The sequence below is a fragment of the Jeotgalicoccus psychrophilus DSM 19085 genome (assembly GCF_000425845.1).
In the GTDB taxonomy this organism is placed as follows: domain Bacteria; phylum Bacillota; class Bacilli; order Staphylococcales; family Salinicoccaceae; genus Jeotgalicoccus; species Jeotgalicoccus psychrophilus.
On record NZ_AUEF01000009.1, the window covers coordinates 57672 to 110273 of the forward strand.

The 52602-nt window shown below is 40.9% G+C and carries 57 protein-coding genes, 1 tRNA gene and 1 pseudogene (1 of these 59 cut by a window edge); 14 read left to right on the forward strand and 45 right to left on the reverse strand.

Going from position 1 to position 52602, the window contains the following annotated elements; all coding sequences use genetic code 11:
• The 6 genes from H625_RS0104720 to H625_RS0104745 all read right to left on the reverse strand — a co-directional run.
• Positions 1 to 887: the 5' portion of a helix-turn-helix domain-containing protein gene (locus tag H625_RS0104720; RefSeq protein WP_026858891.1), read on the reverse strand. It extends 670 nt beyond the left edge of the window; 887 of the gene's 1557 nt are visible here — the first part of the coding sequence; the start codon lies at positions 885 to 887; the stop codon falls past the left edge of the window.
• Positions 888 to 1025: 138 nt separating this feature from the next.
• The gene (locus H625_RS0104725) at positions 1026 to 1484 is read right to left on the reverse strand and encodes a GNAT family N-acetyltransferase (protein WP_026858892.1); all 459 of its coding nucleotides are present in this window, start codon (positions 1482 to 1484) and stop codon (positions 1026 to 1028) included.
• 12 nt (positions 1485 to 1496) lie between these two features.
• Complete coding sequence (locus H625_RS0104730; protein ID WP_026858893.1) at positions 1497 to 1880, reverse strand: VOC family protein; 384 nt, start codon at positions 1878 to 1880, stop codon at positions 1497 to 1499.
• A gap of 24 nt (positions 1881 to 1904) precedes the next feature.
• Positions 1905 to 2981 (reverse strand): ABC transporter permease, encoded by a 1077-nt coding sequence (locus H625_RS0104735; protein WP_051238974.1) that lies wholly within the window; start codon positions 2979 to 2981, stop codon positions 1905 to 1907.
• Entirely contained in the window at positions 2978 to 3700 is a 723-nt protein-coding gene (locus tag H625_RS0104740; RefSeq protein ID WP_026858895.1) for an ABC transporter ATP-binding protein, read from the reverse strand. Before H625_RS0104740 ends, H625_RS0104735 begins: the two co-directional genes overlap by 4 nt.
• Positions 3701 to 3842: 142 nt before the next feature.
• A tRNA-Val gene (locus H625_RS0104745) sits at positions 3843 to 3914 on the reverse strand.
• A gap of 147 nt (positions 3915 to 4061) precedes the next feature.
• On the opposite strand from H625_RS0104745, the gene H625_RS12575 reads away from it, so the two are divergent.
• Entirely contained in the window at positions 4062 to 5372 is a 1311-nt protein-coding gene (locus tag H625_RS12575; RefSeq protein ID WP_035785184.1) for an MFS transporter, read from the forward strand.
• Positions 5373 to 5392: 20 nt separating this feature from the next.
• On the forward strand, positions 5393 to 6334 hold the full coding sequence (locus tag H625_RS0104755; RefSeq protein WP_026858896.1) for an ornithine cyclodeaminase family protein: 942 nt from the start codon (positions 5393 to 5395) through the stop codon (positions 6332 to 6334).
• Between the two features lie 96 nt (positions 6335 to 6430).
• Here H625_RS0104755 and H625_RS0104760 read toward each other — a convergent pair whose 3' ends face one another.
• Positions 6431 to 7102: a response regulator transcription factor gene (locus tag H625_RS0104760; protein ID WP_026858897.1), complete on the reverse strand. Its 672-nt coding sequence runs from the start codon at positions 7100 to 7102 to the stop codon at positions 6431 to 6433.
• Positions 7080 to 8483, reverse strand: a complete 1404-nt coding sequence (locus H625_RS0104765) for a HAMP domain-containing sensor histidine kinase (protein ID WP_026858898.1) — start codon at positions 8481 to 8483, stop codon at positions 7080 to 7082. The genes H625_RS0104760 and H625_RS0104765 overlap by 23 nt, the downstream gene beginning before the upstream one ends.
• 280 nt (positions 8484 to 8763) lie before the next feature.
• Here H625_RS0104765 and H625_RS0104770 point away from each other — a divergent pair, with 280 nt between their 5' ends.
• A complete protein-coding gene (locus H625_RS0104770; RefSeq protein WP_026858899.1) occupies positions 8764 to 9348 on the forward strand; it encodes a YdhK family protein in 585 nt (194 codons plus the stop codon).
• 138 nt (positions 9349 to 9486) lie between these two features.
• On the opposite strand, the gene H625_RS0104775 is transcribed toward H625_RS0104770, so the two are convergent.
• The 5 genes from H625_RS0104775 to resA form a co-directional block, all read right to left on the reverse strand.
• A complete protein-coding gene (locus H625_RS0104775) occupies positions 9487 to 9918 on the reverse strand; it encodes a CopY/TcrY family copper transport repressor (RefSeq protein ID WP_026858900.1) in 432 nt (143 codons plus the stop codon).
• A 64-nt stretch (positions 9919 to 9982) separates the two neighbouring features.
• Positions 9983 to 12034: a copper-translocating P-type ATPase gene (locus tag H625_RS0104780; protein WP_026858901.1), complete on the reverse strand. Its 2052-nt coding sequence runs from the start codon at positions 12032 to 12034 to the stop codon at positions 9983 to 9985.
• Between the two features lie 194 nt (positions 12035 to 12228).
• Positions 12229 to 12735: a CueP family metal-binding protein gene (locus tag H625_RS0104785; protein ID WP_026858902.1), complete on the reverse strand. Its 507-nt coding sequence runs from the start codon at positions 12733 to 12735 to the stop codon at positions 12229 to 12231.
• Positions 12736 to 12786: 51 nt separating this feature from the next.
• Positions 12787 to 13491, reverse strand: a complete 705-nt coding sequence (locus tag H625_RS0104790) for a cytochrome c biogenesis protein CcdA (RefSeq protein WP_026858903.1) — start codon at positions 13489 to 13491, stop codon at positions 12787 to 12789.
• A 63-nt stretch (positions 13492 to 13554) separates the two neighbouring features.
• Entirely contained in the window at positions 13555 to 14088 is a 534-nt protein-coding gene (gene resA, locus H625_RS0104795; protein WP_026858904.1) for a thiol-disulfide oxidoreductase ResA, read from the reverse strand.
• A gap of 309 nt (positions 14089 to 14397) precedes the next feature.
• Between resA and H625_RS0104800 the strand changes: the two genes are divergently transcribed.
• The 4 genes from H625_RS0104800 to H625_RS0104815 all read left to right on the forward strand — a co-directional run bounded on the left by H625_RS0104800 (position 14398) and on the right by H625_RS0104815 (position 17557).
• Positions 14398 to 15291, forward strand: coding sequence for a hypothetical protein (locus tag H625_RS0104800; protein WP_026858905.1), 894 nt, complete (start codon positions 14398 to 14400; stop codon positions 15289 to 15291).
• 20 nt (positions 15292 to 15311) lie between these two features.
• Positions 15312 to 15590 carry a hypothetical protein gene (locus H625_RS0104805; RefSeq protein ID WP_026858906.1) on the forward strand — a complete coding sequence of 93 codons (279 nt, stop codon included), beginning with the start codon at positions 15312 to 15314 and terminating at the stop codon, positions 15588 to 15590.
• A 46-nt stretch (positions 15591 to 15636) separates the two neighbouring features.
• Positions 15637 to 16659, forward strand: coding sequence for a tellurite resistance/C4-dicarboxylate transporter family protein (locus H625_RS0104810; protein WP_026858907.1), 1023 nt, complete (start codon positions 15637 to 15639; stop codon positions 16657 to 16659).
• 61 nt (positions 16660 to 16720) lie between these two features.
• The gene (locus H625_RS0104815) at positions 16721 to 17557 is read left to right on the forward strand and encodes a PPK2 family polyphosphate kinase (protein ID WP_026858908.1); all 837 of its coding nucleotides are present in this window, start codon (positions 16721 to 16723) and stop codon (positions 17555 to 17557) included.
• A gap of 98 nt (positions 17558 to 17655) precedes the next feature.
• Here the strand turns inward: H625_RS0104815 and H625_RS12580 are convergent, their stop codons facing one another.
• The 4 genes from H625_RS12580 to H625_RS0104835 are packed head-to-tail and all read right to left on the reverse strand — an operon-like array spanning position 17656 to position 21574.
• The gene (locus H625_RS12580) at positions 17656 to 18171 is read right to left on the reverse strand and encodes an MDR/zinc-dependent alcohol dehydrogenase-like family protein (protein WP_281170641.1); all 516 of its coding nucleotides are present in this window, start codon (positions 18169 to 18171) and stop codon (positions 17656 to 17658) included.
• 47 nt (positions 18172 to 18218) lie between these two features.
• Positions 18219 to 19409, reverse strand: coding sequence for an amidohydrolase (locus H625_RS0104825; protein WP_026858909.1), 1191 nt, complete (start codon positions 19407 to 19409; stop codon positions 18219 to 18221).
• Between the two features lie 21 nt (positions 19410 to 19430).
• Positions 19431 to 20213, reverse strand: a complete 783-nt coding sequence (locus tag H625_RS0104830; protein ID WP_026858910.1) for a hypothetical protein — start codon at positions 20211 to 20213, stop codon at positions 19431 to 19433.
• An 11-nt stretch (positions 20214 to 20224) separates the two neighbouring features.
• The gene (locus H625_RS0104835; RefSeq protein WP_026858911.1) at positions 20225 to 21574 is read right to left on the reverse strand and encodes an IS1096 element passenger TnpR family protein; all 1350 of its coding nucleotides are present in this window, start codon (positions 21572 to 21574) and stop codon (positions 20225 to 20227) included.
• Between the two features lie 469 nt (positions 21575 to 22043).
• Between H625_RS0104835 and H625_RS0104840 the strand changes: the two genes are divergently transcribed.
• Positions 22044 to 22499, forward strand: coding sequence for a hypothetical protein (locus H625_RS0104840; RefSeq protein ID WP_026858912.1), 456 nt, complete (start codon positions 22044 to 22046; stop codon positions 22497 to 22499).
• A 120-nt stretch (positions 22500 to 22619) separates the two neighbouring features.
• Here the strand turns inward: H625_RS0104840 and aspA are convergent, their stop codons facing one another.
• The 13 genes from aspA to pta all read right to left on the reverse strand — a co-directional run bounded on the left by aspA (position 22620) and on the right by pta (position 37533).
• Positions 22620 to 24029, reverse strand: coding sequence for an aspartate ammonia-lyase (gene aspA, locus H625_RS0104845; RefSeq protein ID WP_035785186.1), 1410 nt, complete (start codon positions 24027 to 24029; stop codon positions 22620 to 22622).
• Between the two features lie 25 nt (positions 24030 to 24054).
• Positions 24055 to 25143, reverse strand: coding sequence for an aminopeptidase P family protein (locus H625_RS0104850; protein ID WP_026858914.1), 1089 nt, complete (start codon positions 25141 to 25143; stop codon positions 24055 to 24057).
• 16 nt (positions 25144 to 25159) lie between these two features.
• Positions 25160 to 27121 (reverse strand): S9 family peptidase, encoded by a 1962-nt coding sequence (locus H625_RS0104855; RefSeq protein ID WP_026858915.1) that lies wholly within the window; start codon positions 27119 to 27121, stop codon positions 25160 to 25162.
• Between the two features lie 95 nt (positions 27122 to 27216).
• A complete protein-coding gene (locus tag H625_RS0104860; RefSeq protein WP_026858916.1) occupies positions 27217 to 28170 on the reverse strand; it encodes a FecCD family ABC transporter permease in 954 nt (317 codons plus the stop codon).
• Positions 28163 to 29041 carry a helical backbone metal receptor gene (locus H625_RS0104865; RefSeq protein WP_051238976.1) on the reverse strand — a complete coding sequence of 293 codons (879 nt, stop codon included), beginning with the start codon at positions 29039 to 29041 and terminating at the stop codon, positions 28163 to 28165. Before H625_RS0104865 ends, H625_RS0104860 begins: the two co-directional genes overlap by 8 nt.
• 170 nt (positions 29042 to 29211) lie before the next feature.
• Positions 29212 to 30858, reverse strand: a complete 1647-nt coding sequence (argS, locus tag H625_RS0104870; protein WP_035785188.1) for an arginine--tRNA ligase — start codon at positions 30856 to 30858, stop codon at positions 29212 to 29214.
• A 2-nt stretch (positions 30859 to 30860) separates the two neighbouring features.
• Positions 30861 to 31259 carry a YwiB family protein gene (locus H625_RS0104875; protein ID WP_026858919.1) on the reverse strand — a complete coding sequence of 133 codons (399 nt, stop codon included), beginning with the start codon at positions 31257 to 31259 and terminating at the stop codon, positions 30861 to 30863.
• A gap of 199 nt (positions 31260 to 31458) precedes the next feature.
• On the reverse strand, positions 31459 to 32544 hold the full coding sequence (locus H625_RS0104880) for a glycerol dehydrogenase (RefSeq protein WP_026858920.1): 1086 nt from the start codon (positions 32542 to 32544) through the stop codon (positions 31459 to 31461).
• 61 nt (positions 32545 to 32605) lie between these two features.
• Positions 32606 to 33127: a YwhD family protein gene (locus H625_RS0104885; RefSeq protein ID WP_026858921.1), complete on the reverse strand. Its 522-nt coding sequence runs from the start codon at positions 33125 to 33127 to the stop codon at positions 32606 to 32608.
• An 11-nt stretch (positions 33128 to 33138) separates the two neighbouring features.
• A complete protein-coding gene (locus H625_RS0104890) occupies positions 33139 to 34437 on the reverse strand; it encodes an HD domain-containing protein (RefSeq protein ID WP_425402152.1) in 1299 nt (432 codons plus the stop codon).
• A gap of 73 nt (positions 34438 to 34510) precedes the next feature.
• Positions 34511 to 35689, reverse strand: coding sequence for an MFS transporter (locus H625_RS0104895; RefSeq protein WP_026858923.1), 1179 nt, complete (start codon positions 35687 to 35689; stop codon positions 34511 to 34513).
• 49 nt (positions 35690 to 35738) lie between these two features.
• Complete coding sequence (locus tag H625_RS0104900) at positions 35739 to 36554, reverse strand: lipoate--protein ligase family protein (RefSeq protein ID WP_245573101.1); 816 nt, start codon at positions 36552 to 36554, stop codon at positions 35739 to 35741.
• Positions 36544 to 37533, reverse strand: coding sequence for a phosphate acetyltransferase (pta, locus tag H625_RS0104905; RefSeq protein ID WP_026858925.1), 990 nt, complete (start codon positions 37531 to 37533; stop codon positions 36544 to 36546). The genes H625_RS0104900 and pta overlap by 11 nt, the downstream gene beginning before the upstream one ends.
• A gap of 131 nt (positions 37534 to 37664) precedes the next feature.
• Here pta and hemQ point away from each other — a divergent pair, with 131 nt between their 5' ends.
• Positions 37665 to 38414: a hydrogen peroxide-dependent heme synthase gene (gene hemQ / locus H625_RS0104910; protein ID WP_026858926.1), complete on the forward strand. Its 750-nt coding sequence runs from the start codon at positions 37665 to 37667 to the stop codon at positions 38412 to 38414.
• 340 nt (positions 38415 to 38754) lie between these two features.
• The gene (locus H625_RS0104920) at positions 38755 to 39477 is read left to right on the forward strand and encodes an MBL fold metallo-hydrolase (RefSeq protein ID WP_051238977.1); all 723 of its coding nucleotides are present in this window, start codon (positions 38755 to 38757) and stop codon (positions 39475 to 39477) included.
• Between the two features lie 5 nt (positions 39478 to 39482).
• On the opposite strand, the pseudogene H625_RS12585 reads toward H625_RS0104920, so the two are convergent.
• The 15 genes and pseudogenes from H625_RS12585 to H625_RS0104995 form a co-directional block, all read right to left on the reverse strand.
• Positions 39483 to 39827, reverse strand: a pseudogene (locus tag H625_RS12585) (NADPH-dependent FMN reductase); the annotation flags it as partial.
• 148 nt (positions 39828 to 39975) lie between these two features.
• The gene (locus H625_RS0104930) at positions 39976 to 40743 is read right to left on the reverse strand and encodes an ABC transporter permease (protein WP_026858928.1); all 768 of its coding nucleotides are present in this window, start codon (positions 40741 to 40743) and stop codon (positions 39976 to 39978) included.
• Complete coding sequence (locus tag H625_RS0104935) at positions 40740 to 41615, reverse strand: ABC transporter ATP-binding protein (protein ID WP_026858929.1); 876 nt, start codon at positions 41613 to 41615, stop codon at positions 40740 to 40742. Before H625_RS0104935 ends, H625_RS0104930 begins: the two co-directional genes overlap by 4 nt.
• Before the next feature lies 1 nt (position 41616).
• Entirely contained in the window at positions 41617 to 41814 is a 198-nt protein-coding gene (locus tag H625_RS0104940) for a PLDc N-terminal domain-containing protein (protein ID WP_026858930.1), read from the reverse strand.
• A 1-nt stretch (position 41815) separates the two neighbouring features.
• Positions 41816 to 42910 (reverse strand): helix-turn-helix domain-containing protein, encoded by a 1095-nt coding sequence (locus H625_RS0104945; RefSeq protein WP_026858931.1) that lies wholly within the window; start codon positions 42908 to 42910, stop codon positions 41816 to 41818.
• Between the two features lie 151 nt (positions 42911 to 43061).
• A complete protein-coding gene (locus H625_RS0104950) occupies positions 43062 to 43259 on the reverse strand; it encodes a PLDc N-terminal domain-containing protein (protein ID WP_035785192.1) in 198 nt (65 codons plus the stop codon).
• A 129-nt stretch (positions 43260 to 43388) separates the two neighbouring features.
• The gene (locus H625_RS0104955; RefSeq protein WP_245573102.1) at positions 43389 to 44360 is read right to left on the reverse strand and encodes an acyltransferase family protein; all 972 of its coding nucleotides are present in this window, start codon (positions 44358 to 44360) and stop codon (positions 43389 to 43391) included.
• A gap of 150 nt (positions 44361 to 44510) precedes the next feature.
• Entirely contained in the window at positions 44511 to 45263 is a 753-nt protein-coding gene (locus tag H625_RS12590) for a YczE/YyaS/YitT family protein (protein ID WP_245573103.1), read from the reverse strand.
• 123 nt (positions 45264 to 45386) lie between these two features.
• Entirely contained in the window at positions 45387 to 46055 is a 669-nt protein-coding gene (locus H625_RS0104965) for a Sec62 family protein translocation protein (protein ID WP_026858934.1), read from the reverse strand.
• 4 nt (positions 46056 to 46059) lie between these two features.
• Complete coding sequence (locus tag H625_RS0104970; RefSeq protein ID WP_026858935.1) at positions 46060 to 46938, reverse strand: ATP-binding cassette domain-containing protein; 879 nt, start codon at positions 46936 to 46938, stop codon at positions 46060 to 46062.
• Positions 46935 to 47309: a GntR family transcriptional regulator gene (locus tag H625_RS0104975; protein WP_026858936.1), complete on the reverse strand. Its 375-nt coding sequence runs from the start codon at positions 47307 to 47309 to the stop codon at positions 46935 to 46937. The genes H625_RS0104970 and H625_RS0104975 overlap by 4 nt, the downstream gene beginning before the upstream one ends.
• A gap of 623 nt (positions 47310 to 47932) precedes the next feature.
• On the reverse strand, positions 47933 to 48298 hold the full coding sequence (locus tag H625_RS0104980; protein ID WP_026858937.1) for a DUF423 domain-containing protein: 366 nt from the start codon (positions 48296 to 48298) through the stop codon (positions 47933 to 47935).
• 19 nt (positions 48299 to 48317) lie between these two features.
• Positions 48318 to 48584 (reverse strand): DUF423 domain-containing protein, encoded by a 267-nt coding sequence (locus H625_RS0104985; RefSeq protein ID WP_026858938.1) that lies wholly within the window; start codon positions 48582 to 48584, stop codon positions 48318 to 48320.
• An 18-nt stretch (positions 48585 to 48602) separates the two neighbouring features.
• Positions 48603 to 48848 carry a hypothetical protein gene (locus H625_RS0104990; RefSeq protein ID WP_026858939.1) on the reverse strand — a complete coding sequence of 82 codons (246 nt, stop codon included), beginning with the start codon at positions 48846 to 48848 and terminating at the stop codon, positions 48603 to 48605.
• Positions 48841 to 49524: a uracil-DNA glycosylase gene (locus H625_RS0104995; protein WP_026858940.1), complete on the reverse strand. Its 684-nt coding sequence runs from the start codon at positions 49522 to 49524 to the stop codon at positions 48841 to 48843. Before H625_RS0104995 ends, H625_RS0104990 begins: the two co-directional genes overlap by 8 nt.
• 102 nt (positions 49525 to 49626) lie before the next feature.
• Between H625_RS0104995 and thiD the strand changes: the two genes are divergently transcribed.
• The 4 genes from thiD (at position 49627) to folE2 (ending at position 52468) form a co-directional block, all read left to right on the forward strand.
• Positions 49627 to 50460 (forward strand): bifunctional hydroxymethylpyrimidine kinase/phosphomethylpyrimidine kinase, encoded by an 834-nt coding sequence (gene thiD, locus H625_RS0105000; RefSeq protein WP_026858941.1) that lies wholly within the window; start codon positions 49627 to 49629, stop codon positions 50458 to 50460.
• 68 nt (positions 50461 to 50528) lie between these two features.
• On the forward strand, positions 50529 to 50891 hold the full coding sequence (locus H625_RS0105005; RefSeq protein ID WP_026858942.1) for a DUF1806 family protein: 363 nt from the start codon (positions 50529 to 50531) through the stop codon (positions 50889 to 50891).
• An 11-nt stretch (positions 50892 to 50902) separates the two neighbouring features.
• Positions 50903 to 51577, forward strand: a complete 675-nt coding sequence (gene bshB2, locus H625_RS0105010; RefSeq protein WP_026858943.1) for a bacillithiol biosynthesis deacetylase BshB2 — start codon at positions 50903 to 50905, stop codon at positions 51575 to 51577.
• 12 nt (positions 51578 to 51589) lie between these two features.
• Positions 51590 to 52468, forward strand: a complete 879-nt coding sequence (gene folE2 / locus H625_RS0105015) for a GTP cyclohydrolase FolE2 (protein ID WP_026858944.1) — start codon at positions 51590 to 51592, stop codon at positions 52466 to 52468.
• The last annotated feature ends 134 nt before the right edge of the window (positions 52469 to 52602 follow it).

Consider the following 52602-nt stretch of genomic DNA (forward strand, 5'->3'; position numbering starts at 1 on the left):
CTTTCATTGTTAATAAGTATTTCGAACTTTTTTATATCTCTAAGTCTCAAGTGATTATTTCCAGAGGATTGTTTATACGAGGACATACTTATAGCTCTAATACCCATGCGAATTACTTCATCACTATAAAAATTTTCCGTCGCTGTTTTATTTATAATAAGATATCCTAGAAAACTTTTCTTCGAAACTACTGGGATAATATTAATCACTAGTTCTTTATTACTTTCACTATTTACAGTTAGCTGCGTTTCTCTTTTAAAAAAACGAGTTTTTAATAACTCCTCTTTATGTATAGAAGTAATTTCACTTGTCAGTCTGTCCATATAGGACTGGCTGTAAACAGGTTCTTTCCAAATAGATTTAACTTTCATATGTGAGTCTAGTAAGATAATATTTTCTTTAATATAATTTCCAATCAAATTTATAATGTATCCAGGATCTTTTTCTAAAAAGACAGATTCTAATATTTTTTCATTCATTTTGTATATTTCATAACTTTTTAGATTCAACTGTTCATTCTCTAGTTGGTTAAATATATCCAATATTTTATGATATGGTACATTTATAGGAATACTAAAAAGTGGCATACTTAACTTCTTACAATGTTGAATAACTTCTTTTGGCACTTCTTTATAATGTGCTTTATGGAAACCTATCCCTAAAATCCCTAGCGTTTTAAGCCATGTAATTTGCTCATTAATACTATCGATATTCTTAAATGCTTGAAAAGTACTCAATACCAATCCATTTTTTTTAAAGTTATAATTTTTCTCTGGTAATTCTAAAATTGTTATATAATCTATCCTCACATCGGCTTCAGCTATGTCTTCAATAAGTTTTATCTCAATTTTCTTAAACTCTTTACACAATCTACTTAATGTCACCATAGTTGTATCCCCTTTAAGTTTAAATAAAGAAATCAAAAAATTAATTAAAACTAATAGAAAATTGATAATTAAGCACTCAAAAAAAGAGAAAATAGAACTAAATTCATCCCAAAATATTGTTTTCTCTTACAGTACTCATTAATTTTTCTTCTCCATCTTCATCACATACTCATTATTCTCTTCATCAAACTCTCCATATTCAAAACCAAGCGACTCCAGTAGCCTGCCCATCACGTCATTGCCTTTAACATAATCCGCAATGAGCACATCAAACCTGCTGTCCGCTTCAAATTGCTCTATCACTTTCTCCACAATCGCTTTGCCGTATCCTTTACCCTGATAGTCCTTATCCACCATCATCCGCCAAATCATTAATTCTTTTTCTTCCTCGTCTTCATCCAGCAGTATAAATCCAACTACCTTATCCCCGTCCTGCACCGCATACGGAAACACGTCTCCTGCTTTTCTATAAAGATACGCATCCGCAATCGATCTCACATTCGGTGCTATAAATTTCGCTTGGTTCTGCTCGTCTGTCACTTTCAGCTTCAACACCGCTTCATAGTTCTCTTCATTTATCTCAACAAATTCAACCATCTCATCAGTCCCCTATTCCACCGCTTCACTCACCGCAAAGTAGTTTTCCTGTCCATCGTTAAAGTTAAATGTCTTCATCCCCGGTATCTCCACCAGTTCACCGACATCCACGCCTTTTTCTTTCAGCTCTTTATACACCGCTTCAACATTCTCCACTTCGAACATCAGCGACGGCGTTTCCCTGCTCACTTCCGGACTGTATTTCTCGATAAACTCAAGCGGAAACATGACTATCGTCGTTTCCGATTCAGCGTCCGGCGCCACTTCATATCCTTTATAGTTCTCCATCAGATCCAATTCTTCTTTCACCGTAAAGCCTAATTTAGTCGTCCAGAAGTCCACCGCCATATCGATATCTTTCACATACAGCATAACGTTCGCCAGTTTTTTAATCATTTATATCAGTCCTTCTTAAAAAGATTACACTCTCCGGTGTTTCTTCAGCCCTAAAATACTCAGCACCGTAAAGCCAATAATGAACAGTGCTAAAGCCAGCAGTTCATTCCAAATATACGACCAGCTGTTTCCTTTAATCATCACTTCCGTCAGCGCGTCTCCCGCATATCTCAGCGGAAATCCATAGCCGATGTTATTAAACCAGTCTCCTATATAATCAAAGGGAATTAATCCCGATAAAAATATCTGCGGCACAGTGACCAGCAGAATCAAGAGCATCAGCCGCCCTTCGCTTTTCGACAGCAGCGCGATCATCATACCCGCCGCAGCACCGCTGAACGCGAGCAGTATATAAATGACAAACACCCATATCATACTCCCGGCAATCGTTACATCCAGCAGGTAAATCGAATACAGCACCAGCAGGACTGTTTCCAGCAGGATAAACAGACCGAGTCCCGTTAAATAACCGAGAATCACCTCACTCCGTCTGATTGATGTAGCCAGCATCCGTTCCAGCGTGCCTGACCAGCGTTCCCGGAACAGTGTAAGGCAGGTAAATACCGTCACAAAGAAAAACAGCACCAGGCCTGTCAATATCGGGAACATTTTTTCAAAAAACGTACTTGCTGAATCACCGTATAGAAAAGATGTTTCAATTTCAATCTTCGGAATCTCGGCCTCTTCCGGCAGAGCTGCCATAATTCCCTTCAGTCTTTCATCCTCCACAGCACGGACACCTGTCTCAACCGCCTGTTCTGCAGCAGCTGTTTTCGGCGGGTCTTCATTTTTATAAGTGACATTAAGTCCCTTGTCTTCCATACTGACAAACGCGTCCAGTTCATGGGTATCAAGCAGTGTGTCAAGCACCGGTGTCAGTTCATAGGTCAGAACTTCCACATCATCCGGCAGTCCTTCTGTAAAGGTCGGGTCCATCGTATCCGGTACGCCTATACGTATATCCGTTTCATTTTTGACATCAAAAACCAGATACATCAGCGTAATGACAACGAGCGGCGCCAACAGAACCCACAGCAGCATTTTTACATTACGGAGCATACTCCTGAATGTCTGCACAGCAATGGTACCCATCCCCATCATGTAACCGCCTCCATTTTTATGAACACTTCTTCGATTGAAACTGCCTTATATTCATTCATCAATGCTTCCGGCGGTCCTTCTGCCACTATTCTGCCTTTATTAAGCAGTACTACTCTATCGTATTTTTCGACGCCGCTCATGCCCTGTGCTGCTGCGATAATGCCCGCACCTTCATCTGCAAGCGTCCTCAGATGATTCCAAACCGACAATCGCAGCTCTGGATTAATCCCTGCCCCGGGCTCATCCAGCACAATCAATTTAGGACTGCCAAGCAAAGCAATAGCCAGTGACAGTCTCCGCTTCATGTCCCCTGAAAACTTCGATACCTTGTTACTCCCAGTTTCATGCAGTCCAACCAGCTTGAGGTTTTTATCGATTTCGCTTTTAAGTTCTTGTCCTTTAAGGTTTTTCAGTTTGCCGAAAAACACCATATTCTCATGCGCTGTCATCGTTCCGTAAATTGCTGCTTCCTGGCCCATATAGCCAATCTTACTCAGCATTTTCCGCTTCGGCATCTGTTCATCCAGCACATGTGCTTTTCCGTCTGTTAAATCTTCCATACCAATCAGGCAGCGGATACACGTTGTCTTGCCGGATTCCTCCGGGCCGATCAGTCCAACTATTTCTCCGGCTTTAACAGTTAAATTAATATCAGTCAGCACCTGATTAAAGAAAAATTTTTTATCAGCATCCTGCAGTGAAGCAATTATTTTAGTCACAGTTATCACGACCTTTATGTATACAATTATACTGACAAATACCCTCTCTTACATTCACTTAAGCATATAACAAATATTGTAAATCTGACAAATAAAAAAAGCTGCACGATGTAAAAACATCGTACAGCTTTTATACAGTTAATGATTCCGAGTGGGATCGAACCACCGACCTCTTCGATGTCAACGAAGCGCTCTCCCGCTGAGCTACGGAATCGTATTATTGACTACTTATATACTTTAAGCCAGTTCTGAAAATAAATCAACTTATACTAAGCATTTTATATTGCCTGAATATTTTAATTTTTATATCAATGAATTTTAATATGTGCTAATCTATAACCAGACTTAAGGGAGGTTTACTATGGATAAAAAACTAAGAAGAAAAGTATTATCAGCAAGTTTGATTGGTTCATCAATAGAATGGTTCGACTTTTTCCTGTACGCTGCAGTCGCAAGTATTATTTTTAATACGCAGTTCTTCGTGACCGACGATGCATTCCTGTCGAATATTCTGGCCTATTTCGGGCTGGCACTGTCATTCTTTATACGTCCTTTAGGGGGAGTCATCTTTGCACATATTGGTGACAGAGTCGGACGTAAGAAAACATTAATTATTACATTAAGCTTAATGGGCTTCGCAACCGCAGGTATCGGTTTACTGCCTACATATGCACAAATTGGTGTTGCTGCACCGCTGCTGTTACTCTTATTCAGACTAATACAGGGTCTCGGCATCGGCGGAGAATGGGGCGGCGCCCTGCTCCTTGCTACTGAATATGCACCGAAGAAACAGCGCGGGCTGTTCGGAAGTTTCCCGCAGATGGGGATTCCTATCGGTCTCGTTCTTGCTTACGGTTCATTCTTCCTGCTCACATGGGCAATGCCTGAGGAGATGTTCCTCGCATGGGGCTGGAGAATTCCATTTATCTTCAGTCTGCTGCTCGTTATTATCGGGCTGTTAATTCGTAAAGGTCTCGATGAAACGCCGGCCTTCGTTCAGATGCAGAAAGAAGCAGCTGAGAAAAACGAAGTCAGACGCCTGCCGATTGTTGAGATTTTTAAGAAGCACCCGAAAGAAGTGCTCATTACGACAGGTGCTAAATTTGTTGAAACCGGGCCGTTCTATATCTTCACGACGTTCATCGTCGGTTACGGTGTATCGAGTCTCGACGTATCATTCGAATTTATGATGCTGTCGATTATGGCGGTATCTGTGCTCACGACGATTATGATTCCGGTTATGGGCAGTCTGTCCGACAGAGTCGGACGGAGAAAGATGTTCCTGATTGGGGCAACGGCGATGCTGATTTACGCCTTCCCGTATTTCTTTATCGTGAATACACATGAACCGATGCTCGTTATTTTAGCAACATTCATCGGACTGGTTGTAATCTGGCCGCCGATTACGGCAATACTCGGCACGATGTTCTCCGAATCATTCAGTAAAGAAGTACGTTATACTGGAGTTACGCTCGGCTATCAGATCGGTGCTGCAGTTGCCGGTGGTTCTGCACCGCTTATCGCTGAATTCCTGATGAACCAGTTTGACGGTTCAAGTATTCCGGTATCGCTGTACATTGTAATGACAGCAATTGTGTCATTGATTGCAGTATTCGCAATGCGCGGAGAATCCGCTCAGGATAAAGAAGACAGATTAATGAACGCCGAATAATACTAGATGGAGTGAATACATTGATTACATTGACAGATAAAGAAATAGAAGAAAAATATAAGATCAGTCATGCAATTAAAGATGTTAACGCAATTTTAAAAGATTACAATGAAGATAAGATCGTAGAATCAATCCGCACAGTGCTGCCTGCAGGGGAAGACAGCTCAATGCTGTACATGCCGTGCATCAGCTTAACGCAGCAGGTATCGATTATTAAAACGGTGTCGATTTTCCCGACGAATAAAAATCTGCCGACAACGCAGGGTAATATTTTAGTAACGGACCTGACCGACGGCGCCCATAAGGCGACGATGGATGCATCGTATTTAACTAGACTCCGTACAGGTGCGATGACTGCGATTGCGACCGATAAACTGGCACGTGACGATGCGAAATCACTCGGCGTTATCGGGACGGGCAATATGGCATTCGAGCAGGTTCTCGGTGTCGTTGAAGTCCGGGATATCCAGAGAATTTATCTGTATAACCGCACTGCGGAAAAAGCGGAAGCGTTTAAAAAACGTTTAGAAGACTTTGGAATCTGGGCAGACATCGAAGTGATTGCTGATGTCGATGAACTCGTTAAACAGAGTGATATTATTAACTGTGCAACGCAGAGCAAAACACCGGTTTATAACGGTGAACTGCTGAAACCGGGAACTCACGTTAACGGTGTCGGTTCATTTACACACGAAATGAAAGAAATGGACCGTACGGCGATTGAGCGTGCAGACCATATTTATGTCGATGACATGGACGGAGTAAAAGATGAGGCTGGTGAACTCATCGATGCAGTTGAAGCAGGAATTATCAGCTGGGATGATATCAGAGGCACACTCGCTGATATATACGATAAAGGATATTTACGTGAAAATAACACAGACATCACGATTTACAAATGCGTCGGCGCAGGCTACTTTGACTTAGCCGTCGCAGGCGGCGTAATGAAGATGTTTGCTTAATATTGAGTGAAGTGAAGAACAGGTGAATCCAAAAGGATTCACCTGTTCTTTGGTTTTTTCAGTCTGTTTGATACGAATTCCCGCATGGCATTTCTTCTATTTTTTGTTCCATTTGTATCCCACTCCCCATACTGTATGAAAGTATTCGTCTATCGGAAATCCCAATTCCCGTATTTTTTCACGCATATTCCTCACATGGGAGTCCACCGTACGTCCTTCAGTCTCAGAATGAAAACCCCAGACCATCTCAATTAAATGCTCTCTCGAAAATACTCTTCCTGGATTTTTCATCAGTAATCCGATAATCGAAAATTCTTTTGGGGTCAATTTTACGTATTGATGCCTATACGATAATTCAAATTGGTCTTCGTCCCATAACAACCCATCCAGTTCAATCTGGTTAACAGGTTTTGTTCTTCGCAGTAATGCATCTATTCTTGCAACTAACTCTTCTTCATCAAAAGGTTTCGTTATATAGTCATCTGCACCCAGTTTGAGTCCTTTCACTATATCTTCTTTTTGTTCCCGTGCGGTTACCATAATGATGGGGATATCTGAGTATTCACGAATTTTTTTACATACTTCCCAGCCATTCATTTCAGGCATCATAACATCCAGAAGTATAATATCGAACTTTTCTTCTTTGATATATTCGAGACCTTCATTCGCACCTAAAGCCTTACGGCAAATATAACTATATGGTTTCAAATATAGTTCGAGGAGTTCCAGCATTCTCTCTTCATCATCAATCAGCAATACTTTTTTCATCTAAACCCTCCGTCGTCAAAGATATGATAAAAGCAGTTCCTTTGCCCGGTGTGCTTTCCACCCAAATAGCTCCATCATGCAATTCCACAATTTCTTTAGCGATGGCCAGACCAAGTCCAGATCCCCCGCTTGCCCTGGATCTTGATTTTTCAGCACGATACAGGCGTTCGAATATAAACGGTATATCTTTTTCAGAAATACCCTCTCCTGTATCTGAAATAGCCGTAAAAATTTTGTTTTTGTTTTGGCTCACTTCTATTGTGATTTGTTTGCCTTCAGGCGTATATTTTATTGCATTATCCAGAATATTCAATAGAACCTGCTGCATTCTCTCTGAATCTGCCATAAGAATGAAATTATCCGGACAGTTAAAAATAAGTTCTATATTTTTTTCTTCAAGTGCCGGACGAATGCGCGCTATAACAATTTTTATTAAATCAGCATACTTTATTCTCTCTTTTTTGATGTCAAATTCATTATGATCTATTCGTGCTAACTCAAACAGGTTTTTAATTAAATATGTTAAATACTCTGTTTCTTCCTGGATAATTTTAATGTATTTATCTCTATCCGTCGCTGATATGTTGGTTCTGCTGATGATATCCGTATATCCTTTCATATAGGTTAAAGGCGTCCGCAGTTCATGAGATATACTCCCTAAAAATTCATTTCTCTCAATTTTTAAGCGTTCCAGGTCTTCTGATAACCTATTAATTGAAGTCGCCAAATCTCCGAGTTCATCTTTTCGCTGTGCAGATAATTCCACATGATGATTTCCATTACTTAATTGCTCGGCCGCTTTTTTCATCTGTAATATCGGCCGGGTAATAACTCTGGAAAGAATAAATACTGTGATCACAGTCAGAAACAAACTCAACAAACCGACTAATAAAAACTTATGGCTGAGATGGTCAATAATTCGCTCGATGCTGTCACTTCCGGCAAACATGAAGACATGTCCGCTATGCGTTTCATTAAAGGTAATCGGACTATCTGTGGATACATATTTTTCTTCTGACCAATTAGATTTCAGGATAGCCCCTGCCCGGGGTATTTCACCATAATCTGTATGTTCGATGACTGAAACCATTTCGGGTGCAACCGGATCAGAACTCGTGATGACCTCTCCATTTTCATCTGTTATCACTACAATAAAATCTGATTCTGACTCCATAATAGAAACATGATTCATTGTCGATTCTGTAAAATTTTCTTCCAATACATCTCTATGAGTATTTCCCCGTGCCAGCAAATCTCCCATTACTTCTTCCACGCGATCAGTGACCAAGTTTGTATACAGTATGTAAAATAATATTATTTCAACAGTAAGAATCACCAGAAAAAACAATAACCCTATTTTCAAAGCTAATTTATTGAACATAAGAACCTCCCCGCACTCTGACATATTTTTATATCACATAAACTATTATAAATGATTCGTTGTTTAGATTATTATTGGTATATTCAGTAACCTACCTCATAGTGAATAATACGCTATTCTATATATTTTATGATTAAAATATCGATTTTTGATGCAGATTTCTTGAAGATATAATTTCATATATTTAGTTAAATACATTCTTTTCCCTTGAATCTGCATATAAAATGCAAATATTATGGGTAAGTTTTTGAATAGAATTAATCAAATGGAGGTTATATTTATGTTGAAAAACAAAATGTTATTGGCGTTCCTTTCCGTATTCGCCGTATTTTTACTGACTGCATGCGGTAATAGTGAAAATGAAGAGGGGCACGAAGACGAGATGGAGATGGAATCCGATTCCGGAGGCCACATGGAGCATTCTGCTGAAGAGATGTCCAGCTCTGGTGAAGTACCTGAAGATTTGGAAGAAGCAGATAATCCAACTTATGAAGTTGGGAGCCAGGCAATGATTGAAGCTGAACACATGCCAGGAATGGACGGTGCTGAAGCAACAATTTCAGGTGCTTTTGATACAACTATCTATACTGTCTCGTACACACCGGCAAATGGTGGAGATCCAGTAGAAGATCATAAATGGGTCGTCCATGAAGAATTTGAAAACCCTGGAGAGACGCCAATGGAACCAGGTGATGAATCAACAATGAACGCATCACATATGGAGGGAATGGAAGGTGCAACGGCTACGATTGATTCCGCCGAAGAAACGACTGTCTATATGGTGGATTTCGTTACAACTGATACTGAAGAAGAAGTTCAGAATCATAAATGGGTCACGGAAAGTGAATTGGCACCTGCAGAATAAAATTTCGAACTGATTGTCCATTGAGAAAAAATATAAATGCCGGCAAAAATTCAATTAGAATCTGCCGGCATTTATTCTATATTTTCCGAATTAAACTATTGTCTATTTTTAAAATTCATTAATTTTGTTTAATGCTGATTAACAATTACATTGACCTGGAACACAATTACACGTCACTTCGTCAACTGCATCCTCTTTTTTCATTTCTAATACTTTCTCCAATTCTTCTATATCTTTAAAGCTTAATGTTGATTTTGAAATTAAATCTGCAATAATTTTTCCAACATCCTTATTACATATATTATCGAAAGTTTGATCAAGTGTACTTTTGAGAAAATCACTTTCCTTTAAATTAGTTGAATAAATATATTTGTTGCCGTCCTTTTCTGTGTTTAATACACCTTTATCAACAAGTCTTCCAATAAGTGTTTTGGTCGTGGCCGGTTTCCAATTCTTTTTATTTTCTATAATATCTCTAATATCTTTACTCGTCGTTTTGTTTTGTGCCCAAACGACCCGCATTACTTCCCATTCAGAATCTGTGATATTTGAATCCATTGTTTTGGTCATACTCTCACCTCTGGTTTATTTCTCTTTTTACATCTGTGATCTATTTACTTCAAATCTTTTTATGTTATTCTACTTCAAATCTGTGAAGCAGCTGTGCATTGATTGCCACAATAATTGTACTGAGACTCATCAGGATTGCTCCTACAGCCGGACTGAGTATTATACCCCAGGGCGCAAGCACTCCTGCCGCCAGCGGGAGAACAATCACGTTATATCCGGTTGCCCAGATCAGATTCTGTACCAGTTTATTATACGTTCTTTTAGACAAGCTGAATATTGCAAGAATGTCTTTCGGATTACTGTCTACGAGAACGATGTCTGCACTATCCATAGCAATATCCGTACCTGCCCCAACAGCAATACCAACATCCGCTTTAGTTAATGCAGGCGCGTCATTGATGCCGTCACCCGTCATTGCAACAATTAACCCGCGTTCCTGAATTTCTGTCACTTTTTCCGCTTTCTCATTGGGCATTACTTCAGCATAAACTTCATCAATCCCAATTTGTTCTGCGACGTAATTTGCCACTTTCTGATTGTCTCCGGTTAACATTATAGCTTTAATATTTCTCTTATGCAGCTGGTCAATTGTTTCCTTGGAACTTTCCTTAATTTTATCTGCGAGTGCAACAGCACCTGCCAGTTCTTCATCTACCAGAAGAAAAACGACTGTTTTACCTTGTTGTGACCATTTTTCGAAATTCTTATCATCAAAATCGATATTTTGTTTACGTACATATCCCGGACTTACTACTTTGACTTGTTTATCATCAATTGTACCTTCAATTCCAACACCAGTAATTGAATTGAAATTTGTCATTTCAAGTAATTCAAGATCTTTTGCTTTAGCTTCATTGAGTATACCTGTCGCAATAGGATGTTCAGAGTCATTTTCCACAGTTGCTGCATAACTTAAAAGCGTATTTTCATTCATATTATTGAAAGTCTGTATATCTGTAACGCCAAATTTCCCTTCAGTCAACGTACCGGTTTTATCGAATATCACAGCATTAATTTTCCGCGCATTTTCAAACTGTGGACGTTTGCGGATTAACAATCCGTGCTTTGCAGCAAGTGATGTAGACACTGAGATTACCAGCGGTGCCGCCAGACCTAAAGCATGAGGACAAGCGATAACTAAAACAGTGACCAATCTCATGATTGCAGTATCTACAGTAGCTCCAATAACTATCCATACGATGAATGTGATAATCCCGGCAGCTAAAGCGATATAGAATAACCATTTGGCTGCTTTGTTAGTTACATCCTGTGTTTTAGATTTAGTACGTTGAGATTCTCTGACCATGTCTATAACTTGTGTCAGGTAAGATTCGTTCATAAGCTTCTCTACTTCAATAGTGAGCGAACCCTCTCTGTTAATTGAACCGCCAATGACCTCGTCATCAATGGACTTTTCGACAGGGACGGACTCACCTGTCAGCATAGATTCATCAACTTGAGATTTCCCTTTCACAATTTTTCCATCCAGCGGCATCTTTTCTCCGGGTTTGACCAGCAGTAAATCTCCTGCTTCAATATCATCAATCTGCACTTCTTCTGTTTCACCATTTTCAGTGAGACGATTTGCCGTATCCGGCATTAATGATGCGAGAGATTCCAGAGCCTTGGAAGCATTGTTAATAGAGCGCATTTCAATCCAGTGCCCAAGAAGCATGATTAGTACAAGAGTTGCCAGCTCCCAGAAGATTTCTTCCCCATTGAATCCAAAAACAACCGCCATGCTATAAAAATAAGCAACGGAAATCGCCATTCCTATTAATGTCATCATACCCGGCTCTTTGTTTTTCAGTTCATCGTAAGCACCTTTGATGAAAGGCCATCCTCCATAGAAGTAAACGAATGTAGCCAATGCTGCCACAATATAAATATCTCCGCTAAATTGCCAATCCACACCTAAGAAGTTTTGAATCATTGGAGATAGCAGTACTATTGGAATTGTGAATATCATAATGATAAAAAACTTATTCCGAAACTCTGTTACCATGTGTCCGTGGTGGTCGTGTCCGCCATGCTCATGATTACTATAATCATGAGACTCGTTACTTTCTCCATGATTATGATGATTGTGTTGAGAATGTTCATTTGGTTGTTTCATGCTATTCCTCCTAAATTATTAAATTTGACCGTTTACAACTGTAGTCGTTTAATCAGTTTAAGTTTACATCCGTAATCGTTCATTGTCAAGTATCTATATAAATTATTATAAAAAATGCATGTGCAGAAACTATCCATTAAAAATGCAGATATTATAACACTGAATAGCGTTATAATATCTGCATTTAATCAAATTTATTTAAGTTGTAAATCTGTCAGACAGGTACTGTCATTTTCAAAAGTTGAGAAATCAGATTCAACTTTTTTTCCATCATAATTAATTTCTAAAGTATAATTTCTATCTCTCGGCAGCCAAAAGTCCAAGAATCCATTCTCAAGTGTTGTAAGTCTTTCGTCAACGTGAACTTCTCCATCTTCATCTATAATTTTTACATCCATCTCTTCATTTACCATCTCTCCCTGACAACCAGTTAAGCTATGAAATTCACATGGGTGTGTATAAGAGATATAAGGTGCAATGGACACAAAGAACTCATCTTCCGGCAAGTTATAGACATTCTCATCTCCATCATCTTCAACAATAAGTGTTTCATCATTAATAGATGCTGATTCTACAATATTACTAGCACTTAATTCTGTAACCATTTCTTTAATATTTGATTCGTTTGATACTGAGTCATCGCTACAACCTGCTAACATAAATATTACACCTAGAAAAATTGGCATTATATACTTTTTCATCTACATTTCTCCCTGATATTTAATTTTATCAATATTTTTATATACTCATTATTAGAAACCCTGAAAATCTCCAAAGTACGGCTGCAGCCAAATGATAATCTGAGTCAATCCATCAAAATAAAGAAGAATACCCATTAATATCATTGTGATTCCACCAATTTTCATGATGATATTAGAGTATTTCAACATCCAGCGTGTACGAGATACGAAGAAACTTAAAATAAAGAATGGAATAGCAAAACCCAGACAATAGACAATCATTAACATTAAAGCATTGTTTGGCGCACTCGCACTCATTGCAAAAATAGCGCCAATAATTGGGCCATTGCACGGTGTCCATCCGGCACCGAATGCCATACCTATTAAAGTCGAACCAAAAAAACCGGAAGGCCTGTTCTTAAATTGTATTTTCCTCTCCTTCATAAGGAAATTAAAATTAAGAACACCTGTAATGATGAGTCCGAATATAATAATCAGGATTGAGCCCAGTTGTCTAATCAAATTCGCATGTTCAATAAGTAATCCACCCAAAAAAGACGTTCCAAAACCCAATGCTATATAAAACAGACTGAACCCTATAAGAAAGAATAGTGTATGTAATATTGCCCATGCATTAAATTTTTGATTTTCTACTTCATTATAACTCATTCCTGTTATGTAAGAGATGAAGGCAGGAAATACCGGAAGTACACAAGGTGAAACAAAACTTAAAAATCCAGCTCCAAATGCCAGGAAGAAAGTCATTTCACTACCCAAAAAAACACTCCATTCGTATTAAAATTTTTAAATAAATCAGGATAATTCCTAAACTATTTCATCCTATTCAGAAGTTGATTGTTCCACAAAGCTGTAAATATCATCTACGGTTAACTGATATTCTTTCTTATCCACAATTACGCCATTCTTGTTGATTGCTATTGTCGTCGGCAACGGACCAACTTGATACGCTTTAGTTACATCTCGGTTACGATCCAGTGCAACTGGAAAACTAAGTTTTTCATCTAAACTCAATAAGAACTGATTAATCTGCTGCTCATCCTCAGAAACGTTTATGGCAATGATTTCATAGTCTTCATGTCCTTCATTGTAAATCCGGTTCATATCAGGCATTTCTTCACGGCAAGGTTTACACCACGTCCCCCAGAAGTTCAAAATAACACCCTTCTCTGAATTCACATCCGACAATTGTATTTGATTACCATTCAACGTCTCCAGCTGGAAATCTATTGCCTTATCTCCTGCTTGTACAGTTTCTATATCAGAAGTGAAATTGAACCACAAGGTGACTCCTAATAAAATAATGACACTCATTATAATACTGATTCTAAGAATATTCCTTGTCTTTTTCTTCATAATCTCACATCCTTTTACAGTGTTATCTTTTCAGATTATTATCTTCAATATTTTATTTATTTTATATTTCCACCCTTAATTATTTAGCCTAAATTAAATTTTTAAAGAAACTGTGCAGTTTATTAGTATTTAATGTGACATTTCATGACCTCAATAAAATATATTTGAACGAGTAAATCTGTTTGGAGTTAAAATGAAGAAATCATCATATCTCCTCCTCTAGTTAACTCATTACAATATTTACTGTATAATTTAAATTAAGATAATACGTTTACAGATTCACCTGCACACGATACTAAAAATAAGGATGTGTTCATAATTCGTTTACTACTATTATCGTTTTTCATTTTATTACTTACTGCCTGCAGTAATGCTCAACCTATTGATGAACCTGAAGCAGAGACAGATCAGGGAGAAACTGCCGAAGAAGAAACGGATGAGGAAGAATCTGCTGAAAACGATGAAGCTTCAGAGGAAGAGCCTGCTGAAGAATCCGAACTTGAACCGGCTTACGACAGCACCGGAAATGTCGATATTCTTTCTCCCAATTTTCACAAAGATTATTTAAATAATTATTATTATCACAGTTACGGCGGCATTGAACGCGGCATGACAGAAGATGAAGTGACCGCTGTTTTAGGAGAGCCGTCAGATGAAGATGATATTCCCGTCGACGATGTGTTTAACGACATTGGCGTCAGATACACTCTCCATGACGAATCTGTGGAACAAGTGTTAATCACTCCCGTGGAGGATATTTCTTTAGATGAAATCATCGAATCTTTCGGTGAACCGACGCAGGATTTATCGCCTGAAGATACCGGTGCGTCTGTGCGCATTTTAACCTACCAGCCGGCTGCTGATTCCAACTTCTACATCGCAGTTGAAGGTGATGAAGATGATAACGTCAGCCTGATTTATCCCGCGCAGACAAGCAATGTTGAAGTCGTAGACGAAGATAATGTCATGAATTTCATTTCAGCTTATTACGACATAAACGTACTCGATATGTCACTTATCAATTTTGAAGATCCTGTCCTAAACACGGAGGAAGGTTACTTTGAAGTTCCTTTCGAGAATATTCATCACGGCTTAACGAGCTATTTCAGAGTATGGCCATACGGTCAGGTTGAATATATAAACGAGGACGGTGCATATGCATACGGCGAGTTCATTCCTTATGCCGACGGTGAAATCAAATAAGATTTTTTAGGAGGTCTACTATGTGGCTGCTCATTATTATCCTTGCTGGTATCACTTCCAGCATCATTAGTAACTATCTTTCCCACAGAAGAAGTATGGAAAAGATTAAATTACAGTATATCGATAAAGAAATCGAACTCCAGCGGCTGAAACAGGAAAATTATCTTCTCGAGAATGAAGAAATGAAAACTGTACTCGACCGTATTAAAGAAGATAACAGACGGCTGGAAACGGAAAAAGACAGCCCGTGGTTAATTCAGGAAACGCGTGAACGCCAGCTTGAGAAAAGAGAAGAATAACACCATTTGAAATTGAATTTATTTATATGAAGAAAGCGTGAAACTCATGATTGAATTTTTACAGCGCCAGTCACGTCATTTATATCCAGGCTACTTTGCCATGGTAATGGCGACTGGTGCTTTATCATTATCCTTATGGTATTTAGATATTCCCACAGCAGCAGAAATACTGCTGTATTTTAACGTGTGTCTATTTGTGCTGCTGCTCGTATTGAACGGGTTAAGATTACTGTTTAATACAGCTGATTTTTTGAATGATTTAAACGATAACGGCAAAGGTCCGGGTTTCTTTACATTGATTGCCGCTTCAGGTGTCTTAGGCAGCCAGTTCGTTATTATTGAAAATATGGCTGAAATCGGATTTGTCTTTTGGGTTGCCGCGTTAATCATCTGGCTTCTTTTGATGTATACATTTTTTACTCTTATAATTATTAAAAAAGCTAAGCCGTTAGTCGATGAATCGGTAAACGGCGGATGGCTGCTCGTTGTTGTATCTACACAGTCACTTGCAGTACTCGGCACTTTGATTGCCGGCAATACTGAATTCACAGAAGTAATGTTATTTATTTCGTTATGTCTGTTTCTGTTAGGCTGTGCGTTATATTTAAATATTATTGCGTTTATATTTTACCGTCTGATGTTTTTAAAAATCGAAGCAATGGCTTTAACACCGCCCTACTGGATCAGCATGGGGGCGCTCGCGATTACGACGCTTGCGGGTTCCGTGCTTATATTGAACAGCTCAGGAATTGCTGCTGAACTTGAAATTTTCATTAAAGGATTCACGCTGTTCTTCTGGGCTCTTGGCACATGGTGGATTCCATTGTTAATCACGCTCGGCGTATGGCGCCATATTGTAAATCATTATCCGCTGTCTTATACACCTGATATGTGGGGCATGGCCTTCCCGATTGCAATGTATACAGTCGGTACGGCTAATCTGTCGATGGCACTGGAGCTGGAATTTCTGATGATTATTCCGAAGGTGACTATTTTTGCAGCAATTATCGTCTGGCTGCTGATTATGGCAGGTCTGTTTATTCATCACGGGAAACAGCTGAAAATTTAATGATTCCATTCAGTTTTTATCGGGTATATCTTGGTATAAACATTGAATAGGAGTGTTTCTGATGAAATTATCCGATTATAAAATACCAAGTACAAAAAACATAAAATTAAAAGACTATAAATGTTCCGAAGGTAAAAAAGGAGATAACAATTATATTGAACAGAATATTATTCCGGCGCTTGTTGAGAAGCTGAAAGAACTCCATCTAAAATTACACGCCGAAGGTAAAAATGGCATTATGGTCGTGCTTCAAGCGATTGATGCCGCTGGTAAAGATGAAGCAATTTCTTATATTTTTTCGAATTTGAATGCCCAAGGATTGAAAGTCACGACTTACGGCAAGCCCAGTGAGACTGAGCAGAAGCATGATTATTTATGGCGCCTTCACGACGGTGAACCTGAACGTGGTCAGATTGCGATTTTAAACCGCTCGCATTATGAAGATGTGATTGCGACACGCATTCATGATTTACTCGAAGATAGTGATGCTGAAATTGAAAAACGTTACCGTCAGATTAATAATTATGAGCAGTATTTATCAGAGAACGGTTTCTCTGTCGTAAAATTCTTTTTTAACATGTCGAAAGATGAACAGAAAGAACGCTTTTTAAAACGGATGAAAGATCCCAATAAACAGTGGGAATTCTCATTTTCAGATGTTGAAGAACGAAAAAAATGGGATGACTATCAGAAAGTATTTGAAGATATGCTTAATAATACCTCGACCGGGCACAGCCCCTGGTACATTCTTCCTGCGGATGATGAATGGCATACGCGCCGCATTATAACAGAAGCGATGATTCATGTGCTGGAAGGCATTAATCCTGAATTTCCGGAAATTTCCGGTGAAGATAAGAAAAAACTCGATAAATATATTAAAGATCTGGAAAACGAATAAGAAAAAGTGCTGAATCCATTGCGGATTCAGCACTTTTTTGAGTTTAGAGAAGCACGGTGGCGCGCAATCACGCTTTCCGTGCCACCGTGAACTCAAATTTACGGTTTCATCACTACTTTAATACATCCGTCTGCACGATCGTTAAACATTTTATACATTTTTTCTGCCTGCTTTAAAGGCACCTGATGCGTAATAATATCTGTTGGATTAATTTTACCCTGTTCCACCATATTATACAGTTCCGGCATATAATGAATTACCGGTGCCTGTCCTGCCTTGACTGTGACGTTGCGTGTAAATATTTTGTGGATTGGATAACCGGTGGCAGGTGTACCGTATATACCTGTCAGCTGAATAGTACGAAATTTCTTAACCATATCTGTTGCCATAATAATCGGATCAATTGTACCAACCTGGCCGCCGAGTGTTTTGATGCGGTCTTTACTTGTAATTTCCCCGTCCATGCCGACGCAGTCGATAACAACTTCCGCGCCGCCTTTCGTAATTTCATGTATGTGCTTGCCGAGGTTATCAAATTGCTTGTAGTTATATACCTCTACATTGTTTGTCTGCTTGGCGTGTGCGAGTCTCATATCATTATTATCGACAGCTATAACGCGATTTGCCTCTTTCGAGGAATCATTTCATAAAAATTAAATTATTATCCTAACTTATTCAGCACAACTTCTGCCATAGCTTTCGCCGAAATCAGCAGTGATTTTTCATTAACTTCGAATTTAGGATGGTGGTTCGGATATGCAGTTTCGACACCGTCGGGTTTCGCGCCGACGAAGAAGAATGCACCTGGTGTTTTCTCCAGATAATATGCGAAGTCTTCAGATGCTGCCTGAGGTTTATCGCGGTATACTTTTTCAAAATAAGTGCCTGCACTCTCCGTGAGCAATGTTTCGATTTCACCGATTTTTTCAACTGTATTATACAATACCGGATAGTCATATACATAGTCCAGCGTACATTCAACGCCGTATGTCACTTCCAGCCCTTTAACGAGCTGAGCCATTTCTTCATACACTTTTTCTTTATTATCCATCGATAAATAACGCACAGTACCGCGCAGTGTTACGCTGTCCTGGATGACGTTATAGCCGCCCGGCGCATCGAATGCTGTAATGGATACAACAACCGAATCGTTCGGGTCCATGCGTCGTGACACGATTGTCTGAGCCGTCGTGACGAAGTATCCGCCTGCAACAAGCGCATCGTTCGTCGTATGCGGCATTGCGCCGTGACCGCCTGAACCCTGAATTTTAAGGTCGAAGTTCGAACGTCCCGTCATTGCTTCACCCGGACATACTGTAATATCTCCAAGGTCCAGCGTCGGAAACAGATGAATACCATACACTTCGTCCAGGTCATCCAAAATACCCGATTCTACGATACTCTTCGCACCGCCCGGCGGAATTTCCTCAGCGTGCTGGTGAATGAGTTTAATTTTACCTTTCCATTCATCTTTTAAGTCGATTAATGCCTCACCTAAAATTAGCATGTATGCCGTGTGCCCATCGTGGCCGCAGGCATGCATTACACCCTCATTTTTAGATTTAAATTCAACATCTGCTTCTTCCTGGATCGGCAGTGCATCAAAATCCGCACGGAGTCCAAGTGTCGGACCGTCGCCTGCACCGCCTTCTATTTCAACGATAATACCGTAGCCGTTACCGACATTCGCTGTCAGCTTCACGTCTTTATCTTTATAAAATTCTTCGATAAACTGAGCGGTCTTTTCCTCTTTAAATGACAACTCAGGATTTTCATGTAAATGACGTCTGATTTCAATCATACGTTTTTCATTTCCTTCAAGCTGTTTAAATAACTTCTCTTTTAATGACATGTCCATTACCCCTTTTTAGAATTAATTAAAAATCTCTTCTGTAAAGAAGTGAAACAAAACGAGCGGCAATATTGCAGTGTGAGGTAAGTATGGCATTACGATGCCTGTAGCAAGGAATGTATCCCAATTACCCTCTTCTTCTGTAAATAAAACTTCACCGCGTTTCAGCTTGTCTTTAAAACGTGTCAGTTCTTCATCTTCAAACATCTTAAGTTTTTCTTCAATATACGATTTATGCACGAGCCGCTTCGATATTGCATTGATAAGCTGAGCACGTGTTTGATACTCTTCCAAATCCAAATCCAGATTCTCCGCCACTAAATTCATATGATCTTCAGTTAAGAGCAAATCGTAGAATTCTATAATTGGATAGTCCAGCAGATTTACTGTGGTTGTGTACTCTGCATTATTTAAAATAACATTAGATACACTGATTCCTTCCGGCAGCGGTGCTAAATGAATCACCGAACCAAAGTTTCTTAAAATACCGTCGATGACTTCCTCATGCATGACAGCCATGCCGTCTCCAATGTAAAGCAGATGGTGATTATATATTAAAAATGGATTCTCTTCGGGGTTAAACGGCATTGTAATAATGTTATCCCCTGTCAATGCATTAGAATAGCGCTTAATCAATTCAATTTCTTCCATCTTCAAACTGTCTCCGAGGAGCGTTAAATAATCATCCGAACGCGCTTCCTCTATTTTATCTTCTATAATTTTGTCCAGCTGGGATAAAGATTCACCTGTTTTATCCAGATGCAAGTAAGTTAAATATGTTTTGTAGAAGGTTTGTAAATCCATCATTATCCTCCTTAAGTGATTGGATTGCCTCTGTTGAACAGCCGCGCGAGTTTTTTGTTCGTCGCACTGACCGGATAACGCTCCCGGTAATTTTTCGTGCGTGCATTCGCATACGTATGCACATAGTCCGGGTGGTTTTTATCTTGTAAAATATTCAAAGTTTCGATGAGTTTATCGACACCGCCGATATTTTCAATCGGCACTTCCCCGCCGTAGCTCACGACTTCAGGAATCGGCTTCAGAATATTCGTCACTGAATCAAGTGTAATATCAACAACATAATCATCGTCTGAGTCATATAAGTATTGAATGTATTCATTCGTTAAATACACGTCGACCATAAGTGCGTTCTTGTTTACACCCTCTTCATTCGCGATTAATTCTTTGTCCGTCATGAATTCTCCACTGCCGATATTATTCCAGCCGAATGCTTCACAGATAATAATTTCAAGCTCTAAAAAGTTCATGCGTGCAGGAATCGATATTGTGCGGGTAATATCTTCACAGCCATTAATCGTACACGTAATACGGTATGCGTTGTAATTCTCCGGCGTTTCCGGATGATCTTCATTTCCGCTCTTTTTGAAATCTACTTTTTTTAAGGCGGCGAGTACATCGCGGTGCATCACCAGATAATCCTGATGGACCTTAACCAGCAGACCGGTCTCCAATGCCGTCTGCCAGCGCGGATGATTCTCATAGACTGAATAATCTTTGTGAACATTATCTTTAATTTGAGCGTACGACACTTCATCCAGCTGACTTAATGCGACCGGCAGATATTCCGGTGCTGTTAAATGCCCGATGACTTCATTTAAATAATCATCCTTGTACTGCCCGACTGATTTAATATTCAGCCTCGCCATCGTCTGTCTCAGTTCAATAAACGTTAAATTATTGTAGAGCCAGTATATCGGTCCGTTATATATTTTCTCCAGCCTCGACACATCCTGAGGTTCAATCGTCTCACTGTCCGGAATCGACATCGGTGTATAAGGGAAAATACCCGTCTGCTGGAGCGCGCTGTTCAGCACATTGACCACTTCAGAGTGAATCACACCTTCAGTCCCGTTATCCTCCAAAATATACTGGTAGTCGATAAGCGTCGGGTACTTCGCCGGCAAATATGACACTCTGTGCACATCGTCGTACGATTCCTCAGTCGATAAACGCCGTAACAGCTTCGCTTCCGACATCGATAAATGCTCGAACATTTCATTCAAAGCAGACTGTGACTCAAGTTCTTCCATTTTATATTTTATTAGTGCTTCATTAGTTGTAAAGTTTCCCGCATTAAACAAACTCGCCCGAATGAGTTCATGTTCGCCTAAATACGTTTGATAAAAAGTCTGTATATCCATGCTGCTTGCCTCCCGCCATATTCATTATATCCATTACTCTTATTTTACACGTAAACCGGACGGAAATGCATCCCGTGATGCTTATTGGCTGATTAAAACCGCCTCAATTTCCTGAGTCGTTGGAAGCTCATCCGGTTGAAAGCAAGTATTCGCCCCAATGTGAGGAGCTCATCCGGTTGAAAACAGGTATTCGACCCAATGTGGGGAGCTCATCCGGTTGAATACACATTTCCATCCGGATGAAAGTTCTCTGATCAGACTCATGTATACGCATTACTTTATACATAGTCATGACGGAGTCTCATACATACGATTCATCCGAATCAGAGGCATGAATACGTCTCATGACTACGTATTGTCATTTGCATATACATGAGCGCAAAAATCCCACGTATTTCAATAATCATATATGTAAGTAATTACAATTAATGGTACATTTGTATTAACAACAAGTTTAAGGGGGGCATCTATGAACAAAATTTTACTGACAGTATTAAGTGTTATTCTTTTGGCAGTGGCAGGATGCGACAGTGAAGAGTCCGAACTCAAAGGTAAAACGCTGGGTTTGTCTTTACACAATCCGACTGTTTCTAAGGAAGAAGCTGAGAATGCAGAAATTAAGTTCACATCCAACACACCGGTACTCGATTTTGAATCAGCAAACGATGTGACATTAACACTTAACGGAAATACCTATTCAGGGGAGTATTCTTTAGAAGAAAATAATTTATCAATTACTGTTGAAGATGGGGATGCTTCGATGACAATTGATTTTACTGAATTCGAAGAAAGTGAAGATGAATACTTTTCTTACAGCGGCACAGTTTCTGAAGGTGAATTAAACGAAGGTGACGAGACAACTCAACTGACGAATGTTTATAAAAATTTTGGACTCGGGGAGTACTATCTCTTTTTAGAAGAATAAATTAAAATCTCCCGTGACTCCTCGGGGAAAAGCATCTGCTGAAGACTACAGGCTTCAGCGATGCCCCGGGAAAGCACGGGAGATTTTTATCTAACTAAATAACTAAACACTAATATTAACTTATTCCGGCAGTTTTGATACGCCGATGTTTGTCATTTCAAATGCATTCAGCACATGATTAAGCTGTGCTTCTGTAAGAACTTCATACTTCGAGCACAGCTGGCGGACCGGAGCGCCTGTCTGGATTGCTTCAACTGCAATCGCTGATGCTTTTTTGTAACCGATGTGAGGTACAAGCGCTGTAATTACACCGATGCTGTTCTCAACATAGGATTTCATCTGTTCTTCGTTTGCTGTAATGCCTGCGATACATCTTTCCGTGAACACTTTAAAACCATTGTTCATAATGTCGATTGACTGGATCAGGTTAAATGCCAGTACAGGCTCCATTACGTTCAGTTCAAACTGCCCAGCTTCTGATGCAAGACTGATTGTATTATCATTCCCGATCACCTGGAATGCAATCTGGTTCAACACTTCAGCCATAACCGGGTTAACTTTACCCGGCATGATTGATGATCCCGGCTGACGCGCCGGCAGGTTAATTTCGTACAGTCCTGCTTTCGGTCCTGATGCCATCAGACGGAAGTCGTTCGCAACTTTTGACATGTTAATCATACAAATCTTCAGCGCTGAAGAGATTTCTGTATACGCATCTGTATTCTGCGTTCCATCAACTAAATTTTCAGCAGATTTTAACTTATATCCCGATATCTTGCTCAGCTCTTCAACTACAGTATCGATATATTTCTGATCGGCGTTTAATCCTGTCCCTACTGCTGTTGCACCGATATTAATTTCATAAAGGTTTTCAAGTGAATTCGATACGCGGCGGATATCTCTCGATAACACTTTCGCATATGCACTGAATTCCTGGCCAAGACGAATCGGTACTGCGTCCTGCAGGTGCGTGCGTCCCATTTTAATGACGTGATCAAACTCAACAGCTTTTGCTTCAAATGCCTGACGCATCGTATTCATCGTCTCAAGCAGACTTTCTGCATGGATTAAAAGACCAACGTGCAGTGATGTCGGGAATGCGTCGTTTGTCGACTGTGACATGTTCACGTGGTTATTTGGACTGATAAAGTCATAGTCACCTTTCTCGCGACCCATAATCTCAAGCGCACGGTTTGCAATGACTTCGTTAGCGTTCATATTCGTTGAAGTACCTGCACCGCCCTGAATCGGATCGACGATAAAGTCTTCATGCAGTTTTCCGGCAATAATTTCTTCACTCGCCTGGACAATCGCATCTTTTTTATCTTCTTCAAGCACGCCGTTCGCGTAGTTTCCAAGTGCCGCTGCTTTTTTAACCATCCCTAAAGCACGGATTAAATCTGTATTTAAACGGTAGCCTGTAATCGGGAAGTTCTCAAGAGCACGAAGGCTCTGGACACCATAGTAAGCATTATTATCAATTTCTTTTTCTCCGAGGAAATCCGATTCAATTCTAGTCGTGTTTGCCATAATCACATGCAGCTCCTAAATTAAATTATTTAATGATCATCGATTCAAAATCTTTTGGAAAACTATTAAAATTATACGTTGTATCTTCATCAATATACAGCATATCTTCGATGCGGACACCGCCGATTTCAGGAATGTAAATCCCAGGTTCAATCGTAATGACGTGACCCGCTTCAAGATTGTCTGTGTTACCGCCGTGAATTGATGGTGACTCATGTACATCAAGACCGAGGCCGTGCCCGATACGGTGCATGAAATACTCACCGTAGCCCGCGTCGTCGATGACCTTGCGTGATGCACGGTCGATATCACCCATGACCGTACCTTTTTGTGAGGCTTTAATACCGGCAAGATTTGAGCGCAGCACAGTTTTATAAATCTCTTCCTGTTTCTCTGTCGCTTCCCCGACGATAAACGTGCGCGTCATATCCGATACATAGCCTGTATCCGACACTACACCAAAGTCGATTAAGAGGAAATCCCCGCGCTGAATTACATCTGTCCCTGTATCACCATGCGGCATTGCCGATTTTTTACCCGCCAGTACACTTGGTCCGAAGCTCGGTCCGACAGCTCCATATGACTTAAACTGCTTTACCAGGAAATCCGAAATTTCCATCTCAGTTTTCCCTTCTACAGTAATCGTCTTTAAATCTTCCAGCGCTTTTTCAGTCATCTCGACTGCACGCTTGATTTCGGCTTTATCGTGTTCATTCTTTTTACCGCGGAGATAATTCACTTCACCATCCAGCGTCTCGATATTTTCAGGCGCGTATTTTTCGATTAAGCGTAAATATCTGGAATAAATTAAATGCTCACCTTCAACTGCGACTGTTTTATCAGCAGCGATTGTATCGAACACATACTGGAATGCATCATCCTTGTCATCGTGCGGCAGATACGTTGTAAGCTCAGTATTCGCTTTAACCGTTTCGCCGTCCAGCGCTGGAAAAATCATCGCTGTATCGAGTGTCTTATTGTCGACCAACAGGAGCAATAATCTTTCATGAGGATTTAAGTGCACCCCGGTAAAATAAAATATATTCATCGGGTCGGAAATAATTGAGTAGTCTGCTTTCACGCTTTGTGCCAGCGCTTCGATTTTACCTGTCATATAAATCTTCCTCCAATTAATTATGTGTTAAATACTGCTCGAACCAGCGTGCGATATGAGCTAAACGCTGTATTCTCAAACTCGGTTTGCCCGAGCGTGATAAGTCATGTGAAGATTCCGGGAAACGGACAAATTCAGTTTCCTTCCCTCTCGACTTCAGTTCGATAAACAGCTGCTCTCCCTGTTCAATCGGGCAGCGGATATCCTGTTCACCGTGCAGAATTAATAACGGTGTCTCAACGTTTTTAGCATATTTCAGCGGTGAATGATGCCACAATTTATCCAGGTCATCAAGCCCGGCTAAAATCTGCCAGTCCGTAAAGTAATAGCCGATATCCGATACGCCTCTAAAACTGATCCAGTTACTGATTGAACGCTGTGTCACAGCTGCTTTAAAACGGTTCGTATGGCCGACAATCCAGTTCGTCATAAAGCCGCCGTAAGAGCCGCCGGTAACACCGAGGTTCTCAGTATCAATCCAGTCGTATTTACCTGTGATGTAATCGACCGCGCTCATAATATCTTTATAGTCGCCGTTGCCGTAGTCACCGCGCACTGCATCAACAAATTCCTGAGAGTAGCTGTGCGAGCCGCGCGGGTTGATGAATAATACTGCATAACCTTTTGCGGCGAGCATCTGCATTTCATGGAAGTACGTGTTCGCATATAAGGCGTGCGGTCCCCCGTGAATGTTCGTGACCATCGGATAATTTTTCCCCGCTTCATATCCTGCCGGCTTCATAAACCAGCCGTGAACTGCCGTGTCATCGAAACTTGTAAACTCGACCGCTTCCGGTTTAACAAGTTCTGTATTTGTGACATAGTCATAATTAACTTCTGTCAGCTGCGTCAGTGCTTCGGTTTTAAAATCATATTTATATAATTCACTTGGTGATACGTGCGTAGAAATTGTTAAATACGCAGCATCCGCATCGGCATCCATACCGAAAATATTATGCTCACCGCGCAAGAGCGGACGGATATTTCCTTCGACATCACCTTTATATAAGTTCACGCTGCCGAATTCCGACACGAGAAATACGTAGTCAGTATCTGATATCCATTCCGCTGTATTGCCTTCAGCATTTTGCTGTGTATCCTGCGCAACCAGTCCGCCGACCGGCTTATCCAGTTTTGTTGTGACATCAATGCTGTCGTTATTTTTTACATCGTAAACTTCGATATGCGGATGCGTCGCATTTTCAAAACTGCGCGTCATTACCGTCATTAAAATATGCTTCTGGTCCGCTGAAATTTCCGCCTTCATAAAGCTGGCATCGTCGCGGATTAAAGTATCTTCTTTATTTTTACGGAGATAAAGTTTTTGTGCGAAATTGAAATCGGGATTGTCGCTGACGTCAGTTGCGTATATAAAACCGCCTTCAAAAACATCGTAAAGCGTGAAGTTTTCTTCGCCCGACAAGACAGTCTCTGTTTGACCGGATTTAATATCGATCGATTTTACCGCTGTGTATTTTTCTTTTAATACACCGTACGGTCCAGGACCCCCGTCGCTTTTATATTTCATGCGGGTAATCACTGCAGCTTCAGGTTTTTTATCTTTATCGTCTTTGTCTTTAGCCTCTTCTTTATTCTTCTCACTTGAAACGTGATAAAACACCGAATTTCCATCATGTGAAAACTGTGCGCCGAATACCCCATCGTCTTCGTGCGTCAGCTGTTCACGTTCACCGCCGGCATGTCTCAGTATAAATACCTGCGGTTTCTTATCATCATCCGGTGCTGTAAATAATGTCAGCGCCCCGTCATGTGAATGAGTCACATTCGTTATCGTTTCGTTTTTATATGTAAGCTGGATATTGCCCCTGCCGTCAAAATTGTGCAGATATGAATAGTAAGTATCCTTATCCTCATCAGTATTCGTCACAAGATAAGTCACTCTGTCAGACTGCGGTACAACTTTCGGTGAAGACACCGACTTAATTTTGAAAATATCATCAATAGAAACCTTACTCATTGAATTTCCCCCTTTTTTATAAATATAACATTCTTTAACGTCCGTTTACTAATTAATCCATAATATTCTGACAGAAAGACTGCCGGGACTTTTCGTTACCGCGGATTCACAAGAATGCGTTTATACAGAAGAAATATGAACAGCGGCACTGCTGACAGCATGACCATTACACCGGTCGGAATCTGCAGCGGAGCGATTAATGTACGGCCCAGCGTATCGATAATCAGCACGTAAAGGCCGCCGAGTAAAATTGACCGTTTTAGCAGCGGCCGGAATGCCATCGGTTTAATATATAAAATAATCTGCGGAATAATGATGCCGACGAGCGCAATAATTCCGGTATAGCTGATCGCAACGAGCGGCGGCACTGCTGCTGTGATTAACAGTGCCGGACGGATGACGCTGACGTTGACACCGAGCGCGTGTGCCCTAATATCACCGAGTTTCAATAGATCAAGCACATGCCCGTATCGTTCCAAAATAATAAATGACACTGCTGTCAGTATTAATAAGACCGAAACTTTAGTGAAATCCGCACCGCCAAGTGATCCGAACATATAGCGTGCGATATTCGCGGTATCTTCCGGAAATAACAGAATAATAATATAGAGCACGCCGGATAACATTGCCCCGAGCAGAATGCCTGTAATAATTAACGTTTCCGGACGGTAAGTTAAATCGAGTTTTCGTGCGATTACAAGCACGAGCAGCAGGCTGAGCAGTCCGAGAATAATACTGATCACAGGTGCGAATACTGCCGGGATAATCGTTACGACGGTAAGTGCTGCACCGAGCACTGCACCATTCGCCATGCCGAGTGTGAAACTGTCAGCCATCGGGTTTTTCAGGATAATCTGAAATACCGCCCCGCTCATCGCGAGTGCGGCTCCGACTAGTATAGCCATAAGTGCACGCGGCAGCCGCACGTCAAGCATAATGGTGAATGCCTGTATATTGTTTATATCTCCGATATTTACCGAACCGATAAAAATGCTCAGCACCACACTGATAATCAGTAGAAATACGAGAATACAGTTGGTTTTATTCATACACACACTCTGCAATCGCAGTCAGTCCTTCTGTAAATCTCGGCCCGGGTCTTGAAATCAGGTTTGGATCCGGTGTACATTGATTTTCTTCTTCGGTTATTGCTGCGCCTTCCAGGCCGGAAATATCATCAAGCGCATGAGTGAGTTCTTCATTGCTGATACCAAGTGTTGAAAGTACAATTTCCGGTTCGCGCGCAATCACATCTTCTGATGTCACCGCAGGGTAACCGGCCACATCTTCAAAAGCATTGCCGATATTTAATGTATCCAGAAAATCATCGATGAAAGTATCCTCCCCCGCTGTGTATATATCCGGCGCCGTTGAAATCAGAATAAACACTTTATCATCGGCCTTCTCTCCGCTGTACTGATTATGGATTTCTTCAACCTCCTGCTGCAGTAATGTATTTAATTCTTCTGCTTCACCTTCTTTGCTGATAAAGGTTCCAACATCAGTGATTGTGTCGTAAATTTTATCAATTTCCTGTGCATCATCAACAACGAGTACCTCTGCCCCGGTACTTTCTGCTGTCCTCGTGATTATATCCGCATTCGCATCGTGGTTTGAGGCGTGTGAAATAATATGTGTCGGATCGAGTGCCGTCATTGCTTCCTCATCGAGTGCAAAAGTATCGAGGCGTGTCAGATTTTCTTTCAGGTCTTCAGGATAATCGTCGGCTGTTGTAATACCGACGAGATTGTCCGTTGCCCCGAGTTCGGTAATAATTTCAGTATTGCTCGGCATCAGTGAGATGATGCGCATGTCTTCATTATTTGTATTTGTCATTTGTTTCTCGTTATCACTGCCGTTATTACATGCAGCGAGTAAAAGTATGCTGAGCAGCGCTAGATAAAGGTATATATTTTTCAATTTTATAATTCTCCTTTCATTGAGGAAAGATTCGTTGCCGTCGTTCTTTTCAACGACAACATTTAACAGCACACTACCTTTATTATATTAAAGTTCCGCCCCTTTATACAGAGAGAAGTCCCTAATACAAAAAGCCCGAACTTTACAGTTCAGGCTTCCACTTATTACTTTTACATTTTTTCAGGTGCTGATACGTCGATCAGACGGAGTGCGTTTTCAAGTGTCTGGCGTACAGCTTCGATCATTAAAATATAAGCGCGTGTTTTATCGGCATTTTCACCGAGTACTTTTTCCGCGTTATAGAATTTATGAAAGCTTGCTGCAAGGTCGTGGATATAGTTCGGAATACGCTGTGTTGCGCGTGCTTCCGCTGCACCTTTAACGATGTTCGGGAATTCCAGTAATTTTTTAAGCAGTTCAAGTGCCTGTTCGTTTTCAATAATATCAACAGGATTTTCCGTGTCGATTTCAAAACCTTGTTCTTTAGCCTGGCGTAAAATACTGCAGATTCTCGCATGCGCGTACTGTGCATAGTACACAGGATTGTCGCTTGATTCACTGCGTGCAAGGTCTAAGTCAAAGTCGAAGTGAGTATCCGTCGAACGCATAATCATGAAGTAACGCGCTGCGTCCACGCCAATCATATCGATCAGGTCGCGCAGTGTAACTGCCTTGCCTGTACGCTTACTCATCTTCACTTCTTCACCGTTTTCAATTAAACGGACCAGCTGCATAATCTGAATTTCCAGTTTGTCAGGATTTTCACCTAAAGCGCCTAAAGATGCTTTCAGACGGTTAATATAACCATGGTGATCCGCACCGAATAAGTTAATCAGCTTGTCAAAGCCGCGTTCAACTTTATCGTAATGGTACGCAATATCCGGCATTAAGTAAGTCAGCGTGCCGTCGCTTTTTACGAGTACGCGGTCTTTATCGTCTTTAAAATCTGTCGTGCGTAACCACGTCGCGTCGTCCGCTTCAAATACATAACCGTTATCTTTCATCTTCGTCATCGCTTCATCGATTTCGCCGCTTTCATACAGCGCTGTTTCACTGAACCAGCTGTCGAAATTGATGCGAAATTCTGCGAGGTCTGCTTTCAGTTTACGCATCTCATATTCAACACCAAGGTCGCGGAATTTAGAAATACGTTCTGCTTGTTCAAGGTCTTTATATTCAGGGTGCTCCGATGCCAATTTCTCGCCGATTACTTTAATATCTTTACCGTTGTAGCCGTCTTCAGGCATCTTCAGCGCTTCACCGAGCGCTTCAAAATAACGTGCTTCAATCGATTTCGCAAGGTTGTTAATCTGATTGCCGGCATCATTAATATAATATTCACGCGTTACATCGTAGCCCGCAAAGTCCAAAATGTTCGACAGCGTTGCACCGACAGATGCATTTCTCGCATGCCCGATGTGCAGATCGCCCGTCGGATTTGCACTCACGAATTCAATCAGAACTTTTTCAGCCGTTTCACGCTCTGTACGTCCGTAATCTTCTTTCTTATCAAGGACAGTATAAATCACGTTAGCGAGTTCTGCTGTCTTCATTTTAAAGTTGATAAAACCCGGTCCCGCGATGCTGATTTCCTGAATGCTTGCTGACTCTTTATCGATGTTATCGATAATCGCCTGTGCGATGTCGCGAGGATTTTTACGTGCAAGCTTTGTCAGTGTCATTGCTGCATTCGTTGAGAAATCTCCGTTATTTTTGTCTTTCGGCACTTCAACTTTAACTTCAGGAATTTCTTCTGCTATGTCCGCTTTTTTAATCGCGGCTTCAATTGCTTCTTTTAACTGCTGTTTTAAGTTCATAATTAAATCCTCTCCAACGTATATTTATATTTGCCGAGCAACGTGCCGCTTTCAAATAAATCATATTTAATATTCAGTGTACCGTCACCGGTTGTAAGTTCGTGTGTCACTATTTCAAAGTGATGCCTGCCTGCCGGAGAGTCGTAAAACGTATCCGTCTTCACACCTTCTTCAAAATGGAAATTCATATTGATAATGCCGCGCCGCTGGAGTTTAACGAAGTTGTCTCCGAGCCGCACAGTTACTTTTAATTCATAGTCATCGAGCGCTTCAGTATAGCGCAAATAAGTATCCCCTTTTTTCAGTTCGGATACTTGCAGTTTCTGTTCGTATTTTGTCTCTTCACCGTGCATGAATACCAGTTGAGTTAAGTTACATTCATGTGTTATAGTTCCGGTCATTTTTATCACCTTCAGTATCGTAAATTATATCATAACAGGCGCATCATTGGTTTGATGAAAAATAAAAAAAGGCAGGGCAATATGCCCCGCCTTTATGTCCTAGTTATATGTCTATAACTACTCTTTATTTTATCCATAGATTGGCTATTGTGCAATGTCTAATCCAAAAGACACAAAAAAGACATATATTCTAAAGCTGTTAATTATACTTATCTACAGCTAATATTGCCTCGGCGACTTGTTCCGGTGTAATTTCCGGATCTAAGTTCTTCAATGTTTCACCGTCTCCTGTAGCCAGTTTGCCGACTTCAACTAAATCTTCAAAGGAGACATCGGTTAAATGCATTGCAGCTAATGTCGTTGGCATTTCCAGCGCTTCGTAAAAATCTACATACTCAGCTATTTCATTTCCCGGACGACCTTCCAGTACTAATTGTACAAGCGTACCGTATGCCACTTTCTCACCATGAGTTAAGTTGTGAATATCACCGTGTAATGCAGTGAAACCATTGTGTATAGCATGTGCTCCTGCAAGTCCGCCATTTTCAAATCCTAAACCTGACAGCAGTGTATTCGCTTCTATTACTTTTTCAACTGCCGGAGTAACAAGGCCGTCTTTAGCCGCTTCATAAGCTTCGATACCGTACAGGAATAAAGTTTCTTCAGCTTTTTCAGCAATTGCCTGTGATGCTAAAGTCGGTTTCCCTCCAGCCATCGTATCTCCATTGCGTCTGACTGTTGCACTCGCTTCGACTAATGTCGCCATTGCATCTGCAATGCCTGAAGCAAAGAATTTTGGCGGTGCGCCGATAACAATTTTACTGTCTACCAGCACAAGATCCGGATTTTTATCATAAAATTTATATCCTTCAAAGACACCTTCATCTGAATAAATTACAGATAATGCACTTGTTGGAGCATCCGTAGATGCGGTAGTCGGCACTATTACAGTTGGTGCACTAAGCTTATCCGCAACTGCTTTAGCTGTGTCGAGTGTTTTACCGCCCCCGAGACCAATCACAACATCGCTGCCGAAACTTTTCCCTTCATCAGTCAGACGCTCGATTTCCTTGTCCGAAGCTTCGCCTGAAAACTGTATATGATTATATTTAACATCTACATTCTCGAAACTTTCTTCCACTGATTTCCCAGCAATATCCCAGACAACTTCATCTGCAATCAGTAAGATATTTTTACCAATTTTTGCTGTTTCCTGACCTAATTCACTAATGACACCCGTACCTTGTACATAACGGCTTGGAGATTGAAATACTAATTTTGCCATGTTTAAATCCTCCTAAAATATTATGTTTAAAATTCATTTTAACAATGATCTTTTTATATTTCTAATTATTGAATGCTTCCTGCATTTCTTGTGAAATATTCCACATTTCTTCGTTGTGGTTCATCATAAACTGCTTAAGCGTTTCTTTTGAGCGTTCATCCAGTACATCGAGCTTAATGCGGCCCTTCATTGCGTCGTCTAAACTGTTGACATGTTCGTGCATCATTTTGTAACCGCGGCGTTTTTCTTTGTTCACCATTAAATAACATGCTGCGACGCCGTTATAAACCGCTCCTGCTTCCGCACGTTCCACAGCGATCCAGACGAGGAAATATTCTTTAGCATCTGGGCCCATCGCTTCTTCTTTATCTTTAATCCATTTTACACGTTTTTCAACTTCAGCTTTGCCGTGGAGTCCGCCGATATCAAGCTTCGCTTCCTGCGTTTCGATATTAATGTAGACCGGTGCGATATTTTCAAGGCTTATCGAGCCGAAGTTTTGTCCTCTGTGACCGTCGAGCGGATCGTTTTTAATAATATTAAACTGGAATCCCGGTTTCTTTTTTGGTTGTTCTTCAGACAATGTTATACCTCCTAATCGAGTTCATTCAGTAAATTAATAATCTCTGCTTTGACGTTTAAATCTTTAATCGCCAATATTTTTTCTTTCGGATAATACAATCTTGAACCTAAACGGTGAATGCCGGTAATTGAATTAATAATTGCCGACTGGGAGCTTATTTCCCTAATGTCACCGTTTGGACGCAGCAAGTGAATTGGTCTGCGGTTTCTGTTCTGTCCCGGCCTGTCGTAATCGTACGGCAGATCTGAATAACTGTCGCTGAAGACGTAATAGTCCGGATCTATGCCCGCTTTTCTGTATAATTCGTTCAGTTCTGTAATCGTAATAATAGAACCGTCAAACGGTAAATATTTAAACAGGTCTCTGTTTACGAAACGGCCGGCAAGGTCACTTAATATCTCATCTTCTTCATGTACCCATTCCTGCAGATAAAAATTCACGACCATTTCGTCCAGCCGGAGATAGTCATGAACGGTGACATCTTCATTAAAAAATGGTATGAAATATGTCGGCTTCTGTTTAAAGCTGTACTCCGATTTATACAGTGCTTTTGCCCGCTGCATCACCAGGTTCAGCATAACTTCCCCACCGCGCGATACCGGGTGGAAATAGACCTGCCAGTACATCTGATAGCGGCTCATTAAATAATCTTCCACTGCGTGCATGCCGCTTTCTTTAATCAGCACTTCATCTTTTGACGGACGCATCACGCGGAGTATGCGTTCCATATCGAAGTTACCGTAGCTGACACCGGTATAAAAAGAATCCCGCTGCAGATAATCCATACGGTCCGCATCAATCTGGCTTGAAATCATACTGATAACCAGTTTATTCGGATGTGTCTTGTTGATGACTTCCGCAACTTCACGCGGAAAGTCCGGTGACACTCTTGATAATACTTCGTTCACTTCAGTGTCTTCCAGTATAATTTTTTTCGTATATTCTTCATGATCTGTATGGAATATATCTTCAAATGTATGAGAAAACGGCCCGTGCCCAAGGTCGTGCAGCAATGCCGCCGACAAGGCTAACAGACGGTCACCTGAGTCCCATTCAGGATATTCTTCAAAATTCTCAATCATCCGGCGGACAATTTCATACACCCCGAGCGAATGGTTAAAGCGTGAATGCTCTGCACTGTGAAATGCCAAATACAAAGTGCCGAGCTGTTTTATTCTGCGGAGCCGCTGAAATTCTTTCGTTTTCACCAGATCCCAGATGACCTGATCGCGGACATGAACGTACCGGTGGACCGGATCTTTAAAGACTTTTTCTTCCTGTAATTGTTTCCTGCTGTAGTCACTCATCATCACGCTGTTACGCCTCCCTTAACACCCCAATAATATCATAAAACGGCCGGGTAAGCCGACCGTTTCAACCTGTTTAACTGTATGAACCGGTGCCGCGTTTTCCAACCATCAGGAAGTAAACGAAACCTGCGGCAAGTATCGGTACAATTAATAGTAAATACATTCCGCTGTAGCCGGCAAATGGTACGAGCAGTCCTAAAAATACAGGACCGAAGCCGAGACCAATTTCTAAAATAATAAAATACGTCGATGTGGCGAGGCCGACATTTTCTTTCGGCGCCATGTTCACGCAGATAATCTGAGCGGCTGACTGGAAATTGCCGAAACCGAGGCCGATAAGAAAACCGGCAACGAGGACAATAAGTCCCGTCGAACCGTAGCCGAGCAGCAGAAATCCTGCTGCCATTAATATAAACGTCGGGTAAATAACAATATTAGGACCTTTTCGGTCAATCAGTCTGCCCGTAAACGGCCGGGTTGCAAGTACAGCCGCCGCATAGACGATAAAGAAGAAACTCGCCGCTCTAACGACATCGATTTCTATTGCATAAGTATTGAGGAAGGACAGCACACTTGAATAAGCGAGCCCCATTAAAAATATCGACATGAGCATTCTGAGCGAGTTTTTCTCAATCAGCACAAATTTTTCCGGCTTGACTGCTGTGTCTTTCGTAACGTTATTTGTTTTAATCAGCGGGATCATCAGCACAACAACGAGCATTAAAATACCCACGTAAATTAACATCGTTTCAAATGAAATCTGTTCGAGAAGCAGAAATGCTAAAAACGGTCCGACGGCACTCGCCACCACCATACTCAAACTGAAGTAGCTGATTCCTTCACCGCGGCGTTCTTCCGGTACGGATATCGTCGCCAGCGTGTTAAGCGCTGTACTGATCATCCCTGTTGCAATACCATTTAACAGCCGTGTCACAATTAAAAAAGTTAATCCGAAATCAAAAAAATATAAAATATAAGTTAAAAAGTAAATCACTGTGCCGCCCAGCATAATTTTACGGGCGCCGAGGTGGTTTATCTGGTAGCCTGTCACACCCCGTCCGACCAGTACACCAACGATAAAAATACTTGCTGCAAAGCCGGCAATACTCGGATTGACACCGTATTTTTCAATTGCGTAGTTTCCGACTGTTACTAATGTTGAATACATTGCCCCCATTAAAATAAAATGGAATGCAAAAATTGCTGTAAATTCTTTTGTCCATATTCTCGGTGCATAAGCACTTGTCGACATGTTATTCCTTCTTTCATAAAAATTAAAAAACCAGTATAAAATATACTGGTCAGTCAAAAGATACGTATTTTTTATTACGTTCTTTAATGTTTCTGAGGAGCTGTTCGTACTGAGCCTGCTGCTCATCGTTCAGCACCGGATAGTCCGTTATTTCTGCACCCATATCACGGAGTACATTTAAGGCGCGTTCCTCCACGTCCTGAATCGAGAACTCTGTATTCAGCAGTTCATTTAACGATGCCATATGATTTGGATTAATTACCGGATATGTAAATTTCGCACTCTCTTCTGCACGTGCATCACGATAAAAATCCTGCATCATTAATGCACGTTTTGAACCGCTGCCTGTAACAGATAAGTATATCTGTACCGCAACACCATCTTTAATGCGGCGCTGGGAAATACCTGCGAATTTTTTGCCGCCGATACTTAAATCATAAGTGCCGGGACAGTAGCTGGCTGAAATTTCATACGCTTCGATTTTTCCTTCCGGAAACATTTTTGTCACTAACTCTGTCATTATATCATAGCCTTTTTCTATGTAAGGAAAATCTGCTTTAGGTAAAATTAAAGAGATATTCAGTACACCTTCGTCCAGCACAACACCTAAACCTCCGCTGTTGCGCACGATGTAATCGAAGCCTGCATCCGAAATATAGTCGAGTCCGTAAGACAGTTTCGGCAGTCTCGCATCCTGAAGCCCTAATATAATATAAGGCGAATGCACCCAAAAACGTACTTTAGGCACATCGTCTTCACTGATCTGATGCTGCAGGAAATCATCAAACGCAAACGATTCAAAAGGATGTTCCGTTCGCATTTTATCAATGACCTCCACCGGTCCGTTAAAAAATTCAGCTGTCATGACGATTCGCCATCACCTGTGTTGCTGTAAATAATGCCAGGTTATATACTTCTTCTGTCGTCGTACCGCGTGACAGATCATTAACCGGCTTGTTCAGGCCCTGCAGAATAGGTCCGTAAGCTTCAAATCCGCCCAAACGCTGAGCAATTTTATATCCGATATTACCCGCTTCAAGAGATGGGAAGATAAAGACATTCGCATTCCCTTCGAGCGGTGAATTTGGAGATTTCTTCTCTGCTACACTGGGAACAAATGCCGCATCGAACTGCAGCTCGCCGTCGATTAGTGTATCTGGAAGTTTATCCTGTGCGTATTCAGTTGCTAAACGGACTTTCTCCGCTTCTTCTGTTTTCGCAGATCCTTTTGAAGAAAAGCTTAAGAGCGCAACACGCGGTGTAATACCAAAGCTCATCGTCGTCTTCGCTGTTTCAACCGCAACTTCCGCAAGCTCTTCAGCAGTCAGTGTCGGGTTAATTGCACAATCTCCCATTACGTACAATTCATCGCCGCGGCGCATAAAGAATATCCCGCTCGTTTTCGACACGCCTTCTTTTGTTTTTATAATCTGCAGTGCAGGACGGACTGTATCCGGCGTCGAATGTATTGCACCTGACACCAATCCGTCAGCATAGCCTGTATGCACAAGCATCGTTCCGAAGTAGTTTATATTTTGGATAATATCTTCAGCCTGTTCAAGCGTCACTTTGCCCTGTCTGACTTCACAAAATTTCCCGGCAAGCCGTGGGCTTAACTCGGACGTTTTCGGATTTAAAATTTCTAAACCTTCTATATTAATGTTTTCCTCTGCGGCAATTTGCTTAAGCTCGTCAGCATCACCGAGAACAATCGGATGCACGTAGCTGTTTGATAAATGTCCTGCTGCTGCAGTCAGAATTCTTTTATCTGTACCTTCTGGAAATACAATTCTGATGTTTTCACCATTTAAATTATTTTTAAGATCTTTAATGAATTTACTCATTATATCCTCCTTGGCTACTATACTCTAAGTATATTATACGTGTTTTGTCACATCTTTTAAACAGAATCTCTTGTTAAAACGTTTTCCATTGGTCTAGAATAGAAGTAATGACTTAATAAGGAGAGACTAAGATGAGTGAACCGGTAAGTACAATAGATGGCTGGTACAGCTTGCACCTGCTTTACAGCGTGGACTGGGCAGGTTTACGTGTGCTGGACAAAGATGAAAGAAATTCGCTGACAGATGAATTGCAGGCATTTTTAAACAGACAGGAAGAAGTGCATGAAAAACACGAAGGTGACTATGCATTCTACAATATTATGGGACATAAAGCAGACGTTATCGTCTGGCTGCTGCGCCCGACAGCAGACGAGCTGATTAAGCTTGAGCTTGAAATTAACAAACTCGCGATTGCGGACTACTTAATTCCAACTTACTCATACGTATCTATAATCGAGATGAGCAGCTATTTAGGAGGAAACAAAACTCCTGAAGAGATGATGGAAATTCCTCACATTCAGCAGAGATTATATCCTTCACTGGAAAAATCTAAGTTCATCTGTTTCTACCCGATGGATAAAAAACGCGACCTTGATGACAACTGGTACATGCTGCCGATGGAAGAGCGCAAACAGTTAATGCGCGACCACGGCATGATCGGCCGCAAATATGCCGGTAAAATCAAGCAGTACATTACAGGCTCACAAGGCTTAGACAAATACGAGTGGGCAGTTACACTATTATCGGATGACATGCTCGAATTCAAAAAGATTATTTACGAAATGAGATTCGATGAAACAAGCGCACGCTACGGCGTCTTCGGCGACTTCTACGTCGGCGGACATATTCCGAACGATGCGATTGCTGATTACTTCGGATAACTTATATTTACGATTGGCTGGCGATTCCCTCAAGGGAGTCGTCTTTTTTGTCTGGTTACAACAGCTTCCGTCTATTCAGCACGTTTTTCTACCTGCCTTGTTTTATTCTGTGAGATAATGGTTATATATAAGTATCTATTATTTAGGAGGTAAACTTATGGGACGTTTACTCAAACGTGCGGCAATTTTTATCGCACCAATTATTATAAATAAAATCGTTCAAAAATTTCTTAACAAAGACGGGAGCTCTTCGTCAAAAAAGAAGAAGAGAAAATAATACAAGATAAAAACCACCTAACTCATGTTAAGTGGTTTTCTGTCTATATAAAGGATGATTATTATGCTCACCCAAATATCACCGCACGTTTACATACTGCCGTTCGACAGTCAGCGTGACCGTCCGAATCTCGGCTACATACACGGCGAAAAGTTCAGTATCCTCGTCGATGCAGGCAATTCCAGAGCACATTTGAACGCAATGCTTGAAGCGGTTGATGAAGCGGGGCTGCCGAAACCTGAAATTGCACTGATTACCCACTGGCACTGGGATCACACTTTCGGCATGCACGCCTTTTCCGGCACGACGATGACTCAGACGAAAACCAATGAAATTCTCAGCATTCTTACAAAATGGGAATGGAAGCCGGAAGCCATGGATGAGCGACTTAAGACCGGTGAGGAATGCGAATTCTGCGACACCCATATGAAAATTGAATACGATGATATCACCGACATTAAAGTCGTTCGTGCAGACATTGAGTTCGACGGGAACTTAACACTGAACTTAGGCAGCGTTACAGTCGAAGTCACACCGATTGCTAACCCCCATTCCGATGACGGCGCAGTCGTTTTCGTTCAGGAAGATAAAGTGCTATTCGCCGGCGATGCCGACACGGGCGATTTTTACAAACTGGACGGCGGATACGATGCGGACAAATTTTATGACTACATTACAACCGTCGACAAAATCCCCTACGCCACTTATATCCATGGCCACCTTGCCCCGATGACGCGCACAGAAGTTTCGGCGCTCCGAAAAGAAATCGGGGAGACAGACTTATAACATTACTAAAAAACGCCCCGGACTTTTATCCAGGGCGTTTCATGTTGTTTAAAATCCTTATTCCGCTTTTTTTCTTCTCTGATTTTCGTATAGGTTTTTGTCAGCAGGAAAGTGTCTTACATCAGCCTGTCGATGCGAAATATCACGTCATCGTTTACAAGCTCTTTTCTTTGAAAATCTTGTTCTTCAATAAAGACATACGTCTGAACAATCTGTGCTTTCATATAACCTAAAATCGGTTTTAACTGATTTTCTACAATTAAATAATGTTTTGGTGACCCCGCAGTAACAACGATACCTGCAACTTTATGCTGCAGTCCATTGACCGGCAGCAAATCAAAAATATTTTTAAAATAAATCATCCGTTCGTTATCTTTCCTCAGGTCTCGCGTGAGCCTGTAGTCTTACACTGATGCTATTCCCCCTGGAGTATAACGGACGGATTTTGTCTACCCTATATAATTCATTTTATTTTCTCATGGCTTTTGTGCCATCCCCTTATATTGTTGCTTTATTAAACGTCATTATCGACAATAATAATATGAGTACTGAAGCTGCAACAGTAATCAGCACTGCCGGTAAGACATTGCTCAGTCCCGATTCGCCCGTTAGCAATTCTACATTGGAAGTAATTAAAGACTGCGGAAGATATTCCGCTGCTGCCGGATGAATGCTCAGAATAATCATGATGATAACCACCCCAAGCAGTGTAAATAATACTCCGAGAAAACTCGTTCTGAAAATCGCTGATGCCAGCATAATTACACTAATCAGAAAAACACCGTAAAGCCATGTCAAAGCGAATGCCCCCCATATATTTTCAAGCTGGTTGTCCCAGTAATACATTGTATATAAGTATGCAGTGACAGCACTTAATACGTAAACAAACGTCCACATCAATGCAGTATATAAAAACTTCACGATTATTACATTGTGCCGCTTCAGCCCTTTAGTTAAGAAGTTTACAAGTGTATTTCTCGTAAATTCATTCGTCAGTATACTGCCCGTAACAACGACTAATATGGGCAATCCCAGCTGGTTCATGTTACCGAAAAATTGAACATATGAATCCATACCTGTAACGGCGGGAAGGTCAAATGAAATACCGGCGTCTTCCATCACCATTGCCATAATATCCGGCATCAGGAGTGCGGTTAGCGGGCTGATAATACCGATAATGATAAACACCGCTAAGAGAACAAACAGTTTGAAATTTCTTACAGACTCCATTATTTCTTTTTTAAACAGCGCGGAAACCTGGTTCATGACGTCACCTCCATATATACATCTTCAAGAGACCTTCTCTCTCTGACTATACTGTCCGGATAAATCTCTTTGTCCTGAAGTATTTTGTATATATTTTTAAGCGGCTGACTCTTCACACGGTATTTAGACTCGCTGACATGCTTAATTTCCATCTCCGCACTGAGCGTCTTAAATTCTTCCCCGGACAACTCAAGCATAATTCCTTTATCCCCGAGACTCTTATCCAGATTAATTTCTTCTACAACGTTGCCGTTATATAGAATCCCTGCCATATCGCAGATTCGTTCCACGTCCGTTAAGATATGGGTCGAGAAAATAACCGTCGTTTCCGCCGTAATACGCTTTAGAATATTAAGTATTTCACTGCGACCTTTCGGATCCAGAGCACTCGTCGGCTCATCACAAATCAGGAGCTTCGGTTTGTTAATCAGTGCCTGAGCAATGCCGAGACGCTGCTTCATTCCTCTTGAGTACGTATTAATTGTAGATGATTCGTTATCCATTCCAACCAGTTCAAGCAGCTCCCTTATTCTCGGCTGACGTTCTGCTTTACTGATATTAGTAATTTCCGCACATAATTTTAAATACTCTTCAGCTCTCATATAACCGTAAAATTCAGGCACATCCGGCAGGTAGCCAATATAGCTGTTTGTATCTGTTTTGCCGAAGACAACTTTCTCTCCGCACACTTCAATCTCCCCTGAATCAGGTTTCAACAGCCCCAGTATCATTTTCATTGTTGTCGTTTTACCTGTGCCGTTGTTGCCTATAAATCCGTATATCGTATGTTCTTTAACAACTAAACTCAAATCGTCAATGACTATTTTTCCATTAAACGATTTACTCAGATTATCTATCTTCAATATATTCATATTATCGCCGCTCCAGTACAAAATATAATACCGGACCGATTAAATTCAGAAATACGGCAATAAGTATCCAGCCCGGTTTATTTAAATATTTAAACTCCTGCTGTCTGATAATCATGACCAGCGCTGTAATCATCAGTACAGACTGCAGAATTACTAATGGTATTAGAAACGGTAACAATTCAGTTATATCTGTGTTCATATCAGTCTGCCTCCAGGTACAGCTTTAAACTGTGCAATATATTTTTAAATGTAATATCATCTTTATAATCTTTAAATGACTCATTATGTTCTACAGCAGCAATCAGCTGTTCTTTCGCTATTGTTTTATTTACCGGAACTTCTTTCCCTAATTCAAAATCCTCAATCCAGTCATCAATTTCCGAGAAGAAATCATCACCATGCAGATAGTAATCTGCAGACAGATTCTTCACGCTGATTAAAAACTCTTTTAAATAAAACATACTTTTTTCTTTAACATCAGATGTCTTCATTGCTGCAGTAAGATAAAAATTTAATGCTGTGTTTGGATGGAGTTTCTTTAAGTTAAATGCGTGGTCAATTGCTGTTCCTTTACTGATTACTGACTCAATATCATCCTCCATGCCAAAATACATCAGCATCGTTAAGTCACCCATCATAAAAATAACGCTCTCGTAAATTTCAATATGCAGCGCCGACTTCGCCTTTTCCGCTTCACCATTCATTAAATAGGACTGGGCCAGCACTGTTCTTACCGGCAGTTTTGGCAACGTCGATTCCTTCAGCAGTTCAATGACTTCCTTGTGGCTATTCTCTTTTATAAGTAATAACGCTTTGAAAAATATCATCTGTTCTTTTAGATGCAGTGAGTCGGAATTCGATAAAATCCGCTCTATCAGTTCGCCTATACAAGCAATTGTTTCTTCTTTATCCTCAGTCAGACTGAGGTGGTTAACCAGCAACCCGGCCAATGATGTTAAAAATGGATAACAGCTGTAATAACGCTTGGCATAATCTTTAACTTCTTTTAAAACAGCATCGTAATTTTCCGCGCTGAATTTCGCAGCCAAATCAGTATAGATTATTCTAATCTGCTGCTTTGTCAGCCAGGGAGAAAAACCGACCAGCTCATCGATTGAAATATCGAACAGTATCCCGAGCTCTCCTAGATAATTTACTTCCGGCAAAGCATTGCCCCGTTCCCATTTAGACACTGCAGACTTGGAAATATTTAAAAAATCTGCAAGGTCCTGCTGAGTATAACCGATACGTTTTCTATGCCTAAAAATATTTTCACTAATATTTAACTTGTTCATTTTCATCACCCTGATTCCATTGTATAGTGCTACGTAAATATTATGTATTTCTTATTTATATACTATTATCGCCTAAGTCAACCAATGGTTGACTCATTTTCAATTAAAAGAGCAGAAATCCTTTCGAATTTCCGCTTCATTACATTTTTATTTATTTTCGCTCCAGCACAAAATACAGGACAGGTCCGACAATATTAAAAACAACAACAATAATTACCCATGCTGCTCTGTTTAAATATTTAAAACGCCTCTGTTTGACAATCATTGTCAGGGCGGAGATCATTAAAAGCAGCTGGAATATTATTAACGGAATTAGAAATGGCAGCAGTTCCCTAACATTTATAATCATGTTAATCCCCCATTACCGTTATTTAATTATGTAAAATACATTATACATATTTATTACCCGTTATTGGAAATATCATACATAAAACAGCAAAAGGTACAGGAAGCCCTAAGGATTTCTGTACCTCTTTTTTTATTTCTTCCACTTCAATTCAACGAGCGGCCGCGTCAGTGCCACCACTGGTCTGCTTGAGAGCAGAATAACTATTAATGCAGACAGCAGTACAAACCAGAATGTTTCATACCAATGGTTATACCACAGTATTTCAAACTCTCTGAACGGCTGAATTATAAAACCGTGCAGCAGATAAACATATAAGGTCTTCTCGCCGATTTTCGTCAGCCAGCCGAAGTCTCCCGACGGTATCAATGCAATCATGCTGATAATTAAGAGTGCCGCCAGAATATAAATAATGAGACGCATCAACCCGCCGCTCATTTCCGCTTCCAGACGCTGATAAGCGACTGCCCCGGACAGCCAGTCCGTATCGAGCGTGACATCCACGTTGATAAAGAGATAAATAAATGCAAACAGCGCTATCATAAAAATAATTCCTGCGATACTCAGGCCTTTGGTTTTTATCAGCTGAACGTGCTCTTTCGTCATAAAGTAGCCCGCTAAAAAGAACGGGAAGAACACTAATGTCCGCGAAAGACTGAGGCCGTACGCTGACAGATCGACGTAGCCTACTGCAATACCGATAAAGACCGCAAGAAGAATACTTGCCACTGCCGGCATTCTTTTAAATAAGACGAGCAGAATGTGCCAGCAGAACAGGCTGATTAAAAACCACATCGCCCATTGCGGGTGCAGTATGCCTTTGTACCATTCCTCGCGCCCGAGCAGAAAATATAATAACGTGTACAGTCCCTGAAACATTAAATAAGGAAGCAGCAGTTTTTTTGCGAGATTTAAAATGTATTTCGGTTTGCCGATTCCCTTGGCGAAGAAGCCTGCCAGCATGATGAACATCGGCATATGGAAAATATATATAAATGCATAAATCGAGTTGATCAGCTGTGAATCTGTCGCAAACGGCTGAATCATATGACCAAACACTACGAGAAAAATTAAAATTAATCTCGCATTATCAAAAAACGGCATGCGGTTCATGATTAGCTTCCTTTCACTTTTTTTACTTTCTTCATTGCGTAATATGTTATAAAATATTTTATCAGAATGAAAGTAATAACTTGTTTTTCCAGTCAGTCGAATAAAAAAAGAACCTCAAATTATGAGATTCTTTAACATATACTATGGTGCTGCCGGTTTTTCACCAGCTTCAAGTGTTTCTTCTATATCTGTGTCTGCCGTCGGTTTTGCGGTTTCAATAACCTCTTCCGCAAGTGCTTTTCTTTGCCCTGACCAGTGAATTAAATGATGCTGATATTTCTTCATCATAAAGCCGGTAATTTTGCCGATAAAGTACGCAGCAATCAATGTACCGACACCAATCGATCCTAAAGACTGGATGAAAACAATACATATTAAACCTGCTGCAAGAACGTTTAGTAAGTCACTGGTGATTTTAGCTTTGCTGAACTGCATATTGAATTTCTCACTGATAACATGTGTGAGCTCATCGTAAGGCATCAGCGGGAATTTCGCGCTGAAATAACCAAGCAGTCCAAGAGAGACTACAAATAAACTTGTAACTAAAAATACTCCGCGCATTACCCATGTTTCAGGAGCCGGAAACACTTGTAAAAGTGCTAACGTAATATCCATCATAAAACCGAATAAGAACGCAATTAAGAGCTGCACGCTCGCTTCTCTTACATTAAATTTTTTGCTTAAAATTATTTGAATGATAATAAATAAAACGTTCGCGGCTACCGTCATAATTCCGATAGAAATTCCTGTGGAAAGTGTAAATGCATAAGCTAGTGAAGATACGGGCGAAACGCCCAGATTAGCCTGAATAGAAAAACTGACACCCAGAGAAAGAAAAAACAAACCAAAAATGTATAAACATAAACGTTTAGCAGTGATATTTATGTGGTCTATGAGTATCCTTCCCTTCAAAAATTCTCTATTTTTAATTATACGCCTCTTGCCAATATATTTGTTGAACAGTGCTTTTCATATAAAAAACGGAACCTCGACTGAGTGAGATTCCGCTTATAGACGTTAGCCGAATTTTATCGGTATATTTTTAATGACTCTGTAGCTAATCCAGCTGTACAGGAAGATTAGAGCAATCAGCAAGGCGAAACCGATATAGACAGTCATGCTGCCTAAGGAGCCGAAGAAATTCAGCAGCTGTTCGTTAAATATCAGAATTACCAAGGCCACAATTCCAGATAGTATTGACAGCATACCTGCCCAGAATCCTCTGTAAAATGCAGCGGCAATCAATACGCCGAGGGCCCAGAACAGCAGCCCGCTGATGAAGTGGAAGATCAGGTATTCAAATTCTGTTAAAAACCTGAGATCTTCGACAAGAAGATAATCTCCCGCAAACGGTGTGAATGATAGGACGAATGTGATAATTCCAACTACTGCTGTGACAAACACCGCCGTAATCAGTCCTGTAATCATCAGCGATTTATAAAAAGTCTTTCTCGATATCCCCATATTTAAGGCCCATTCTGTAAACATCAATACTGAAAGAATTGCCAGCACAAACAGATATGTCCGGTTAGCCGTCATCCCGAAACCGAAAAATGATGAAAGTCCTTCGCTCGTAAAGATATTCGAGATGATATATACAATCAGCAGAATCCCAATATACCAAAATGACCATACCGGAAATATACTTATAAATATTTTCGTTGTCTCTTTTAATTTAGTTGTCATCGTCTCACTCCTTATCTTTCTTTTTATCCGTCAGGCTGATAAACATCTCTTGCAATTTCAAGGGAGAGATATCCAAATGCTCATCTTCTGCGATTTCCAATTCTTCCGGTGTCAGTGTTCCGAGCACAGTATCAATCTGCAGTGCGCCGAGGAATTTCACGTTAATCACTTGTTTATTTTCCGTGAATTCTCTTACTCGTTCTGCTTTCCCGGCAACAGTATAGCCTTTCTCCAGCAGTTCATGTGTCGGTTCCTGCAGCAGAACCTTTCCCTTATGAATCATAATAATTTCATCGAATAAGTGCTCCATCTCTGAAATGATATGCGTCGACAGAATAATAATACGTCCCTCCCGGTTTGCCGCTTCAAGTACTTCGCTGTAGAATAATTCACGTGTCGGTGCATCCATACCGTTCGTCACCTCATCAAAGATCGTTACTTTTGCTAGCGATGCAAGTCCAAGCGTAGCTGTAACTGCCGCTTGCTGTCCCTGAGATAATGCGCTGTACGCTTTGTCTGTATCAATATCGAATTTTTCAAGCAGCCGGTAAGCGTACTCTTTATCGAAATCGCTGCGGAAAATGGAGCCGGATTCGATATATTCCGTAATTTTATCGTTGTCGGCACCGGTTTCTTTCGGGTTATACAGGAAATTAATGTGCTGCATTACTTCATCATTCTCGTAAACTTTCTTGCCGTCCAATGTGATACTGCCATTCGTTACTTTTCTGTAAGAAGCTATCAGCGACAGCAATGAAGTCTTCCCTGCACCGTTCCTTCCAAGCAGCCCGTAAACTTTACCAGGAATCAGTTCTAAGTTTATATCCGTTAGTATCGTCTCTTTTTTAATTGTTAAAGCTGTGTTTTCTATTTTTAATGTCATTTTTTGTCCCTCCTGTTTACATCGATCATTGTTTGTATATCCTCTTCCGTTAAATCAAGCTTTTTCGCCTCTTCAAGCATCGGTTTTAAATATTCTTCTACGAATCCATCACGTCTTGCTTCCAGCAGTTTGTCCCGTGCACCTTCTGCTACGAACATACCTACACCTCTTTTTTTGTATAATACGCCGTTTTCCACAAGTTCAGTGACACCTTTTGAAACAGTTATATGATTCACTTTGAAAAACGTAACAATCTCATTGGTCGACGGTACTTTATCGTCTTCAACGAGCGTTTCGTCAATAATCTGATCAGCCAGCCAGTCTCTAATCTGTTCATAAATCGGCTTCTTTTCATTCAGCAGGTTAGACACATCGCAGCCCTCCTTCTATTTCTGTATTCTATTTTATATTTCATTTTTAGTAATCTGGTTATATATCTATGTATATAACTATATAACCCTTAGCGTAATTTGTAAACATTTTGTTTGAAATATTTTATCGAAGCCGGTATTTACGGCGATAAAGAATTCGGATTCCTATGAAACCTCTTGATAGATTTTCTAAACTCTGCGGATTCCTATGAAACCTCTTCATCGATCTTCCAAACCCCACGGATTCCTATGAAACTTCTTCATAGATTTTCTAAACTCTACGGATTCCTATGCAATCTCTTCATCGATCTTCCAAACCCCACGGATTCCTATGAAACCTCTTCATCGATCTTCCAAACCCCACGGATTCCTATGAAACCTCTTCATCGATCTTCCAAACCCTACGGATTCCTATGAAACTTCTTCATCGATTTTCTAAACTTTACGGATTCCTATGAAACTTCTTCATCGATTTTCTAAACTTTACGGATTCCTATGAAATCTCTTCATAGATTTTCTAAACTTTACGGATTCCTATGAAATCTCTTCATAGATTTTCCGATCACAGACTTCACTCCAAACAAAAAAGCCGGGACAATTTGTCCCGGCTTCACGAATAAATACTATAATTTTGCGATTCCGATAATAACAAGTGCCCAGCTGATCAGGAACATTACTCCGCCAATCGGTGTTACTGCACCGAGAATTGAGATGCCTGAGAATGCCAGCACCATAAGTGATCCCGTAAAGAAGACAATCCCTGCTGTCATGAACCATCCGGCTGCAACTAGGAACTGTGCGCCTGTGACCTGAATTAAAATGCCAATCGCGATGAGTCCAAGTGCATGATAAAACTGATACTTCACTGCAGTTTCCCAAACACCAAGGTAGTGTTCACTCAGTTTGCCTTCCAGTAAATGCGCACCGAATGCGCCGCATGCGACTGCGATAAATGCATTGACTGCGCCTAATATAATAAATAATTTCATGTGATTAATTTACCCCGCTTTACTCTCTGTTTTTAATAAAAATAAGATACAGCGAACTTGAATACAGTATAAGACTGAAAATAAACAACCATCCGCCGAACTTTAAGATTTGCACTTCGGGCACATACAAAAGCCCTGCAATAATTAGCGCCAGTGAAGTATACCTCATATATTTCAACGCTTTATTCCACGTTTTTATATGCTCTTCCCGCAGTTTTTTTCTATAAATGCCGAACACAAAAGAAAGAACGAAAAACACTGTACCAACGATGATGAATAATAACATTAGGTGAGACGACCTCCATTAAAAATCAAAAATATCTTTGCCGTTACCGCCATCATCCTCGTCTGCCGCAGTTTTTGCAATAGGCGTACGGTGTATTGTCACATTTCCTTCTAATTTAGCCGCCTCAGGCACCGAGTCTTCATTCTGTGAATCTGACAGCAGCTCAAGCAGCCTCTGCATCGCATATGCATGCTTTTCCACATCGATGCCCGCTTCTATAAAGCTCAGTTCGTTTTTTAATTCCGCAGCAATCCGCTTATTCATGCTGTTCGCTCCAATCTATCGCTCCGCGTCCGACCGATTCCAAATAGTCATTTGTCTGGCTGAACGGTTTTGATCCAAAAAAGCCTCTGTAAGATGATAAAGGACTCGGATGCACCGACGTAATAATTTTATGTTTATCTGTATCGATTAATTTAATTTTCTGCTGTGCCGGTTTTCCCCACAGGATAAACACCACATGCTCGTGATTCTCTGAAATCGTACGGATAATATCATCCGTAAACTGCTCCCAGCCAAGTCCGCGGTGCGAGTTTGCATCGCCTGCATCAACTGTCAGCACTGTGTTTAATAATAAGACGCCTTCACGCGCCCAGTCCGATAAATTGCCCGTCGTTCTGACAACGCCGAGGTCACTTTCAAGTTCCTTATATATATTTCTTAGTGACGGCGGAATTTTAATCCCTTCATTCACTGAAAATGCGAGCCCGTGTGACTGGCCTTTCCCGTGATACGGATCCTGTCCTAAAATAACAACTTTAATACCGTTAAACGGCGTTAATTCAAATGCAGTATAGACCTGTTCCTCAGGCGGATACACTTCACCGCTTCTGTAACGTTCATTTAACGTCTGTCTCATCGTTGTAAAATTGTGATTATTTGTAATGTCCCGGAAGATTTCTTCCCAGTTTAAATGAGCCATTTTTTCAAGCACCTCCATACTGAAATTTCATTATATCATCGTTGTAAGCAATGCTCTAGAATTACACGGCTGATTATAGTAAAATGACAATATCTATCAGTAGAATTAGGGGGCAATATTATGACACTTGCAAGAACATTAACTATAGCCGGTACAGATGTGAGCGGAGGCGCTGGAATCGCAGCAGATTTAAAGGCTTTCCAGGAGCACGAAACATACGGCTTCAGTGTATTAACAACTGTAGTATCAATGGAACCGTCAACTTGGTCTCACCGCGTGAGCCCGATTCCAATAGAAGATGTTAAAAACCAGATTGAAACAGCACTAACTTTAAATCCCGATGTGATTAAAACGGGAATGCTGCCTTCAGAAGAAGTTGTAGAACTTTCGAAGGACGCGTTTTTAAACTCAAATGCGAAACATTTCGTCGTTGACCCGGTCATGGTCTGTAAAGGTGACGATGAAGTTTTAAACCCGGGACTTGTTGAATCAATGATTGAAAATCTGATTCCTCATGCGACTGTTGTTACGCCGAACTTAGTTGAAGCAGGACACCTTGCCGGTATTAAAACACCGCGCACTCTTGATGAAATTAAAGAAGCAGCTAAATTAATACACGCTAAAGGTGCAAACTACGTTGTCGTTAAAGGCGGCACGGGCATCGAAGGCGATTCGGCTATCGACGTTTTTTACGATGGCAGTGAACTTCATCTTCTTGAATCTAAGAAATTTGATACTGCATTTAACCACGGTGCAGGATGTACATTCGCTGCGTCAATCGCAGCTAACCTCGCAAATGGCAAAGAGCCGCTTGAGGCTGTTCAGCTTGCGAAAGCTTTCGTTACCAGCGCAATTAAAAATGGCTGGCAGATGAACGAGCATGTTGGAGTTGTCAGACATGGTGCGTATAATTCAGTCGAAAAAATCGAAGTTGTTGATAAAGTATTGAACTAAGAGATAGCTTGCTATCTCTTTTAATGTGTGACCGATATTATGATTATAGGAGTTTTCTATTCATGGAAATGAAGAAAATAGTAAAGCAGGATGTCCAAAAAGTCTTAACAGCGTACGAAAATACACCCGTCTACCTGCACGTTGAAATTACAAGCGGTATGTATGCTAGTCATTTGGATGATAATGTCTTTAATGCCGGTACATTCCTCCGCAATATTCAGGTGGAATTCATTCAGGCAACAATCCGCGGCGGTAACCGCTCAAAAGAGCACCGCGTCGGATTAAAGCTCGCCAATGGCGGCTGGGTTTACGTTCTCGGTTTAACGCATTATATTGAAGGCGAAAGCGGAGAATTTATCATGCACGGCTTTAATGCAGAGGGCAAGCTCGCTTCAGCACTTGAAATTTCAACACAACCATTCTTTAAGTAGGAGGAAATCACATGGATTTTTCACAGGAAAATCACGTTCTTGTTGTTTTCCCTCACCCCGACGATGAAGCATTCGGTGTCAGCGGAACAATAATGAAATACAGAGAGAAACAAGTGCCTGTCACGTATGCATGTCTGACATTTGGCGATATGGGCCGTAACCTTGGTTACCCGCCGTTTGCAACACGCGAGTCGCTGCACTCAATCCGTAAAGCCGAAGTCGAAGAGTCAGCTCGCATTATGGGTATTGACGATCTCCGCCTGCTCGGATTCAGAGATAAAACACTCGAATTCGAAGAACATGGTAAACTTAAAGGCGTTATTACCGATTTAATCGATGAACTTCAGCCAACGCGTATTATTACGTTCTACCCCGGCTACTCAGTGCACCCCGATCACGAGGCCACTGCAGATGCTGTTATAGAATCACTGGCTGATATGCCTAAAGATAAACGTCCGGCACTTCAACTCGTGGCGTTTGATAATCGTACTTTCGATGATCTCGGTGAACCGGATATTGTCATCGATATTGACGGCTTTACAGAACGGAAACTGGATGTCATGGCAGCCCATCGTTCACAAACCGGAAAATTGCTCGAAGACCTTGCGGCAGATACACAGCAGGGCGACGATGCACGGAACCGATGGATGAGATACGAGAACTTTTACAGTTACGAAATTGACTAAGGAGCATTATAAATGGAAGAATTTGACTTGACGACGCGAGAAGGTCGTTTTAAACATTTTGGTTCAGTTGATCCTGTTGAAGGCACTAAGCCAAAAAATAAAGAAGATATGGCAGATTTACAAAACTCACGTAAAGACTTCCTTTTTGAAGTCGACTCTGTCGGCATTAACAATTTAACTTACCCTGTAGTTATAGGTGATTTTCAGTCAGTCGGGAATTTCGAGCTGGCGACCAGCCTCGAAAAAGATGAAAAAGGCATCAACATGAGCCGTTTAATCGAATCATTGGAAAGTGTAAATAACGGCGGTGTACCGCTCGACTTCGGTACACTAAAAGAACTCCTGTCGAAACTCCGTGACCGCATGAAACAAAACTCAGCAGAATTGACTGTCGACGGCAAATGGTTCTTTAACAAACCATCACCAGGTACAGGTCTGAACGCTGTAGCCAACGCAGATGTTATTTACTCAGCAGCATTTGACGGCGAATCATTTACACGCAAACAATTCGGCATGACAGCACAAGTTACTACACTCTGCCCATGCTCAAAAGAAATCAGTGAATACAGCGCACACAACCAGCGCGGCAACGTTAAAGTTTTAATCGATATTGATGACAGTGTTGAACTTCCTGCAACGTATAAAGAAGACCTATACGAAGTACTCGAAATCAATGCATCAAGTCAGCTCTATCCGATTTTAAAACGCACAGACGAGAAAATGGTTACAGAACGCGCATATGAAAACCCGCGCTTCGTCGAAGATCTGATCCGTCTAGTTGCATACGACTTAGTCGAACTCGATTGGGTTAAAGGCTTCGAACTCGAATGCCGCAACGAAGAAAGTATCCACCAGCACGACGCATTCAGCCGTTTGAAATATCAGAAATAACTATTGGAGACCGAAACCTTTGAGTTTCGGTTTTTTTGTTGGGGTTAGCCGAATTCCTATGACAGATATTCATTGAATTCCTAAACGCTGCGGGTTTCTATGACAGACATTCATCGAATTCCTAAACGCTGCGG

Bases quoted from the DNA above. Each gene is read 5' to 3' on its own strand.
- H625_RS0105005 (WP_026858942.1), top strand. From the start codon at position 50,529: ATGAAGAAAATAGTAAAGCAGGATGTCCAAAAAGTCTTAACAGCGTAC.
- H625_RS0104920 (WP_051238977.1), top strand. From the start codon at position 38,755: ATGCTCACCCAAATATCACCGCACGTTTACATACTGCCGTTCGACAGT.
- H625_RS0104765 (WP_026858898.1), bottom strand. From the start codon at position 8,483: ATGTTCAATAAATTAGCTTTGAAAATAGGGTTATTGTTTTTTCTGGTG.
- H625_RS0104880 (WP_026858920.1), bottom strand. From the start codon at position 32,544: ATGGCAAAATTAGTATTTCAATCTCCAAGCCGTTATGTACAAGGTACG.
- H625_RS12575 (WP_035785184.1), top strand. From the start codon at position 4,062: ATGGATAAAAAACTAAGAAGAAAAGTATTATCAGCAAGTTTGATTGGT.
- thiD (WP_026858941.1), top strand. From the start codon at position 49,627: ATGACACTTGCAAGAACATTAACTATAGCCGGTACAGATGTGAGCGGA.
- aspA (WP_035785186.1), bottom strand. From the start codon at position 24,029: ATGGCAAACACGACTAGAATTGAATCGGATTTCCTCGGAGAAAAAGAA.
- H625_RS0104840 (WP_026858912.1), top strand. From the start codon at position 22,044: ATGAACAAAATTTTACTGACAGTATTAAGTGTTATTCTTTTGGCAGTG.
- H625_RS0104835 (WP_026858911.1), bottom strand. From the start codon at position 21,574: ATGGATATACAGACTTTTTATCAAACGTATTTAGGCGAACATGAACTC.
- H625_RS0104830 (WP_026858910.1), bottom strand. From the start codon at position 20,213: ATGGATTTACAAACCTTCTACAAAACATATTTAACTTACTTGCATCTG.
- hemQ (WP_026858926.1), top strand. From the start codon at position 37,665: ATGAGTGAACCGGTAAGTACAATAGATGGCTGGTACAGCTTGCACCTG.
- H625_RS0104890 (WP_425402152.1), bottom strand. From the start codon at position 34,437: ATGATGAGTGACTACAGCAGGAAACAATTACAGGAAGAAAAAGTCTTT.
- H625_RS0104805 (WP_026858906.1), top strand. From the start codon at position 15,312: ATGTGGCTGCTCATTATTATCCTTGCTGGTATCACTTCCAGCATCATT.
- H625_RS0104825 (WP_026858909.1), bottom strand. From the start codon at position 19,409: ATGTCATTAAAAGAGAAGTTATTTAAACAGCTTGAAGGAAATGAAAAA.
- H625_RS0104760 (WP_026858897.1), bottom strand. From the start codon at position 7,102: ATGAAAAAAGTATTGCTGATTGATGATGAAGAGAGAATGCTGGAACTC.
- H625_RS0104970 (WP_026858935.1), bottom strand. From the start codon at position 46,938: ATGACATTAAAAATAGAAAACACAGCTTTAACAATTAAAAAAGAGACG.
- H625_RS0104850 (WP_026858914.1), bottom strand. From the start codon at position 25,143: ATGACAGGTAAAATCGAAGCGCTGGCACAAAGCGTGAAAGCAGACTAC.
- resA (WP_026858904.1), bottom strand. From the start codon at position 14,088: ATGAAGAAAAAGACAAGGAATATTCTTAGAATCAGTATTATAATGAGT.
- bshB2 (WP_026858943.1), top strand. From the start codon at position 50,903: ATGGATTTTTCACAGGAAAATCACGTTCTTGTTGTTTTCCCTCACCCC.
- H625_RS0104940 (WP_026858930.1), bottom strand. From the start codon at position 41,814: ATGAACACAGATATAACTGAATTGTTACCGTTTCTAATACCATTAGTA.
- H625_RS0104875 (WP_026858919.1), bottom strand. From the start codon at position 31,259: ATGACCGGAACTATAACACATGAATGTAACTTAACTCAACTGGTATTC.
- H625_RS0104980 (WP_026858937.1), bottom strand. From the start codon at position 48,298: ATGAAATTATTTATTATATTAGGCGCAGTCAATGCATTTATCGCAGTC.
- H625_RS0104990 (WP_026858939.1), bottom strand. From the start codon at position 48,848: ATGAATAAGCGGATTGCTGCGGAATTAAAAAACGAACTGAGCTTTATA.
- H625_RS0104995 (WP_026858940.1), bottom strand. From the start codon at position 49,524: ATGGAGGTGCTTGAAAAAATGGCTCATTTAAACTGGGAAGAAATCTTC.
- H625_RS0104730 (WP_026858893.1), bottom strand. From the start codon at position 1,880: ATGATTAAAAAACTGGCGAACGTTATGCTGTATGTGAAAGATATCGAT.
- H625_RS0104855 (WP_026858915.1), bottom strand. From the start codon at position 27,121: ATGAGTAAGGTTTCTATTGATGATATTTTCAAAATTAAGTCGGTGTCT.
- pta (WP_026858925.1), bottom strand. From the start codon at position 37,533: ATGAGTAAATTCATTAAAGATCTTAAAAATAATTTAAATGGTGAAAAC.
- H625_RS0104780 (WP_026858901.1), bottom strand. From the start codon at position 12,034: ATGAAACAACCAAATGAACATTCTCAACACAATCATCATAATCATGGA.
- H625_RS0104770 (WP_026858899.1), top strand. From the start codon at position 8,764: ATGTTGAAAAACAAAATGTTATTGGCGTTCCTTTCCGTATTCGCCGTA.
- folE2 (WP_026858944.1), top strand. From the start codon at position 51,590: ATGGAAGAATTTGACTTGACGACGCGAGAAGGTCGTTTTAAACATTTT.
- H625_RS0104735 (WP_051238974.1), bottom strand. From the start codon at position 2,981: ATGATGGGGATGGGTACCATTGCTGTGCAGACATTCAGGAGTATGCTC.
- H625_RS0104985 (WP_026858938.1), bottom strand. From the start codon at position 48,584: ATGTTATTATTCATCATCGTTGGTACAGTGTTTTTCGTTCTTTCTTTT.
- H625_RS0104935 (WP_026858929.1), bottom strand. From the start codon at position 41,615: ATGAATATATTGAAGATAGATAATCTGAGTAAATCGTTTAATGGAAAA.
- H625_RS0104785 (WP_026858902.1), bottom strand. From the start codon at position 12,735: ATGAAAAAGTATATAATGCCAATTTTTCTAGGTGTAATATTTATGTTA.
- H625_RS0104965 (WP_026858934.1), bottom strand. From the start codon at position 46,055: ATGACAACTAAATTAAAAGAGACAACGAAAATATTTATAAGTATATTT.
- H625_RS0104860 (WP_026858916.1), bottom strand. From the start codon at position 28,170: ATGAATAAAACCAACTGTATTCTCGTATTTCTACTGATTATCAGTGTG.
- H625_RS0104945 (WP_026858931.1), bottom strand. From the start codon at position 42,910: ATGAACAAGTTAAATATTAGTGAAAATATTTTTAGGCATAGAAAACGT.
- H625_RS0104775 (WP_026858900.1), bottom strand. From the start codon at position 9,918: ATGACCAAAACAATGGATTCAAATATCACAGATTCTGAATGGGAAGTA.
- H625_RS0104930 (WP_026858928.1), bottom strand. From the start codon at position 40,743: ATGAACCAGGTTTCCGCGCTGTTTAAAAAAGAAATAATGGAGTCTGTA.
- H625_RS0104900 (WP_245573101.1), bottom strand. From the start codon at position 36,554: ATGACAGCTGAATTTTTTAACGGACCGGTGGAGGTCATTGATAAAATG.
- H625_RS0104950 (WP_035785192.1), bottom strand. From the start codon at position 43,259: ATGATTATAAATGTTAGGGAACTGCTGCCATTTCTAATTCCGTTAATA.
- H625_RS0104810 (WP_026858907.1), top strand. From the start codon at position 15,637: ATGATTGAATTTTTACAGCGCCAGTCACGTCATTTATATCCAGGCTAC.
- H625_RS0104725 (WP_026858892.1), bottom strand. From the start codon at position 1,484: ATGGTTGAATTTGTTGAGATAAATGAAGAGAACTATGAAGCGGTGTTG.
- H625_RS0104955 (WP_245573102.1), bottom strand. From the start codon at position 44,360: ATGCCGTTTTTTGATAATGCGAGATTAATTTTAATTTTTCTCGTAGTG.
- argS (WP_035785188.1), bottom strand. From the start codon at position 30,858: ATGAACTTAAAACAGCAGTTAAAAGAAGCAATTGAAGCCGCGATTAAA.
- H625_RS0104815 (WP_026858908.1), top strand. From the start codon at position 16,721: ATGAAATTATCCGATTATAAAATACCAAGTACAAAAAACATAAAATTA.
- H625_RS0104895 (WP_026858923.1), bottom strand. From the start codon at position 35,689: ATGTCGACAAGTGCTTATGCACCGAGAATATGGACAAAAGAATTTACA.